The sequence below is a fragment of the Streptomyces sp. NPDC017940 genome, from assembly GCF_044328435.1.
Taxonomy (GTDB): Bacteria; Actinomycetota; Actinomycetes; order Streptomycetales; family Streptomycetaceae; genus Streptomyces.
This window is the reverse complement of record NZ_JBIRHJ010000008.1, coordinates 171,320-226,949: the sequence shown is the minus strand read 5'-3', so window position 1 is coordinate 226,949 and position 55,630 is coordinate 171,320. Positions and strand designations below refer to the sequence as shown.

Here is a 55,630-nt window from a genome sequence, read left to right as displayed (position 1 = left end):
CGGGCTCGGTGCAGTACGCGGGGTGCGCGCGCTCGTACGCGGTGCACGGCAGGTGCTCCGCCCAGGTGTAGCGGTCGGCGGCCGGGCTGACGGCCCTGCCCGCGTCGGAGACCAGGTCGCCCGCGGTGGCGGCCTGTCGGCGGTAGATCCCGTTCACGCGGCGCACCCTGTCGGGGGTCATCGCGTCCGGGCCCTGGGACACCCACACCACCTTCGGCCGCCTGCCGCCGCCGTCCCGCGCTGCCTCCTCGATCTGCCGCGTGAGCCGCCGCGCGTCGGCCGCGTACCGCGAGAGGTACGTCTGCCGCGCCTTGTCGTACGTGATGCCGTCCATGCAGGGCGTGTAGCCCCAGGCGCTGCCCCAGAACTGGAGCACCACGTAGTCGGGCCGGGCCGCGCGCACCAGGGCCGCCGCCTTGTGCTTGTCCGGTACGAGGGAGTCCTTGCCGGTGCCCTCCAGGTAGTCGCAGAGGGTGGTGCCCGAGTAGGGGGCGCTGGTGTAGCGGGCGCCGAGCTGCTCGCGGAGGAGGCCGCCGAGGACGTCCTGGTTCTCCATGGCCAGGGAGTCGCCCAGATAGAGGACCTCGGGCGGCCGCCCGGACGGCTTGCGCTCCCTGCCCCTGTCCTCGCCCTTGTCCCGGCTGCGCTCCTCGCCGGGGGTGTCGGCTTCCGCGTGCCCGGGGGTGGTCCGGGAAGGGGTGCTGTCGCCCGGGAGGGGGGCGGGGGGTGCGGTCCGGGTTCCGGAGCCGGGGTCTCCGCAGCCGCCGAGCAGGAGCGTGCCCAGCAGGGTCGCCGCCCACCACGCCTTGCGCATCCGCGACTTCCTCTCCTGGGGGGCGCAACCGGGTCCCAGGCAAGCACAGTCGGGGGTGCGGCGGAAGGTTCCCGGGGGGCGGAGGTGGCTGAGGCCGGGGGGTGGGTTGGGAGGGCGGGCGGCCGGGGGGCATTACCTCGGGCGTAATCGACCCCCCGGCGCCCGCCCGGCAGTCTTGGAGTCACCGGAACCCGGGCGGCGCACTCCGCTCGGGCTCCGGGGCAGAAGTCCGGTCCACGACCACGCAGGAGGCGAACACCATGCCCGCAGAGCACGTTCACGAGACCGCCGTTGCCCGCTACTTCGAGGCCTGGAACACCGCCGACGCCGCCGAGCTGCCCAAGGCCGTGGCCGCCGCGTGGACCGAGGACGGCACGTACACCGACCCGCTGGCCGACGTCGCGGGCCACGAGGGCGTCGCCGCCGTCATCGCCGGAGCCAGGGAGCAGTTCCCCGGATTCTCGTTCCGCCACACGGGGGAGGTCGACGGCCACCACGGCATCGCCCGCTTCACCTGGGTGCTGGTGTCCGACACGGACGGCTCCGCCCCGGTCGCCGGATTCGACGTGATCGAACTCGCCGACGACGGCCGCATCCGCACGGTGCACGGCTTCCTCGACCGGCTGCCCGCCGCCTGAGGCCACCGCACCCCCCTCGCACGGGTGCCCCGGACCACCACGGTCCGGGGCACCCGTGCCGCGTACACGATCAGGCCTCGCGCGGTGCGACCTCGCCCATCTCGCCCCACCCGGTCATGCCGGGGATGTCGGTGCTGACGATCTGCGGGACGGTGGCGATGGCGTACGACATGGTGTCCATGGCGGCCGCGAAGTGCGCGGACTCCACGTGCGCCGCGCCCGCCTCGCCGTCGCGGAAGCCCTCGACGAGCACGAACTGGTGCGGGTCGTCGACGCTGCGGGACCACTCGAAGAACAGGTTGCCCGGTTCCGCACGGGTGGCGCGGGTGAAGTCGTCGACGAGGTCCAGCCACTCGTCGCTCCGCTCGGGGCGGACGGTGAACTTGACGGTGATGAAGATCATGGGGGTCGTTCCCTGGGTGTCGCTGTGCTGTCGCTGTGCAGTGCACCTATGAACGTACCCCCAGGTCCGGATCCGGACTAATCGGGACTACCGGGCCACGAACTGGGTGAGGATCGCCTGCACCTCGTAGATGTCCACGCCCTTGGTGAAGGTCTTCTCGATCGGCACGGGGTTGCTGGAGATCCATATCTTCAGCTCCGCGTCGAGGTCGAAGTGACCGGCGGTCTCCACCGCGAAGTGGGTGATGCTGCGGTAGGGCACCGAGTGGTACTCGACCTTCTTGCCCGTCATGCCCTGCTTGTCGATGAAGATCATGCGGCGGTCGGTGAGCAGGATGGTGTCACGGATGAGGCGGTACGCCGCGTACACCTGCTCGCCGTGCCCCATGAGGCGTGCGTAGTCCTGCTGCGCCGACGCCGGGTCGACGGTGTGGGCGTTTCCGAACAGTGCCATGTCAGGCCCCCCAGGTGTGACGTCCCCTACGGCTCCTACAGCCGGACTTTCACCGTACGTGAACCCGGCGGTGAACCGCGATGTGCTGTGTACGGCACGGCACTCGACGGGGTATGCAGGAGGTTCATCCACTCCTGAGGAGATCGACGATGGCTCTCAACCGCGCAGAACGCGAAGAGTTCCTGGCCGAGCCGCACATCGCGGCGCTCGCCGTGGAGTCCGGGGAGAACGGGCGGGCACCGCTCACCGTCCCCATCTGGTACCAGTACGAGCCCGGCGGCGATGTGTGGATCATGACGGGGCGCGACTCGCTCAAGGCCAGGCTGATCGGTGCGGCGGGCCGCTTCTCGCTCATGGTGGAACGCGTCGAGCCGACGGTCCGCTACGTGTCCGTGGAGGGTGCCGTCGTCGCCACCGAGGCCGCGACCCACGAGCAACTGCACGAGATGGCCTCCCGCTACCTTCCGGCCGAGAAGGTGGACGCCTATGTGGAGAAGGCCGCGAAGGAGCACGGCGAGCAAGTGGTCGTGCGGCTCAGCCCCGAGCGGTGGCTGTCCTCGGACCTCGGCTCCGTCTGAGCGGCCCCGCGGGACCGCCCGCCCCGAACTCGCCCGGCCTGCGCCGCTCCTGGAGCACGGCCACGGCGGTGACGCAGGCGACGGCGACCAGGTGTTCGCGCCCGGCGAGGTTCGGTTCCAGGACCGAGCCCACGACCGTCGGTACGACGAACGCCAGGCACAGCACGGGCGCCCGCAGCCGCACCGACAGATAGGTGAAGAGGCCCACGACGGCCGCGGACGCCCCGGTGTCCACGTCGTGGGCGTACGCGGCCGGCACCCCCGCGACGTGGTCGGGCCCGATGGCCACCATGACCCGCGCGCCGAGGGTGCCGGCCAGCGTCGCGCCGTACCCGACGAGCAGCGTCCGCCGCGCTCCGAGCAGGAGCTGGGCCAGGCCGAGGGACAGGACCAGGCGCGGGAGGCCGCCCCACACCGGCTGGTCCCGGGTGGGGACGAGCACGGACAGGGGCGTGCGCAGCAGCGACACCCACAGCGGCTGATCGGCGCGCACCTCTCCGGCGAGGCGCACGAGGCGGTCGCTCGCCGGGATCTGCTGGAGCTCGTGCAGGCAGATCATGGCGAGACTCGCCGTCAGCGCGAGCGAGAGACCGAGCGGGACGGCGAGCAGGGCGGCGTGCGGGCGCCGCTCCCGCAGCTCCCGCCAGGCCGCGAGCGGTACACACCGCCACTCCGCCCGCAGCGCGCCCCGGACCTTCCGCACGATCCGCGGCATCGGTCGACCGTCCCTGTTCCTCCACCGCGTCGCACCGTCGGCACTTCGCACCCATATGTCCGTCGGGGGCCAAGGCTACTCGGCGGCGAAACCGAACACCATCGTCGGTGCGGAGCCCTTCGACGTGGGCCGGGAGATCAGATCGCCGCTGATGTACAGCTTGCCGTGGGTGAAGCGCAGCTCGGAGCGCAGGGCGACCAGGCTGCTCGGCCGGGCACCGGCGTCCAGGAGCAGGGTCTGCTTCAGGGTGCGGCCGTGGACGGAGTAGACCCGCGTGAAGGGCGCGCTCTTGTACACGAGGAGGTTCCCGCCGTCCATGCGGATCGGGAAGACCGGGTAGTTGTCGCCGCCGGCCAGCTTCTCGCCGGTGGTCCTGCCGGTGGCCAGCGAGAACGCCACGATGTCGTTGGTCGAGGTGAGGCCGTCCGCGGTGTCGCGCCGCGCGGTCGCGACGTACAGCCTGTCGTTGCCCGCCGTGACGCCCCGGCAGTCCTCGGCGACCGACTGGGTGCCGCACTGGTGCATGTACCGCTCGGGCGGTAGCGCGATCTTCGTACGGAGTCTTCCGCGGGCGTCGAAGGAGAAGACGTCCGACGCGCCGGACGACGTGATCTCGCCGGAGTCGGCCGCGACCACCACCGGCCGGGTGGAGATGACGCTCGGGGTGCGGACGCCCGCGGGCAGTCCGCTGCTCCACCGCGGTCTGCCCGATGCCGGGTCGAGCACCTCCACCTTGATCCGCGCGGAGCCGTGGTCGCCGCACGAGCGGACGGCGACCAGCTGATCGCCGCCGCCGTAGCCGACGTCTCGGCACGTCTCACCCTGCCTGGGCTTCCACAGCGGCCTTCCGCTGCGCAGATCGAAGGCCGCACCGCCGTACAGTCCTGCGACGGCGACCGTGTCACCGCTGATGGTGGCCTGGTTGAAGGCCGTTTTCTCCTTCTGGTAGCCGATGGTGACCGACTTGGTCCACAGCTTCCTGCCGTCGTCGACGTCGAACGCGGTGACCTCGGTGCAGGGGGCGCCGGTGCCGCGCTCGTCCTCGCCCGGGGGCTGGGTGACCACCACGGCGATGTTGCCCCTGCCGAGGTTCGGTGAGCCCGCGCACGACATGCCGGGCTTGGGCAGGACCCACACGCGGGTGCCGGTGGCCGCGTCGAGCCCGCTGATCCTGCCGACGGATGCCTTGGCGAACACCTTGTCCGTCAGCCAGGACCCGTGCACCCGGTAGGTGCTCTCGCCCTCGGGCAGGCCGGGCTGCCCGCCCGCCCCCTTGTAGAAGGCCTTGGGGTCGGCGGGCACCTTCTCCCGCGGCTTCTCGTACGCGGGCCCGGCACCGTCGTCGACCGGCTTGCCCGCCGCCCGGTTCCCGCCGTCCTTGTCACCCCCGTCGCCCTTGCTCACGGCGTACCGGATGCCACCGCCGACGATCAGTGCGACGGCGAGGACCGCGGCGCCGACGACGGCCGTGCGCCTTCGGTGCCCCTGACCGCCCTCCGGCCCCCGTGCGGGCGCGGGCGCGCCGAAGCCGTCCGGGGGCGGCGGCACCGGTGGCCCGAAACCTGCGGGGTGGTCCGGTGGGGGCGGGCCGAAGGTGCCGCCGGACCGGGGCTGTTCGGGGGCGGGTCCTTGTTGGGGCGGGTGGGTCATCGGGGCTCCGTGGAGGGGAGGGTGTGCGGCGGCGGGGCAGCCGAGTCGGGTGAGCGGAGGAGGGCGGGGGCACGGCTTGCCGTGCGAAAGAGGGCCGTGTTGAGGAGGGTGGGTCACGGCTTGCCGAAGGAGAGCAGCCGCCCGTCTCCCTCCTCGCCCTTGCCGCCGTGGGACCTGCCGTCGAGCCGGGTCGGGCTGACGTAGAACCGGCCTTCGGCGTAGAGCGTGATGCCCGCGAACATGCCGGACTCGATCTCCCGGGCGGCCGCGGTGTGCCGCAGCAGCACCTCGGGCTTTCCGCCCCCGGCGCCGAAGCGCAGGGTCTGCCCCGTCTTCCCGAGGGACGCGCGGGCGTAGATGATCACCCCGGCCCGGCCGCCACCGCTCGCGGCGACGGGAACGAGCTGGCGGCCGTTCGCCCCCGCGGACCACGCGCGCCTGCCCGTGGCCAGATCGAAGGCGGCGACCCTGCTGGGGCCGAGGAGGCCGTCCTCCGGCGAACCGGCGAGGTACAGGGTGTCGCCGGAGACGACACCGCCCGGACAGTTCTGCACGCCCTCACCGGAGTCTCCGGCGCCGGTGCACATCTCGAACTCCTCCCGGTCGGCGAACTCGATCCAGGAGCGCTGCTCGCCCCGCGCGCCGATGGCTGCCACGGCCCACTTGTCCGTGTCCTCGCGGCTGCGCAGGGTGACGACCGCCGGGTCCACGGAGTACACCTTGTCGATGGTCCACCCCTTCTTGCCGCGGTAGACCCAGTCGACCTTTCCGGTACGGGGATCGAGCTTCTTCAGGCGGCCGTGGGTGCGCTCGCTCCCGGCCGCGCAGGACTGCACCTGGAGCAGACCGCTGCCACCGGCGACCCCGCGCAGATAGCAGGCGCCCTGGCGCTCCGTCCTGGTGGTGTAGAGCCGCTTGCCGTCACGCAGGCGGTAGGCGTGCGCGGTGGAGTCCTGGTCGACCATGACCGTGGAGCCGCTGACGGCGACGTGCGCCATGCTGGTGGAGTCGGACAGGCCGTGCTCGACGAGCTCCTTGTGCCAGCCCTTCTCGCCGGTTCGCAGGTCGATCACCTGGAGCTGGTTGCACTTGCCGGTCTGCCTGGCCCTGCTCTCGGTGTAGAGCACGGCGACCTTCCCGTCGGGAGAGGCGTTCACGGGGGTGTCGCACACCGCGCCGGGCACCCGCACGGACCACTTCTTCGTGCCGTCGTCGGCCCCGAACCCGGTGATCTCGTCGTACTCGGCCTGCGCCACGATGTCGCCCGCGTGCCAGAGGTCGAACAGCATGGCGCCCTTGCCGGGCAGCTCGATGTCGTTGACGGCGACCCAGGCCTCGGCGTCCCCGGGCCCGCGCCCGGCGTTGACGTCGACGACCCCGCGGTCGCCCCGGTCCTTGTCGTCGCTCCGCCCGGTCTGCCCCGGCTGCTCCGGCTGGCGGGGCGCACGTGAACTCTCCGCCGCGACGGGCTCACCGGAACCGCCGTCGTCGTCCCCCCGCGTGAGGACGAAGGCACCGGCGCCGACGAGCAACAGGGCGAGGGCTCCGGCACCGATGCCGAAGGCCCGCCCGCGTCCCGCTCCGGCCGGGCCGGGGGCGGACTGCGGCCGGGCGTAGGGGTTGCCGGGCACGGGCCGGTGCTCGGGCTGAGGGGGCGGGACCGGTCCGGGCCCGTGATCGCGACTGACCATGAGGGAGAGTGTGGCTCAATGAGGCCACTTCTCAGAGGGATTTGGACTTCCAGCACACACAACACGACACGAGCGCTCATCCAGGTCTCGGCGCACTCCTACCGCCCGGCGTCTCTGCCGCCCTCCCCCGGCTCCCCCCCGCTCCATCGCGATGGCCTGGTTGCGGCGGGCCTGGTCGAGGTGGACCTGGTTCCGGCGGACCTGGACAAGGCGGGCCTGGTCGAGGCGGGCCTGGCTGCGGCGGACCTGGACAAGGCGGGCCTGGTCGAGGCGGGCCTGGCTGCGGCGGCGCATGTCCTGCCGGACAGGATGCGGCGGCCACTGCGCCGCCCGGGCCGGGCGTTTCCCCGGCCGGATCCGGCGGCTCCCTTGCCGGGCCGGGCGGCTACCCTGCCGGGCCGAGCCAGCTCCTCCGCCGGGCCGGGCGATTCCTCCGCCGGGCCGGGCGGCCCCCTGCCAGGCCGGGCCAGCTCCTCCGCCGGGCCAGGCGGTTCCTCCGCCGGGCCGGGCGGCTCCCCTGCCGGGCCCGGCGGTCCTCCCGCCGGATCAGGCGGCCTGCGCCACCCGCAGCAGCCGCCCCATCGTCTCCGCGGCCCGCACGGCCGCGTCCCCGCAGCAGTTGTTAAACAGCACGTGCACCCGTTCCGCCCGCTCGGCGAGAGCCCGCAGCCGCGGCGCCCACTCCGCCAGTTCGGCATCGCCGTACGCGTACCGGAAGCGGTCCTCCTTGCTGCCGGTCCCCCAGGACCTGCTGCGGCCGTGGAACCGTACGACCGAGAGCCGGGGCGAGGTGACAGCCGTGACCGGGGGGACGGACGAGGGCAGGTCCTGCGCCATGTCGACGGCCACGGAGGCGAAGCCGTGGTGGGCGAGCAGCGCCGCGGTCTCCCGTTCCTGCCCCTGCCGCCACCACGCCGGATGCCGGAACTCGACGGCGACCGGCCACCCCGCGGTGAGCCTTGCGCACTCCTCGACGAACTCCTCGCCCCGCGCCCCGGGCCCGAGCCAGGGCGGGAACTGGAACAGCACGCTCCCGAGCCGCCCGGCCGCCCGCAGCGGCTCGATCCCCTCCGCGAACCGTGCCCACACCTCCGTCACCAGGCTGCGACCGCGCGGCCGGTCCCGCAGGTCGGCGGGGAGCGCGGCCCGCTTCGTCGGGTGGCCGGTCAGCAGGGAGAAGGCCTTCACGTCGAACACGAACCCCTGCGGGGTCCGCTCGACCCACAGCCCGCTGTTCCGCGCGCTCGGCAGCGCGTAGTAGCCCGAGTCGACCTCGACCACCGGGAAGCGTTCGGAGTAGTACCGCAGTCTGCCCTCCGCGTCGCGTCGCCCCCGTGGATACCAACCACTGCGCACCAGTGCGGGGTCCGTCCACGAACAGGAGCCGACGAGAATCTCACCCATGTACGGGCGGATACCCGCGTCCGGTGGTTCCACCGGGCCTCGCGCCGCGCGATGCCCGTGTGACGGCGGCATGCCGGTGGGGCCCGGGCGCCCCATAGAATCCTCTGTCATGTCGAAGCCCGACGAGCTGCTCGTCAACATCTCCGCCAAGGTGGAGTCGGAGAACACGAATCAGATGTCGCTGACCGTCGTCGTCGGAGGCACGGTCATCACCGGTCGCCTGGCCCCCGAAAGGGTGTGGCGTGAACGGGTGTCGGAGGTCCTGAAGGACTCGTCCCGCCTCGGCCCGTTCGCGGACGTCTTCGGGGAGAGCCGGGGCGAGGGGCCGCCGGACGGCCGCGCGGAGGGTCCGCCGGAGAGCCGTACGGAGGGCCCGTCGGGAGGCCGGACGGAGGGTCCCTCGGAAAGCCGGGCGCAGGGTCCGTCGGCAGGCCCGCCGGAGGGCCCGTCGGAACGGACCGGTGGCGGGGCGGGCCGGACGCCCACGCACCTGCACTTCCACCTCGCCCGCATCCTCCAGGGCAACGTGGGCATCCCCGAGACCGGCGGCATGTACCGCGTCGCGATCGCGGACGTCAGCGCCTGGACCGTGGGCGACTTCAGCTACTCGGACCAGTAGACCAGGAGTCAGGGAGCCGGGACCTGGGGCCGAGGGCCGGTCGGTGGCGGCCGACCCGGTAGGGGCGGCCGCACCGGCACACGGCCTCCGCGCGACCCCGCGCCGACCCGCTGCACGCGGGCCGGCGCGGGCCGGGCGGGACCTGTCAGAGGCCGAACTCCTGCGGGGACACACCGAGCGCCTGGCAGACCTCGCGCAGCACCTGCTCCTCGGCCGGTGCGATGTACCCGTCGGCGCCGGCGACGACGAAGCCGGTCTGGACGACGGCCTTGGCCTCCGTCTGCTTCTTCGCCGCCTTGGCGACTTCCTGCATGGCCTCGGCCTTGCCCTGCTGGAAGTTCATCGACAGCTGGTCGACGTGCTTGTTGAAGCGCTGCCGAAGCTGCTCGGGCGGGAAGTTCTGGAGGACGTCGTTCTGGAGGATCAGCGTTTCCACGTGCTGGCGCTCGGCCGGGTCGACGTTCCCGTCGGCGGCGGCTACCAGGGCGCACACGGCCATGCTGGCGTCGCGGTAGGCGCCGCTCTTCAGCTCCGTCTTCAAGGACGTGAGCTGCGACTTGAGCATGCCCACCAGCTGGGCCTTCGATCCCTTGGAGCCCGACGACCCCGAGGACCCCATCGGGCCGGAGTGCCCGTGACCGCCGGAGCTCCGGGAACCCTGCGACTGTTGCAGACCCTTTGCCTGGTCCTTGATCCGGTCCCACATCGCCATGCGTGCCACCTCGGCTGCCATGTCATTGACGTTCGCTCGTCCGCGGGGGCTCCCGCGTGTATTCCTGCCAACGCCTTCCCCCGCCGGTAAGTTCCAGCCTCCGGACGGCGGCTCGCCTCAACTTCCGGTGAGGCTGATCGCCAGATCGGTGACGCTCAGCGGGAACTGGCCGACGGACGTCGCCTCGCCGGTCAGGAGGTTCACTCCGTAGAGGGACGAAGTGCGCGCGCCGGCGGGCGTGAGGGTGGCGAAGGCGCTGTTCGCGGTCGTCTTGCCCTGCGTCAGCTGGCTGTAGACGTCCAGACCGGCGTCCGCGCCCGCGTCGACGGTGAGGGCACCGGTCGCGTTCAGGAAGCCCGCGTTCGGAGGTGCCTGGATCAGGACCTGGTCGCTCGTGGCGTTGATGTCGAAGAGGGTGGTCGCGGTGGTCCCGTTGAGGTCGTTGTTGGTGTAGGCGGCGGCGGTGACACCGCGGGTCGGCCCGGTGAGGGGCGGGGTCGTCAGGACGGTGTCCTCGACGGTGCTGTGGTCGCCGAGGTTGTGCCGCAGGTTCTGCCCCCGGTCGCTGACCACGCGGAGCCGGTCGGCCGCGGGATTGAAGTCGACGCCGAAATTGGTGCCGTACAGGTCCACTTGCAGCTGGGACACCTTGGTGGCGACCGGCTCCGGGACCGCCGGCGGGAGCTTGACCGTATAGATGCCGCCCTTGTCGCCGACGACGTACAGCGTGTTGTTCTGGACGCGGAAGTCGAGGCCGATGAGACGCTGGTCCCCGCTGAGGCCGCTGACGGCCCGCACCCAGTCGAGCCTGTCCGGCCGGTCGGTGGTGAAGGTGGCCATCAGGGTGCCGTCGACGAGGGTCCCGTACGCCCGCAGGCTCGGGGTGGCGGCGGCGTCACGGGCGGGAGCACCGGGGGCGGCGGGGGCGTCGGGGACCGCCGCGCTGCTGGCCGGAACGGCCACGAGGAGCGCGACGGACGCGGAGGTGGCTGCCACCGCCGCCATGATTCTCTTGCGGAGCGTTCTGTTCATGAGCGAAACCCTCCTGGTTGCTGGTTGCTGGTTGCTGGCTGCTGGCTGCTGGCTGCTGGCTGCTGAAGAAGAATCCCCATTAGCCCAGGGGGTCGAGATCCCCACAAGCGGCCAGAACGACAAGGGCCTTCCTGCCGCGCAAACTTTGCACCCCGTGACAAATCAACTCCCGAAAACACCGGGGAAAAACCCCTTCGCTTTACCCGAAGTGATAAACGCCGTCCGGATTTCCCCTGTCGGCCCGCGCGCCCCCACTGGCATCCTCACGCCCATGGGCAGCCTCTTCGCGGAGCTGGCCCGGCGGGCACCGGCCTCGGCACGCCGGGAAGTGGAGACGTACGCGCAGGAGATCCCGGAGTTCGGGGTGCTGGAAGCGGATCCCCGGGCGCGGTCCGAGACGCTGGAGTACGCGGTGTGGCTGCGGCGCCGCACCATCGAGATGTCCCCGTCCCAGCTCGCGCTGACGCAGAGCGATCTCGACCACATAGCGTCGATGGGGGAATCCCGCGGCCGGACGGGAATGTCCCTCGAATCCCGCCAGCGGGTCCTCGGACTGCACACCGCGCTGATGCTCCGCGAGCTCAATGAGGCGGCCGACGCGCTCCGCGGCTCGGGTGTCGACGAACTCATCCGCATGATGAGCTGGTTCGCCGCCCAGGGCGAGCGCGGCGTCGGGGCGTACTGCCGGGGATTCGTGACGGGCCTGCGGCACCGCCTGCCGTACGTGGAGCAGGTCGCCCTGCTCACCGGGACCCTGCTCACCGGCGACCCCATGGCCGGTGAACTGGCGTCGGCGGTGGGACTCCCGTGGGAGGCGGAGCACTGGGCGGTGACGGTGGTACGGGTACCGGACTGGCGCCCTGCGACGAACGGCCGCGACCGGGAACTCGACGGCGAACTCGAGTCGTTGGTGAAGGCGTACCAGGTGCCACTGGTGTGGCGCTGCGCCGAGACGCCGGAGGGAGGTGGCGGCGAACTGATCGCTCTCACCCCGTGCCCGCCGCCGATCGCGGCCTCCGTACCGCTGCCGCCGCCGCAGTCGGCCGGTGACCTCGTACGGGACTTCGCCGGAGCCCTCGGCCTCCCCTGTGCCGCGGGCACCGCCACGGCGTCGGGCCCGGAGCTGGCCGCGGCCCTCGACCGCGCCCGCCGCGTCAGCAGGGCGGCCCCGCTGCACCGCGCCCCGCGGCGCCTCGGCACGCACACGGTGGCGGACGTCTTCGTCGAACTGGCGGTGGCGGACGCGCCGTTCGTCGACGACTGGCTGCGCGCCCTGGCCCACCGCCTGGCCCCGGGCCCGGACCTCCTTGTCACCCTGGACGCCTACTACCACCACGACATGAACCGCACGGCCACGGCGACGGCCCTCAACGTCCACCCGCGCACCCTGGACTACCGCCTGCGCCGCGTACGGGAACTCACGGGCATCGCGCCCGCGTCGACGCGGGGGGTGCGGGTACTGAGCGCGGTGGTGACGCGAAGCCTGTCAGGGGGGTGGTGCTGACGCGGGGCCGCGGGCCAGAAGGAGCCAAGGGAGCGGTGCGGAGGGGGGCGCACGTCACCCCAACTCCTCCTCGACGACGTCGATGACCTTCTGGGAACTGGCGAAGTCATGGGTGAGCCGGTTCTTGGCCAGGGCGAAACCGATGCCGCGGGCACGGTCCGCGTAGGCGAAGGTCCCCCCGGCGCCCCCGACGCCGAACACGGCACGCCCCGCCTCGGTGAGCTCGCCCGACAGACCGCCGATGGCATAGCCGAGCCCCCACGCTGTCGGCACCCCGAAGATCTCGTCGGTGCCGCTCGAGGAGAGGGCGGTGGCCGCGTCCACCTGCTCGGAGCCGAGCAGCCGCACCCCGTCGACCTCCCCCAGCAGGGCCGCGTACATGCGGGCCATGGCGCGGGCGGTGGTCTTGCCGCCGGCGGGGATGTCGGCGGCGAGGACGTCGGTGCGGTTGCCGAGGGCGGCCGTGGGGAACGTGACCATCGGGGCGGACCGGAACATGGGGAGATCGGGGTCCACGGCCGGCTCCCCGCCGCCCTCCGCGGCCTCGGGGGCGGGCGCGTCCTCCAGCCGGGCCAGCCGCGCGTGCTGCTCGACCGGCATCCCGAAGTAGATCTCGTCGGCGATGCCCAGCGGAACGCCGATCTCCTCGTACAGCAGCTGCGAGATGGGCTTGCCGGTGGCGCGCCGCAGCAGCTCCCCGACGATGTAGCCGAAGGTGTAGGCGTGGTAGCCGACCTTCGTCCCCGGCTCCCACCACAGCTCGGCGTCGGCGATCACGGCACACATCCTGTCCCAGTCGCAGAGGTCCTCGACCCGGGTGTCGAGCGGGATGCTCCTTGCCGCGGACACCGAACTCGGGCCACAGCTCCGCGACGGAGGTGTCGGGCCCGAACAGCCCGCGCCCGCCCACGATGTGCGCGAGCGTGGCGGCCGCCCCCTTGACCATCGAGTACGTATAGAAGGGCGTCCCCGACTCCACGAGCCGCCCCGACCCCGGATCGGCGACCCCGGCCACGGCATCGACCACCAGCCGCCCGCCCTGATAGACGGCCACCTGCACCCCCCGCTCGTCCCCCGACGCCACCATCCCGTCGATGACTTCCTGCACCCGCCGCTGTACGTCACCCATGCCGCTGTCCTCTCCCGAAGCCTGTGGAGTACTGACCGCGGGGGGCGCGGGAAGTCATCGGTACGGCGTCCGCTGCGAGTGATTCCGGCCGGACAGCCGCGAAGCGTGTCCTCCGAGTACTACAGTCCTCTCAGCCAGATGTGTTGTGCGTCACACAGGAACGGCGGCGTGCGGTCAGGGGTGGCCGAGGGGCGTCCGTCGTGCGCCATGGGGGTGGGGGACATGTACGAGTTGACCAAGGGTGCCAACGTGGACCTGGCGGCTCTGGGCGAGAGCGTCGAATCCGTGGTCGTGAGTCTGGACTGGACGAGCGCGACGGGTGAGGGGGACGCGGACGTCTCGGTTCTGTTGCTCAACACCGACGGAAAGGTGCGCGGCGACGACGATTTCTACTTCTACAACAACCCGGTGGCCGCCGACGGAAGCGTACAACTACTGGGCAAGTCCCCCAGCGGCAGTGGGAACAAGGATCGGATCAGCTTCGACCTCTCGGCCGTTCCCGCGGACGTCGAGCGGATCGTGGTGGCGGCGAGCCGCTATGCCGGGGCGCGGTTCGGCGACCTGGACGACCTGCAACTCACCCTGGCCGACGGCTCAGGAGAGGGCCTGCTCCGGTACGCGATCGAGGACGCCGGTTCGGTGAGCGCGTTCATCTTCGGTGAGCTCTACCGCCGCGGCGGGACGTGGAAGCTCCGGGCGGTGGGACAGGGGTACGACACGGGTCTGGCGAGCCTGGCCACGGATTTCGGTGTCGACATCGACGACGACGCGGCCGCCGAGCAGGAGCTCGAGGCCACGGAGCGCGAGGACCTCGACGACGGCACGACCGGCACGACCCCGGACGCGGACACCGGAGGGGCGGCCGGCCGAGCCGCCGATCGAGCACCAGGAGAGGCGCTGGACGCCGTACCGGCGCCGCGACGGCCCGAGGCGGCGGCGGTCGACGCGCCGCTGCGGCCGCGCCCCCGGCCCCGTACCGCCAAGAAGAAGGTCACGCTGCCGAAAGCAGCCAAGAAGACACTGGCGGAGAACGAGTCCTGGAAGGAGGCCCGGCTCTTTCCGGTCTCCGTGCTCAAGAGTGACCGTGACCGAGAGACGCGGGCCACATCCGTACTGTTGTCCGTGATGGCGCAGGTCCCCGAGTTCGGCAGGAGGCTGACCGCCGCGTTCGGGGCGCCCGCAGGCCGCATGGAGACGTTCACCGAGGTCGTCCTGCCGTGCGGCGACTCCCCGCGGCGCCCTGACGGGGTCGTCCGTGTGGAGCGTGCCGGAAAGTTGTGGACGGCGCTGGTCGAGACGAAGACCAACGGGAACGCTCTGCGTGCCGAGCAGGTGCAGGCGTACATGGACATCGCCGCGCGCCGCGGCTACGAGGCCGTGATCACGCTGTCGAACGACGTGGCGCTCGAGGGCAGCCCGCTGGTCGACGTGCGGGTCGACGGGCGACGCAAGCACAGGGTGGCCCTGTGGCACCTGTCGTGGGCAGAGGTGGCGCACCAGGCGCAGTTGCTGATCCGGCACGAGGGCGTGGGCAACGGCGCGCACGCCTGGCTGCTCCAGGAGCTGCTTCACTACCTCCAGCACGAGAACTCCGGATGCCACGGCTTCCAGAACATGGGGTCGGCCTGGGTGCCGGTACGGAACGGTATCGACGACGAAACCCTGTGCCAGGGAGACCCGCGCACCCTGGAGGTGGTGGAGAGCTGGGAGCGGCTGATCCGCCAGGTCTGTCTCAGGCTCGGCGGTGAGCTCGGGCAGAAGGTACTGCCGGTACACCGCTCCCGGCGCGGGACCACCGCGGGGGCCCGACGCTCCATGCTGGCGAACCAGCTCTGCGCCGAAGGCCGTCTGCAAGGGGAGGTACGGATAGAGGGCACCCCCGGTGTACTCGTGATCACCGCGGACCTGCGCACCGGCAAGCTGCGCACGGCCATGGACATTCCCGCGCCTGTGCAGGGCTCCCCGTTGGCCTGGGCCAAACGGCTCGTGCGCCGACTCGCCGAAGCACCCGCCGACCTGCACATCGAGGCGCTGGTGGAGGGTGAGGGAGGAGGCCCGCGAGGCACGCTGGAACGGCTGCGCCCGGAGCCGGCGGACATCCTTCCGAAGAACGGGGTGCAGATCACCGGCTTCAAGCTGTCCCTCTTCAAGAACATGGGCAGCAGCCGCGGCAGTGCCGAGTCCGGCTTCATCCGCAGCGTCGACGACGCCGTGCATCGCTTCTACTCCACGGTCGTCACGCACCTGGACCGGCCGGCACCCCGGCGGGCACCGTCGACCGCACTGGCCCCGGCGGGGTGAGGACGCGCACCCCGCGCCGCACCCTCAGCGCAGCACCACCCGAGCCGGTGCGGCCGAAGGCAGGAAGGCGCTGCGGATGGTGCCGCCCGCCTCCACGGAGATCCAGGGGTGGCTCACGAAGGTCTGCTGGAGGTAGGACTCGCCGGGGGCCAGGACGCGGTAGAGCTGGGCTTGGCCCTCGTAGTCGAGCCAGTACAGGCGCAGGGACTGATCGCAGGCGTTGGAGAACTCGATGTGGGTGCTCTGTTCGGCGTGCGCGGACCTGAGGAGTGCGGCCATGGAGGCGGGCAGCGGGGGCAGTTCGGGCCAGTCGGCGGGCTCACCGGACGGCAGACCCCGGCTGGGCCAGGCGGCGGGGGACGCGAAGGCGGTATTCGCCCAGTGCCGGGCACCGTCTTCGGCGGCCTCGGTGGTGGGGTGCCCGGGGGCGAGCAGACGGGTGCAGTCGTACACGATGACCGCGTACAGCCGCGAAGCGCTTCCGGGGTCGCCCGCGATCCCGGTCCAGTCGGCGTAGCTCTGCCGCAGCCGCAGCGTGTAGGGGTGGCCGGGGCCGAGCCGTGCGGCGGACTTCCTGGCGAGGGCCGCGAAGGCGTGCAGCGCGGCGCGCGGGTTCTCCGTCTGCCCGGTCACGTCCGCGTCGGCCGCCTCCCGGATGAGGCCGGCCAGCACACCGCGGGAGCCGTCGCGCACCTCCTCGCCGTCGCCGTTCGCCGCCGGGGGCAGATGCGCGCGGTTCCGCGCGATGCAGATCCGGCCCGCGGTGTTGCGGTTCCGCAGCTGCGGCAGCGGACGGGACTTGACGACGAGGCGGGTGCGGACCGCCTCGTAGAGGGAGTTCATGTCCAGGAACTCCGGTGCGCCCGCCACGCCCTCCCGCACCACGGAGATCAGTTCACCGGTGAACGCGGTGAACTCCTCGTCCGGCGGCGCGAGCGCCTTCGCCGTCTCTGAGGACGCCGTCAGCAGGCAGGACCCCTCCACCACCACCTGGTCGGCGAGCTGCGACCGCCCGCCCATCGTCCCGATGAGCGCCCGTCCGCTCCAGCAGCAGTCCAGGATGATCAGCTTGCGCCGGGCCGGGTAGGAGTGCGTCGCGATGATCCTGCGTACGTACTCGTACCGCAGCGCGGTGTGGCTCCGCCCCGGACGGGAACCGGGCAGCGAGAGATAGAGCTCGTCGGTGTACGGGTCCATCAGGCCGTGGCCCGCGTAGTAGAAGACCAGGGTGTCCTCGGCGACGGCCGCCGCGTCCTCCAGCGCGTCCAGGACGACGCCGGGATCGTCGGGCTGCTCGACGACCGTGCACCGATCGGCGGGAACACCCCAGGTCAGGGGCGCCTGAAACAACTCGGCCAGGGCCCCTACGTTCCTGGCGACGGAGGGGAGCTGCTCCTGGTGGGCGTAGGTGTGCACGCCGACCAGGACGACCCGGGACGCGTGGGGATCCGAGAGCGGGCCCGAGGGCCCGGCCGTCGTCACTGGGGTTCCCCGGCGGCGGGGGGTTCCGGGGCGGTGACGGTGGTGTCGGTGCTGCCGGTATCACCGGTATTACCGGTGCTGCTCGGGGAGCCGGTGCTGCCGCGGGCCCGCAACTGATCGACGGTGTCCTGATCGACGATCAGCGTCCGCCCGTCGGCGAGGACCAGGCGGATCTCGGGTGCGGCCGGGCGGGACTGCCGCCAGCTCAGTACTGAGGTCAGTACGGAGACGAGGGCGAGCGAGTTCGAGACGACGAGGTTGATGATCTCGATCGCGTCTCCCATGTGACCGGTGGGACCGCTGGGACCGCTGGGGCGGTGGGAGCCGTCGAGCCCGCTGGTCCCGGGGGCTGCATCCGGATCCGCGTACGCACCCACATCCGCGTACGCACCCGCACCCGAGTCCGTCCTGACAACCCCGGTCAGTTCCGGGTCGGCGCCGAGCCAGCGCAGCAGCGACCCGAGCCCTCCGGTATCACCGGCGCCCCCCGGGGGACCGTTGCTCTCGGCACCTCCGACACCTCCGGCAGCCCCGCGCACCAACGTGACGTACAGCTCGGCCTCAGCGCCCGCCATGTGCAACCCCCGTCGTGCGCACCCACACCCACAACCACACCCGCAACGACACCCGCACCCGCCCCCGGCACGGTCCTGGCGCCGTTCGCGCCCAGATTAGGCCTGCCGTGCCCGTGCGCGCAGGGCGCCGACGAAGTCCGTACAGGACACGGGAAAGGGCACACCGCGGCGCGCGCGGACGCGGCGGTGTGCCCTGAACCCGGGGGCGGCCAGGCGTGGTTCAGCGGAGCCTGAGGGCCTCGCGGACGGTGCGGAACAGGTCGGTCTGGTTGGTGACGCCCTGGACGCGGTAGGCCTGCGGGCCCTGCGCGGCGATGCGCACCTGGGTGCCGGTGTGCTCCTGGGACTTACCGGGAGTGTTGGTCGAGTAGTTGACCTTGAGCTGCTGGCCCTCGTCGGTGACGAGCGTGGAGGACAGGCCGGGCGGCTGTGCTTCCAGGGGCACGATCTGGCTGGTGTGCGCGTGGTCGGCGGTGGTGACGACGAGGGTGTCCGGGTGCTTGGCGGCGTAGTCGCGGGCGACCTTCACGGCACGGTCGAAGGCGGCGGTCTCACCGATCTGGCCGCACGGGTCGGCGGCGTGGTCCTGCTTGTCGATCGAGGCGCCCTCGATCTGGAGGAAGAAGCCCTGCTTGCTCCGGGCGTTCTTCTGCTTGGCCTCGAGGAGCGCGATGGCCTTGCTCGCCTGGTCCTTGAGCTCGGGCGTACCGGAGGGGCGGCCCGGATTGGAGGTGGTGCAGCGCTGGGGGTCGGTGCCGCCCTTGGCGGCGGCCTTGCCGGTCCACTCGACGGGGACGTTGCCGGGGGCGAAGAGCCCGAGGACGGGCTTGCCGCCCTTGACGGACTTGACCTTCTTCAGCTCACGGTTGTCGGTGACGACCTGGTAGCCGAGCTTCTTGGCCTGCTCGGTGACGGTGAGGCCCTTGTACTTCCCGTGGGTGACCTTCTGGTCGAAGCGCTGCTTGCCGCCGCCGAGGAGGACGTCGACCTTGTGGTTGACGCTCTGCTCGGCGATGGAGCCGGGCCCGCCCCCGGCGATGGCGTCGGTGGGACACTTGGCCATGTCGGCCGGGCCCTGGCAGCTGCGGTCGGTGGCGTGCGAGGCGAGGACGGCGGGGGTGGCGTCGGTGAGCTCGGCGGTGGTGACGGAGCCGGTGGCGTACCCCTTCTTCTGGGCGAGCTCCAGGATCGTGGGGACGGCCTTGTCGCTGCCAGGGGTCTTGGAGATCCGCCCGTTGACGGTCTTCACACCGGTGGCCCAGCCGGAGCCGCTGGCGGCGGAGTCGGTGACGTAGTCGGGGGAGCCGTCCTTGTGCACCGCGTACGTCGTGTAGGCGCCGGTGAGCGGGAACTTGTCCATGTTGAGCCGCCCGGCGGCGCCCACGGTGTAGTCCCGGGCGAGGGTGATCTCGGAGTCGCCCATGCCGTCGCCGATGAGCAGGATGACGTTCTTGGCCTTGCCGCCCTGGATGGCCCGCCGGGCCTGGTCCTTGGTGTCGGTGGCCCCGGCTGTGGCGGTGAGGGTCACCGCCACGGCGGTGGCGGCGCCCACGGATGCGGCGGCTATGAGTCGGCGGCGGGACAGGCTGGGGCGACGGGACATGGGGACTCCTTGGACGTGCTGGCGCTGACGCGCGTACCGGTACGGAGACCCGCACCGGTGCTTGTACGGTGCACCCACTTGACCAGGGTGATGTGAACCGGGCGGGGTGTTCGAGTGCCGTTTGGGTGTCCTGGGGGAGACTTTGGGGCTTGGGGGGTGTGGTGACGCGGGGTTTGGTGGCCGCCCTTCCTCTACGTCGTACACGTCGGGGGCGTTGCGGGGAGCGGTCGGGTGGCGGCACCGGCCCCCACGAGGCTCCGCAGGCTCACCTCAAGGGCGAGCGGCCGGTACAGCTCCCTGCCGTCCCGCCGTGGCCCGGTACAGGTGATCAGGACGGCCCTGATCCGCGAGTACGGCTACGGTGAGGCCCTGCGGGGATGGGTCGCTTTCACGGTGGTATCCCGCTGGGCCCTGTCGTTCCCGGCGCGGTCAGAGTGCACGCCGCGACGTCGCCGGCGCCTACTCGTCCTCGTCATGTCAGGGGCGGGAAGAATGTCCGCAAGTTCCTGCGAAAGCTCCAGCTTGTGGCGGGCGGCGATGACGCCGAGTTGAATGCCGAAAACCGCGCGCAGCTCACCGAGCGTTGCACCGAACGTGGCGTTCTGCCAGCGTCCCTGCAAAGGTCCCGAGTGGTTGGGACCTACGGCGTCCAGGAACCGCCGGCAAGCGGCTCGCATCGCCTTGAGGTTCGCTGCGAGGTCGTCTCCGGTGTCAGGGTCCATCAAGATCTGGGTCAATGTCTCCCTGATCTGCAACACCGATGCGACGCAGTGGTCCGGCTCCTCGACCGCATACATGACAGCACGCGACATCGTGAGGACTCTGCGGTCCTCCAGGTAGACGACGACCTTCTTGGCGACGGCCCGCTAAGAGGGCGGCAGCTCCCAGTCCACACCGCCGAGCGGCGTGCTGAAGCCCTTGATTCGTCGCATGATCTCCCGAACCTTCACGCTCGGCATCGTAGGTGGGCCCTTGAACGGCTGGGTTCGAAATAGGTGACATGGCTTGAATTGGTGCTCGTGCACCCTTTTCACCTGTGTTGGTGAAGTCTTGGGTTGTTGGGTGTAGGGGCGTGCGTTTACGTGGGCTCATGGGCGGCCGGCGCGCGGACGGCTCCGGGTCTCGCCCGAGCGGCCATGAACGGGGCTGCATGGGGCGGAAACTGAGACCGACGGAAGCAAGGTGCCTCGACCGGGTGACGTTCAACCGGTTCGACGTCGGTGACGAGCAGGGGCGCCCTATGGTGCGTCTCGCTCTTGCACACTCAGCTTACCGAGGAGTCGACACAGCATGGCGACACCGCAGGATCAGCAACCGGCTCAGACGTACGGGCAGCCGCCGACGATCATCATCAACAACAGCAGTTCCGCAGCAGCGTCCAGCGCAGCTGTCATCGGCGGAGCAGGCCTGAGGCGTCGGCGTCAGTCGCTGTGGGCCCACTTCTGGCTGCTCATGTTCACTATGGGCATCGGCAACATTTTCTACGCGATGCACGTGAGCCGCTGGAACCGCGACCGAGGTCTCTGACGACCGACAGATGGACCCTTGCACCACGGCGAGGATGAGTACCAGGAGCCCGGCGAGGACACCGGGGCCCCGTGGTGCGGTTGTGGTGCAGTGGCGGCGCACCGGTCCAGACAGCAAGAAACCCCCGGGTCAATGACCTGGGGGTTCGAAATGGAGCGGGTGACGAGAATCGAACTCGCGCTCTCAGCTTGGGAAGCTGATGTTCTACCATTAAACTACACCCGCGCGGCACCCCGGTTGAACCGGTTTCGTACCGTCGCACACTCTACCCCATCGCAGGCCCCGGCCGCCGCCGCCCAGGGGCCCGGCTGCGCTGTGTGGGGTCTGGGTGACTGCGGGCGAAGGGAGTTGGGGCGTACGGTGGGGGCCGCCTCGCGGGGGGTTCGCGTGGACGGAGTGCCGCCTGGAGTGGCGTCCCTTTCATCCCGTAATGTGGCTTTCGCCGTCGGCCGGATGCGGTCCCCGTTCGCGGGTGGACGGCTCTCTTTACGGCTCTGGGGAAAGGGAATCGTGGACTTGATGGAGCGCACCGTCGTCCGTTGTGCCGAAGGGCACGTGTTCAGCACCGCTTCGTTCCCGATGCAGCAGGCCGACCGGCTCGGTCCCGGCCGGCTCATCCGGTGCCCCCGCTGCGCCCGGCTCCGGCACGCCGTGCCCGTGACCCTCGCGAAGCGGTAGCGGGCAGCGGAAGAAGCGAGCAGCGGAAGAAGCGGGCAGCGGGAGAAGTGAGCAGCGGAAGAAGTGGGCAGCGGTCGCGGGCAGTGGATGCAGGAGATGCGGCGCATGCGGCGCGTGCAGCGCACGCAGGAAGCGGTAGCCGGCAGCCGTGGCCGGTCGTCGTAGCCAAGGCTGCGGCGGACGGCTGAGGGAAGCGCGGCGCGTGCGGCGCGTCGTACGCCGGGGCGCGCGGGAACCGTCCGATTGGGGCGGCCCCGTGCGCTCTGCGTATCCTCGGTGCGTGCTTCTCTCAGACAAGGACATCCGGGCCGAGATCGACGCCGGACGGGTGCGGATCGATCCGTACGACGAATCCATGGTGCAGCCGTCGAGCATCGACGTGCGCCTCGACCGCTATTTCCGGGTGTTCGAGAACCACCGCTACCCGCATATCGATCCGTCCGTCGAGCAGGCGGATCTGACCCGGCTCGTCGAGCCGGAGGGGGACGAGCCGTTCATCCTCCACCCCGGGGAGTTCGTGCTCGCCTCCACGTACGAGGTCATCACGCTGCCCGACGACCTCGCAAGCCGCCTCGAAGGCAAGTCGAGCCTCGGCAGGCTCGGGCTCGTCACCCACTCCACCGCCGGGTTCATCGACCCGGGGTTCAGCGGCCACGTGACCCTGGAGCTGTCCAACCTCGCCACCCTGCCCATCAAGCTGTGGCCGGGGATGAAGATCGGGCAGCTGTGCATGTTCCGGCTCAGCTCGGCCGCCGAGGCCCCCTACGGGTCCGAGCGGTACGGGTCCCGCTACCAGAACCAGCGCGGCCCCACCGCCTCCCGTTCCTTCCTCAACTTCCATCGGACCCAGGTGTGACATCCCCCATGAGTGACGTGCGCGAGAACCTTACGTACGAGAAGTTCGGCGGTGCGATCCGCGAGCTGGCGCAGACCATCGCCGACGACGGGTACGAGCCCGACGTCGTGCTCAGCATCGCGCGCGGCGGCGTCTTCGTCGCCGGCGGGCTCGCGTACGCCCTCGACTGCAAGAACATCCACCTGGTGAACGTGGAGTTCTACACGGGGGTCGGGACCACCCTCGACATGCCCGTCATGCTCGCCCCGGTGCCCAACGCCATCGACTTCACCGACAAGAAGGTGCTCATCGCCGATGACGTCGCCGACACCGGCAAGACGCTGAAGCTCGTGCACGACTTCTGCCTCGACGCCGTCGCCGAGGTGCGCTCCGCCGTCATCTACGAGAAGTCCCACTCGCTCGTGAAGTGCGAGTACGTGTGGAAGCGCACCGACGAATGGATCAACTTCCCGTGGAGCGTCGAGCCGCCCGTCGTACGGCGGCAGGGGCAGGTTCTCGACGCCTGAGCGTCCGCGCGGCGTGCACGTGGCGCCCCTGCGGCGTCCACGCGGCGTCCGCGCGGCGTTCCATGCGGCAAGGCCCCGGTGAGCTGTGCTCGCCGGGGCTCCCTTCGTCGTACGGGGTTCCACTTTCGTCGTACGGGGTCCCGCGGCGTCAGAACGTACCGAGTTTGATGATCGACAGGATCGCCAGGAGCTGGATCGCCGACGCGCCGAGCGCACGCGGCCACGGCAGGTCGTGCGACTTGCTCACCATGAGGGTGAGCAGCGCGCCCGCTGCCAGCCAGGTGGCCCAGCCGAGGAGTTGGACGAAGTTGTTGCCGCCGCCGAGGAACAGGGCGACGATGACGCGCGGCGCGTCCGTGATCGCCATGATCAGCATGGAGAGGCCGACCGTCGGCTGCCAGGCGCCGTCGCCGCCGAACTGGCGGGCGAGGGAGTGCGTGACGACGCCGAGGATGAACGCGCTGAGGGAGATCGCGACGCCCGTGGTGAGGACGTAGGGGACCGCCGTGGACAGCGTGGCGTCCAGTACGTCGCCGCGGGCCTCGTCGAAGCCGAAGACGGCGAGCAGGCCGTAGAGGAACGTGACGACGACGGCCGGGACCCACATCGCGTAGTCCCGCATCCGCAGGAAGGTCGGTACCGGGCGCAGCACGATGCCGCGCAGCAGGTCCTTCCAGTGCAGCTTCGGGCCGATGGGTCCTGGCGGGGCCTGGCCCGCGCGGTAGGTGTCCCCGTCGTTGTACGGGTCCTCGCCCAGGGAGAAGGCCTGGGTGTTGCCGGGGTTGTTGGCGGCGTACGGGTCGTGCCCGCCGCCCCGGCCATGACCGGGACCGCCGTGGCCTCCGCCCGCCGGACCGCCGTGACCGCCGTGACCTCCGTGGCCCGCGTGTCCTCCGTGGCCCGCGTGGCCACCGTGACCCCCGTGGCCGCCGGGGTGACCGCCCTGGCCACCCTGTGGGCCGCCCTGACCGCCGCCCTGGGGGCCGAAGTACTCCGGTTCGCCGTGACCGCCGGCAGGCCCCGGCCACTGCTGGGCGCTCCCGTAGTGCTGGCCGCCGCCCTGGGGGTTCCGCTGCGGGCCGCCACCGTACTGGCCGGGGCCCGGGCCTCCGCCTCCGTACACGGGTGGGTACCCGTACGGGGCCTGGCCGCCCTGGGGGGCCTGCTGCCCGTACGGGTCCTGCCGGGGTCCCTGGTGACCGCCGCCCTGGCCCGGGTGCCCTCCCTGATGCGGTCCCTGTCGGGGTCCTTGCTGTGCGCGGTTGTCCCGGCCGCCGCGTCCGCTCCTGAATCCAGCCACGAATCGAACGTACCCGGTCCGGCGGGGTGGGGTCGTCCCTCCTGTGGAGGAGAGCGGGTTTGCGGCCGACCTGTGACAACCCCTAGGGGGACCCGGAGGGGACAGCCGCAGGGCGGGGCGTGGGCCGGCCCCCGCGCGGGGGTGTCGCGGGGGCCGGCGGTCCGGGGGCGGGCGGTCCGGGGGCGGGAGGGGTCAGTCGGCGAAGTTGGCGCCGAGGCGCGGGGTGCCGCTCGCGGAGAGGCCCGCCGTGGAGAGGTACACCCCGGAGGTGCCCCTCAGCGTGCCGTCGGCACCTGCGAGCAGGGGGTACACCGCGCCGTTGCCGCCGTTCTCGCCGTGCGCGCCCGCGATCACATCGCCACGGCCGTCGCCGTTCAGGTCGTCGATGTGGACGTCCGTGCCGAGGAAGTCGTGCTTCTCGTCGGAGTCGGGGACGCCCGGGGTGTCCTGGGTGAGGAGCTTCGCGCCGCGCCCGGTGATGCCGGAGCCGTCGGCCGCGCCGTACAGGACCGTCACCGCGCCGGAGTCCGGCACGCCGTCGATCGTCTCGCCGGGGGCTCCGACCACCAGGTCGAGGTTGCCGTCGCCGTTGATGTCGCCGAGGTCGAACTCGTGGCCGAAGTTGTCGCCCTTCTCGCCGCTGCCGGGGACGCCGGAGGTGTTCTGGGTGAACTTCTCCCGCTCGCCGTGCGCCGGGCCGTTCGCCGCGCCGTGCACGATGTGCACCGCGCCGCCGCGGGCCGAGCCCGGGATACCGGAGTCCCAGTGGTTGCCGATGACGACGTCCTCGTAGCCGTCCCTGTCGGTGTCACCGAGGTCGGTGATGATGCCCGCCGGCAGCTTCTGGGCGCGCGACGCGCGGGGGCCCGAAGGAGACCCGGGGATCCAGAAGTTGGCGTGGTAGCCCTGCGGGGTGTCCCGCTCGTAGCCGTTGACGATCAGGTCCTCCCTGCCGTCGCCGTCGGCGTCGCCGGAGTGCAGCTGCATCACGCCGTTGTCGCCCCCGCTGTGTACGGGCGCCTTGACGGTGGAGTGCCCACCGGTCCGCCCGGCGCGCGTGAAGCCGCCGCGGAAGACGTCGACGACCGCCGTCGTACCGGTGGCGAGGGCCAGGTCGTCCTTGCCGTCGCCGTTGAAGTCACCGGCCTGGAGGATCTCGCTGAACCCGTCGTGCTGGGCCGGGCGCGGATCCTTCAGGGCCGTGCCGCCCCTGAGGCCGCTCGCGGAACCCCACAGGACGGTGACCATGCCGCCGTCCTTGTCACTGCCGACGTCCTCGCCGGCCGCGCTGGCGACCAGGTCGTCGTAGCCGTCGCCGTCGAAGTCCCCGTACGCGGTGTCGTTGCCGAAGATGTCGCCCTTCTCGGCGCTGCCGGGCACACCCGGGCTGTTCTGCGTGTACGCCACGCTGCGACCGGTTCCGCCCGCCTTGCCGTACGTAACGACGACGGCGCCCGCGTGCTTCTTGCCGCCCACGTAGGTGAAGGCGGCGGACGTCGCGATGTCGGCGTGGCCGTCGTTGTTGAAGTCGGCGTCGGATGCGGGGAGTCCGGCGGTGGGCGCGGTGGGTGCGGTGGGCGCGGTGGGTGCCGAGGTGGCCGCGGTCGCCGGGGGCGCGATGGCCGTGAGCAGGCCGCCCGTCAGGGCCGCGGCGGCCGTGGCGGCGGCCAGGCGCGGGCCGCGGCCCGGTCTGTGGGCGCGGGGTTCGCCGGAGGTGGTGCGCGTGCGCTGAGCCATGCGGTGGTCTCTCCGTTCGGACTGGACCTTGGCTCAGGGAGACCGGCGAAGGAGTGTGAAGGTTGCGTGGCGGAGATGGGGAGTTGCCGTGTTGTGACCTTGAGGGAGCCGAGATCTGCAAGGGGGCGTATTCGGCGTAACTTCCGTTGCAATCCGGCCGGATGAGGCGGGTCGAAGAGTGACGCAGGCGTCGCGGCACATGCTCTGGGCAAGAGCGGCGCCCAGCGCGACGGTGCCGCGGTCACTGTCGTCACCTGGGAGAACAACTGGGGCGCGCCGCCCGTGTCCGCCTTCGAGGAGATCACGCGTACGGCCGTGAACAAGCTGTACCGCGGTGTGCGAGCTGTACTGCTGGACAAGCCGTACTGAGACCCCGCCCGGGTTCGCCGGGCGGTCACGGGGGAGCACGGGGGCACGGGGGAACGCGGGGGAAGCACGGGGGATATGGGTACGGGCCCGCGCCGGGCAGGCGCGGGCCCGTGGCCGAGTTCCTGGGCGGCTGGCTCGCCGGGCCGGTCATCCGTGACATCCGCAGCGGGCTCGGGCCGTACTACGTCCTCATAGCCACCGGCTCCCGCTGGGACGGGGCCGAGGAGCGGCTCAGCACCGACGCCTTCCTCCGGCCGGGGGCCTCCGCCCTGGGTTCCGCCCGGGGGGGGCATGGGTTGCCGTCCTTCGCGCTGCGCGCTCGTCCTCAAGCGCCGGACGGGCTGAAATCCACCTGGACCCCCGCCACCGGGAAACCCGTCACCGATAAGCCCGTCAACGGGAAAAGCGCCAGCGAGCAACCCGCCAAGGGGAAACCCGCCAGCGAGAAACCCGTCACCCAGCATCCCGAACGCCAAGAGCCGGTTCCGCCCAGAGGCGGAACCGGCCCCTACACGCTCGCGTACCGGCGGGCTACTTCACCGGCTCCGGCTCCGGCGCGCCCGCCGACTCCTCCTCGCCCGCCGGGTCCACCGGCGTTTTGACGGAGTCCAGCAGGAGCTGGGCGACGTCGACGACCTGGAGGGACTCCTTGGCGGCGCCGTCGTTCTTCTTGCCGTTGACGGAGTCGGTGAGCATGACGAGGCAGAACGGGCAGGCCGTGGACACGATGTCCGGGTTGAGGGACAGCGCCTCGTCGACCCGCTCGGTGTTGATGCGCTTGCCGATGCGCTCCTCCATCCACATCCGCGCGCCGCCCGCACCGCAGCAGAAGCCGCGCTCCTTGTGGCGGTGCATCTCCTGCTGGCGCAGGCCCGGGACCTTGTCCATGATCTCGCGCGGCGGCGTGTAGATCTTGTTGTGGCGGCCCAGGTAGCACGGGTCGTGGTACGTGATGAGGCCCTCGACCGGGGTCACGGGGACCAGCTTGCCCTCGTCGATGAGGTGCTGGAGCAGCTGGGTGTGGTGGATGACCTCGTAGTCGCCGCCGAGCTGCGGATACTCGTTGCCGAGGGTGTTGAGGCAGTGCGGGCAGGTCGCGACGATCTTCTTCGCGGACCTCGGCTTCCTCGACTCGTCGGTGACCTTGCCGTCGTCGTCCGTCTCCTCGCCGAAGGCGGCGTTGAGGGACATCACGTTCTCCGCGCCCAGCTGCTGGAACAGCGGCTCGTTGCCGAGGCGGCGGGCCGAGTCACCGGTGCACTTCTCGTCGCCGCCCATGATGGCGAACGTGACGCCCGCCATGTGCAGGAGTTCAGCGAAGGCCTTCGTCGTCTTCTTCGCGCGGTCCTCCAGGGCGCCCGCGCAGCCGACCCAGTAGAGGTACTCGACCTCGGTGAGGTCCTCGATGTCCTTGCCGACGACCGGCACCTCGAAGTCGACTTCCTTCGTCCACTCCAGGCGCTGCTTCTTCGCCAGGCCCCAGGGGTTGCCCTTCTTCTCCAGGTTCTTGAGCATCGTGCCCGCCTCGGAGGGGAAGGCGCTCTCGATCATCACCTGGTAGCGGCGCACGTCGACGATGTGGTCGATGTGCTCGATGTCGACCGGGCACTGCTCGACGCAGGCGCCGCAGGTGGTGCAGGACCACAGGACGTCCGGGTCGATGACACCGCCCTCATCGAGGGTGCCGACGAGGGGGCGCTCGGCCTCCGCGAGGGCGGCTGCGGGGACGTCGGCGAGCTGCTCGGCTGTCGCCTTCTCCTCGCCCTCCATCGACTTGCCGCCGCCCGCGAGCAGATACGGGGCCTTGGCGTGCGCGTGGTCGCGCAGCGACATGATCAGGAGCTTCGGGGAGAGCGGCTTGCCGGTGTTCCAGGCGGGGCACTGCGACTGGCAGCGGCCGCACTCGGTGCAGGTGGAGAAGTCGAGCAGGCCCTTCCAGGAGAACTGCTCGACCTGGCTGACGCCGAAGACGGTGTCCTCGTCCGGGTCCTCCCAGTCGATCTCCTTGCCCTCGGACGTCATCGGGAGCAGCGCGCCGAGCGCGGTGGAGCCGTCGGCCCTGCGCTTGAACCAGATGTTGGGGAACGCCAGGAAGCGGTGCCAGGCCACGCCCATGTCGGTCTTCAGGGCGACCGTGATCATCCAGATGAAGGACGTGGCGATCTTCAGGCCCGCGAAGAAGTAGGTCAGGTTCTGGAGGGTGGAGACGTCCAGGTCCTGGAAGGCGGAGACCAGGGGGTAGGAGATGAAGAACGAGGCCTCGTAGCCGTCCACGTGGTGCTGGGCGCCCTCCAGGGCGTGCAGCGTGAAGATGCAGACGCCGACGATGAGGATGACCGACTCGACGAAGTACGCCTGGCCGGTGTTGGAGCCCGCGAAGCGGGACTTGCGGCCCGGCCGGTCCGGCCTGTTCAGCTGGCGGATGACGATGAGCGTCAGGATGCCGAGCACGGTCATCGTGCCGAGGAACTCGACGAAGACGTTGTACGGCGCCCAGTCGCCGACGAGCGGCAGCATCCAGTCGGCCTTGAAGAGCTGGCCGACGGCGTTCACGATCGTGAGCAGCAGGGAGAAGAAGCCCACCGCCACGAACCAGTGCGCGACGCCGACGACGCCCCACTTGTTCATCCGCGTGTGGCCGAGGAACTCCCTGGCCACGGTGAGGGTCCGCAGTACGGGATCGTTGCTCCTCGTCCCGGCGGGCACCGGCCTGCCGAGCATCATGAAGCGGAAGATCTGCACGATGGCACGCCCGAACAGGGCGACGCCGACTGCGATGAGGACCAGCGACACGATGATCGCGGCGAGTTGCATTTCGGGGCTCCTCGGGCCTGCGAGGGTGGGCAATCCACACGGTCGAGCTATTACTAAGCGGTAACTTATGCAGTCCGTCCGAGACTACCCACTTACCTCGCCGCACTGTAGCCAGCCGGGCGGTGATCTGTGTCGCTCAGGGCACCCTGGCCAGGTGGCAGCGCGTGGACGGCGTGCGGGCGACGTACCGGGACGGCGCACGGTCCGGCTGGGGTGCGGCGCGGGGGCGCGGATGCGGGTCTTGCGCGTGCGGATGCGGGCCTTGCGCGTAAGGAGCGGATAAGAGTTGAGTCGGGGTGACTCAGCTCTGTTGACTCTTCGGGACGAGTGAGGCACCCTTGAGTCAGATCCACTCAAGAAGTTATCTGGAGGCATCGAAATGGCACGTGCGGTCGGCATCGACCTGGGCACGACTAACTCCGTCGTCAGCGTTCTGGAGGGCGGCGAGCCCACCGTCATCACCAACGCCGAGGGTGCCAGGACCACGCCGTCCGTCGTCGCCTTCGCGAAGAACGGTGAGGTGCTCGTCGGCGAGGTCGCCAAGCGCCAGGCGGTCACCAACGTCGACAGGACCATCCGCTCCGTCAAGCGCCACATGGGCACTGACTGGAAGGTGGACATCGACGACAAGAACTTCAACCCCCAGCAGATCAGCGCCTTCATCTTGCAGAAGCTGAAGCGCGACGCCGAGTCGTATCTGGGCGAGAAGGTCGCGGACGCCGTCATCACCGTCCCTGCGTACTTCAACGACTCCGAGCGCCAGGCCACCAAGGAGGCCGGTGAGATCGCGGGTCTGAACGTCCTGCGCATCGTCAACGAGCCCACCGCCGCCGCTCTGGCCTACGGCCTCGACAAGGACGACCAGACGATCCTCGTCTTCGACCTCGGAGGCGGCACCTTCGACGTCTCGCTGCTCGAGATCGGCGACGGCGTCGTCGAGGTGAAGGCCACCAACGGCGACAACCACCTCGGTGGTGACGACTGGGACCAGCGCGTCGTCGACTACCTGGTCAAGCAGTTCAACAACGGCCACGGCGTGGACCTGGGCAAGGACAAGATGGCGCTCCAGCGCCTGCGCGAGGCCGCCGAGAAGGCGAAGATCGAGCTCTCGTCCTCGACCGAGACCACGATCAACCTGCCCTACATCACGGCCTCCGCCGAGGGCCCGCTGCACCTGGACGAGAAGCTCACGCGCGCCCAGTTCCAGCAGCTCACGTCCGACCTCCTGGAGCGCTGCAAGACGCCGTTCCACAACGTCATCAAGGACGCGGGCATCGCCCTCTCCGAGATCGACCACGTCGTCCTCGTCGGTGGCTCCACCCGCATGCCGGCGGTCGCCGAGCTCGTCAAGGAGCTGACCGGCGGCAAGGAGGCCAACAAGGGTGTGAACCCGGACGAGGTCGTCGCCATCGGCGCCTCGCTCCAGGCCGGTGTCCTCAAGGGCGAGGTCAAGGACGTCCTGCTCCTCGACGTGACCCCGCTGTCCCTCGGCATCGAGACCAAGGGCGGCATCATGACCAAGCTGATCGAGCGGAACACCACGATTCCGACGAAGCGCTCCGAGATCTTCACGACGGCCGAGGACAACCAGCCGTCCGTCCAGATCCAGGTCTACCAGGGCGAGCGCGAGATCGCCGCGTACAACAAGAAGCTCGGCATGTTCGAGCTGACCGGTCTGCCCCCGGCGCCCCGCGGCGTCCCGCAGATCGAGGTCTCCTTCGACATCGACGCCAACGGCATCATGCACGTGACCGCGAAGGACCTCGGCACGGGCAAGGAGCAGAAGATGACCGTCACCGGTGGCTCCTCGCTGCCGAAGGACGAGGTCAACCGGATGCGCGAAGAGGCCGAGAAGTACGCGGACGAGGACCACGCCCGCCGCGAGGCCGCCGAGTCCCGCAACCAGGGCGAGCAGCTCGTCTACCAGACGGAGAAGTTCCTCAAGGACAACGAGGACAAGGTCCCGGCCGACGTCAGGACCGAGGTCGAGACCGCCGTCACCGAGCTGAAGGACAAGCTCAAGGGCGAGGACACCGCGGAGATCCGCACGGCCACGGAGAAGGTCGCGGCCGTCTCCCAGAAGCTGGGCCAGGCCATGTACGCCGACGCCCAGGCCGCGCAGGGCGCCCCCGGTGCCGAAGGTGCCGGTCCCGGCGCCGACGCCCCGAACATGTCCAAGGACGACGACGTCGTCGACGCCGAGATCGTCGACGACGAGAAGCCCGGTGACGCGAAGGGCGGCGCTGCCTGATGACGGAGGAGACCCCGGGTATCGGCGACGGCGCCGAGCAGCCCGACGTCCCCTCCGGCGCCACCCCTGACGAGAAGGCGGCGCAGGCCGACGGGCCCTCCACCGAGGAGGGCCCGGCGGCCCCGGCCGGGGACGCAAGCCAGGCAGCGGGCCTGACCGCCCAGCTGGACCAGGTCCGCACGGCGCTCACCGAGCGCACCGGGGACCTCCAGCGGTTGCAGGCCGAGTACCAGAACTACCGGCGGCGCGTGGAGCGCGACAAGGTGACGGTCAAGGAGATCGCCGCGGCGAACCTCCTGACCGAGCTGCTCCCCACGCTCGACGACGTCGGCCGCGCGCGGGAACACGGCGAGCTGGTCGGCGGCTTCAAGTCGGTCGCCGAGTCGCTGGAGACCGTCGTCGCCAAGATGGGTCTTCAGCAGTTCGGCAAGGAGGGCGAGCCCTTCGACCCGACGATCCACGAAGCGCTGATGCACAGCTATGCGCCGGACGTCACGGAGACGACGTGCGTCGCGATTCTCCAGCCGGGGTATCGCATCGGCGAGCGGGTCGTGCGTCCCGCGCGGGTCGCGGTCGCCGAGCCGCAGCCCGGCGCGCAGACGGTGAAGTCCGAGGCGTCCGAGGGCGGCGAGAGCGCGTCTCCGGAGCCGAAGGACGAGGCCGACGGCGCCGACGGGAGCACGGACGGCAAGGACGGCAAGGAGAGCGGTGGCCCGGACGAGGGCTGACGCCGAGACGGACGGCGGCTGTGGCGCCGAGGGCGACCTCGGCGCCACAGCCCGCCGGATGACATGGAAGGAGGGGCGTCGGGGATGAGCACCAAGGACTTCATCGAGAAGGACTACTACAAGGTCCTCGGCGTCCCCAAGGACGCCACCGAAGCCGAGATCAAGAAGGCGTACCGGAAGCTCGCCCGCGAGAACCACCCGGACGCCAACACGGGCAACGCCAAGGCCGAGGAGCGCTTCAAGGAGATCTCCGAGGCGAACGACGTCCTCGGCGACCCCAAGAAGCGCAAGGAGTACGACGAGGCCCGCGCGCTCTTCGGCAACGGCGGATTCAGGCCGGGCCCCGGAGGCGCCGGCGGCGGATCGTTCAACTTCGACCTGGGGGACCTCTTCGGAGGCGGCGCCCCGGGCGGGGGCACGGCCGGCGCGGGTGGCTTCGGCGGCGGCCTCGGTGACGTCTTCGGGGGCCTGTTCAACCGCGGCGGCGCGACCGCGGGGGGCCGCACCCAGCCGCGCCGCGGCCAGGACGTCGAGTCCGAGGTCACGCTGAGCTTCACGGAGGCGGTGGACGGCGCGACGGTTCCGCTGCGCATGTCGTCGCAGGCCCCGTGCAAGGCGTGCTCGGGCACCGGCGACAAGAACGGCACGCCGCGCGTCTGCCCGACGTGCGTGGGCACGGGCCAGGTCTCGCGCGGCGGTGGCGGCGGCTTCTCGCTGACCGACCCCTGCGTGGACTGCAAGGGCCGCGGCCTCATCGCCCAGGACCCCTGCGAGGTGTGCAAGGGCTCGGGCCGCGCCAAGTCGTCGCGCACGATGCAGGTGCGCATCCCCGCGGGCGTCTCCGACAGCCAGCGGATCCGGCTGCGCGGCAAGGGCGGACCCGGCGAGCGGGGCGGCCCGGCGGGCGACCTGTACGTGGTCGTGCACGTCGACGCCCACCCGGTCTTCGGCCGCAAGGGCGACAACCTGACGGTGACCGTGCCGGTGACGTACGCGGAAGCGGCGCTCGGCGGCGAGGTCAAGGTGCCCACCCTCGGCGGCCCCTCCGTCACCCTGAAGCTGCCCCCGGGCACGCCCAACGGCCGCACCATGCGCGCACGCGGCAAGGGCGCGGTCCGCAAGGACGGCACCCGCGGCGATCTGCTCGTGACGGTGGAGGTCGCGGTGCCGACCACGCTGTCGCCCGCCGCACAGGAAGCCCTGGAGGCGTACCGCGACGCGACTGCGGACACCGATCCGCGGGCAGAACTGTTCAAGGCCGCGAAGGGAGCGTGACCTCATGGAGCGGGACGGCCGCCGGCGCAACCCGTATCAGCTGACGGACGAGACCCCGGTGTACGTCATCTCGGTGGCGGCCCAGCTCTCCGGCCTGCATCCGCAGACCCTCAGGCAGTACGACCGCCTCGGCCTCGTCTCGCCCGACCGCACGGCCGGCCGGGGCCGGCGGTATTCCGCCCGCGACATCGAACTGCTGCGCACCGTGCAGCAGTTGTCGCAGGAGGAAGGCATCAACCTGGCGGGCATCAAGCGCATCATCGAGCTGGAGAACCAGGTCGCGGCGCTCCAGTCCCGGGTGGCCGAGCTGTCGTCGGCCGTGGAGGGCGCCGCGACGGCGATGCGGCAGCGCGAGGCCGCGGTGCACGCCTCGTACCGCAGGGACCTGGTGCCCTATCAGGACGTCCAGCAGGCGAGCGCGCTCGTGGTGTGGCGGCCGAAGAGATCGCCGGAGCCCTGAGCCGAGCGGACGCGCGCTCCCGGGGCGGTGACGGCCTCCGGGCGGTGACTGCCTCCGGGCGGTGACTGCCTCCGGACGTGACGGCCTCCGGGCGGTGACAGCAGGACAGTGACGGACGGGCCGGGAGTTCCCTCGCGGGGGCTCCCGGCCCGTCCGTGGTCACGGGCCGGCGCACGCTCGTGGTCACGGACCAGTGCGTGGTCGTGGTCACCGACTAGCGCACGGTCTCCCACTGCGAGGCCTCGGACTCATTCCCCGCGGCGTCGGTACCGGTGACGTAGTAGATGTACAACTGGTCCTCCTCCAGCGGCCCGAGGTCGCGGAACGACGTCGTGCCGGACGTGCCCACCTTCGTCGAGGGACTGTTGGGGGACGTGGTCCGGTAGACGGTGTACGACACGGCGTCCGTGCCGCCGCTGCGCCAGACCAGGGGTGTCCCGGGCCCCTCGCCCGCACGGGCGGTGAGGTCCTGGGGCGGCAGCGGGGCGAGGGTGTCGCGGGTGGCCCGTGCGACGGTCGAGTACGGGGAGACCTGCGAGGCCGTCCCCAGGGCCCGCACCTTGTACCTGTACGCCACGTCCGGCACGGCCTTGTCGTCGGTGAACCTCGTCGACGTCACCGTGCCGATGCGCGAGTACGCGCCGCCCGCGGCCGGAGCCCGGTGCACCTCGTACTTCCGCGCGCCGGTGGAGGCCGCCCAGGACAGGGAGTTGGCGTCCCGCCCGGACCCGGCAGTGAACTTCGCCGGGGCCTTGAGGGACGCGGCCGCGGCGGCCGCACCGGTCTGGCCGGAGGAGCCCGAAGCGGTGGCCGGGGCGACGAGGGCGGCGGTGAGCCCGGCGGCGAGAACCGCTGCCGCGGCGGCCGCGGGGACGAACCAGGCTTTGCGGTCGCGCCGACGAGCGGGAGTGGGACGGTGCTGCTGGATCACGGCTGAAGTTCCCTTCCGTTGCACGGGAGAAGCGGGAGACAGGCGTGGGGGGAGGGGCGTGCCGTGGGGGCAAGGCACCTTAACCGAGGCCCCTCGGGGGAACGGAGGCGGCCCGCCCGAACTCCTTATAGTTGGGCGCGGTGGCACGCCGCGTGCCGAGGGACCGGGGGACATTCATGGCCATGGTGGGGCTGTTCTGGATCGCCGAGGGCGATGTGTACGTGGGCGCCAAGCCGTCGGGTCTGGCCCCCGGGGTGCGCCTGACACCCGAGGGCGTCACCGGGCTCGGCCACCAGCAGGCGGGCCTGTGGCTCTGGGACGACGTGCGGAGCCTCACCGTCGAGGACGTTCCCGTGAAGTCCCTGCGGCGGCAGGTGGGCGTGGTCGTCGACCTCGCGCTCACGGTGGGCCTCGGCGGCAACGACGAGGCGCCGACGATGACGGTGTGCGTGGGGACGCCCGAGGAGGAGATCGAGCTGACGGCGTACGCCGCCGCGGCCTCCGGATACAGCCAGACCGAGTACGACCTGTCCCGCGCCCTGCTCTCGCGGCTCACCGAGGGCGCCGGCACGCTCCTGACGACGCTGGACTCGATGGCGGCGTGGGGGCGCGCGCACGAGGGCGGCACGCCCCGCAGGGACGAGCGGGAGCGGCTGTTGCGGGAGTGGGCGGGCGAGACCGCGACGCGTGCCTGAGGCGTCGCGGTTCGGCGCTGTGCGGGCCGCCCGCGGCGTGCCGGGGCGCTCACGCCCCCCGTGGCCGTGAGCGCCCCGGCCGGCCACGGGACGTAGCCGAACCGGGGCGACCCTTAGGGAAGCGCGGCTCTGCGGGGGGAGACCACAACAGAGCCACCTCGCGGCCGGGACCGGGCCGGTTCCAGTACCGCTTGCGGGACTGGCCGTTCCTTGCCGCTGTCACTACGATGCAACGCCCGCGCACGCTCCGCCACCGTCATCTTGTTGCGGTGCAACGGGCGGGGGTGGGCGCAAGTGCGCCCATTTCCGGACGTAGGTGACGTGGTTCTCCGGATGCGCGTGATTCAGTACGGGCAGTGGGGGCCCAGGATGCCCGAGCGGCCGATGAGGTAGCCGAGTTGGGTGCGTCCTGTGCTGCCCAGGGTGCGGGCGAGCTTGGCGATGTGGACCCGTACGGTCCGCACGTTCATGCCGAGCCGGTCGGCGATGCCGGCGTCCGTGAGGCCCTCGACGAGGAGTTCCGCGATGGTCCGCTGCCGGGCGGTCACCCCGTCCCTCGCGGGCTGGGGGGCGGCCGGATGCGGGTGCATCGGGGTGGCCAGGCGCCAGAGCCGGTCGAAGAGCGCGGCCAGGTGGCCGACGACGGCCGGGGTGCGGATCTCCAGGGCCTCGGAGAGGTCCGGGCCGCCCGGTAAGAAGGCGACCGTGCGGTCGAACACCACCAGTTGCCCGGGGACTTCGCTCAGGGTGCGCACCTCGACGTCCCCCTCGAGGCGCTCGAAGTGCGCGAGCACGGGCAGGGCGTGCCGGGTGGTGTGCTGGTAGAGGGTGCGCATCCGGCAGCCGCGGGACAGCAGGGCCTGTTCCCTGGACGGCGCGGTGCCGAGGTCCGAGACGGGCCGGAAGCCGCCCGGCTGGATGGTGAGGACCTCCCGGGCACACCGGGAGGCGGCCTCGTCGAGCGCGGCGGCGGTGCTGTCGCTGCCGGGGGCGGCCTTGAGGGGGCCGGGGGCGCCGTGGAGCGGCGCCCCGGGGCCCGCGTGGGGCCTGGTGGCCCCGGTGCCGGTGGAGAGGCCGAGGAGGGGCGTGAACGCCGCCGTCAGCTCCGCCTCGCGGCGGCGTTCACGGGCCACCTCGTCCTCGAACCCGCGCAGCAGCCTGAGCAGGGCCCCGGTGGGCTCGCTCGGCAGCAGCCACTGGAGGTCGTCGGCGTCCGGGTGCAGAAGACCGAAGTCCACGAGGCACGGCACCGCTTCGGCCTCCCGGCCGTGCACACGGCCCGCCCGCAGGGCACGCGCGTACAGGGCCGATGCGGGCGCGCACAGGTGCCCGGGCCCGTGCGGCCGGTGCCGGGCGCCGCCTTGCCCGCTTGCTTCGTCGCGGGCGTGCTCCGCGTCGTCCCTCGCGTGCTCCGTCTGGTCGCGGGCGTGCTCCGCCTCGTCGCCTGCGTGCTCCGGGTAACCCCGGGGGTGTTCCGGGGCGTCCCGGCCGTGTTCCAGGGCGTCCCGGGCGTGCTGCGGGGCGTCCCGGGCGTGCTCCGCCTGCTCACGGGCGGGTTCCGGTTCGCCCCGCGCAGGCCCCGCGGCCCACGCGACCCGGGCGGGCTCCCACTCGTACGGTTTCCGCTCCACGGGCATGGCCGTGCCACCTCCAGGGGGGTCGGGCACGCGTCGCCCGGCTAGGCGTGTCGGTCCAGGAGGCCCGAGCGGCCGATGAGGAAGCCGAGTTGGGTGCGGCTGCTGCTGCCGAGCAGGCCCGCGAGCTTGGCGACGTGCAGCCGGACGGTGCGTACGTTCATGTCAAGGCGGTGCGCGATCTCCGCGTCGGTGTGGCCCTCGGTGAGCATGCGGGCGATGACGCGCTGCACCTGGCTGACCGCGTGGACCGGCGGTCGCGGTGTGTCGTCGCGGTACAGGGGTGTGGCGAGGCGCCACATGATGTCGAAGGCCGTGGCCAGGTAGCCGACCAGGGCCGGGGAGCGCAGTTCGAAGACGATGCCGCCGTCGTCGACGGCCGGGATGAAGGCGATGGTGCGGTCGAAGATGAGCAGGCAGGGCGGGAGTTCGTCGAGGGTGCGGACCTCGCAGGACAGGACCGGCCGGCCCGGGTGCGCGCGCCCCGGCAGCGAGTCGAAGGCGGACTCCGGCGGGGACAGCGTACGCAGGCGGCCCCCGCGCTCGGCGAAGTCGGCCAGGCGCCAGGGCTCGTTGTGGGGCAGCAGCTGCGGTCGGTCCGGGTCGCCCGGGTGGATGCCGAGCGCCTCCTGCGACGCGTCCGCGAGTGCCTGCCAGACGGCCCGCCTGATACGGGTCGTGCCCTTGAGCACGGTGACGAGGGACGCCGTGGTGTCGGGGACGGCGGCGGGGGCGAGCTGGAGGAAGGGTTCGAAGGCGGAGGCGAGCCGCGACGCGCGCCCGCGCTGCCGGGCGACCCGGGCCTCGATGCCCGCGAGGAGACGGGGCAGGGCCACCAGGGGCGGGGTGGGGAGCAGCCAGGCAGGGTCGTCGGCCTGCGGGTGCAGGAGCCCGGAGTCGAGGAGGCAGGGCGCGTCGGCGACGGACTCGCGGTGCAGACCGCACTCGCGCAGGGCGCGCGCGTACAGCGCACGGCCCGCCTCGCACAACTCCTCGGGCTCGTGCGGCACATGCCGGCGGTCGCCGGGGTCGCCGCCGCGCGCGGGCGCCGCCATCCGGAGCCGGGTGGCGCGCTCGGTCGCGGCCGGGACGGGCGCCACCGCCTGCGCCGCTGCGTCCTGCACAGGCTTCCCCCTACTCGGTCCGGGGCGTCGGCGCGAATGACGGACGTCACACGTGTCGTCATCCTTGTCAACGGGGCGACGGTTTTTCAATGGCGGGGTTATCGCTTGCGATGCCCGCCCAATTATTCAATGTTCAACGTAGACGGGCGGCGTGGCCCAGTGGCCCGCGCTGTGGCACTGAACACAGCCGGGCGCACCGCGGTCGTCGACGAAGATGACGTCCATGGACCTTCCTGTCGACCTCACCGTCCTTGCCGACGACAGCCTGTACCTGTGGGCTCCCCGTGGCGCCGCGGGCTCCTGGGGCCTGGCCAACTGCCTGCTCGTCACCTCCGGAAGCTCCGGGGGCCACGGAAGCCCCGGGGGTTCCGGGAGTTCCCGCACCTCCGCGGCGGAAGCCGCGCTCATCGACACCCCCTACGACGCGCGCATGACCAAGGCGCTCATCGCGGCGGCCGGCCGCGTGCTGCCCGAGGGCGCCCGGGTCCGTACCGTCGTCAACACCCATGCCAACGGGGACCACTGCTTCGGCAACGGCTTCTTCCCCGGCGCGGAGGTCATCAGTACCGAGGCCAGCCTCGAACGCCACCGCTGCGGTGAGATCTCGCCCCAGGAGATGCAGCACCTGGTGCACGCGAGCGACCCGCGAGAGCCGCTCGGCTGGTACGCGCGCGACCGCTTCGGCGCCTACGACTACACCGGCATCACCGTCGTACCGCCCACGCTGACCTTCAGCGGCACCCACGACTTCCTGGTGGGCGACACCGAGGTGCGCCTGATCGAGGTGGGCCCGGCCCACACGTCCGGCGACCTGATCGCGCACCTGCCGCAGCACGGCGTGGTGGCCGCGGGCGACGTCATCTTCTCCGGCGACCACCCCGCGCACTGGGAGGGCCCGCTCGCCGAGGTGGTGCGGGCCTGCGAGACCGTGCTCGCGCTCGACCCGCGGTGGATCGTCCCCGGACACGGCGCGCTGATGGGGCAGGACGACGTCCGCGCCTACATCGGCTACCTCCGGGACCTGGAGGGCGAGATCGCGGAGCGGCACGGCCGGGGACTCGGCGCGTACGAGGCCGCCTGCGACATCCTCGCGGCCGGCTTCCACCCGCACCTGGGTGCCCCGGAGCGCGTCGTCATGCTGACGTTCATCGAGTACCACCACCTCGGCGGCACCGGGGCCGCCCTCGGCATGGCCGAGCTGGCAGGACACGCGGCCCGCTGGGCCCACGCGCGCCAGGGGGTGCCCTCCGGCGCATAACGCCACGCCCCGGACCGCCGTGCCCCCGGACCGCCGTGCCCCCGGACCGCCGTGCCCCCGGACCGCCGTGCCCCCGGACCGCCGTGCCCCCGGACCGCCGTGCCCCCGGGGCCGCCGCGCCCCGCGAACCCGCCGCCGATTACGATCTGTTGGTCGTTGACTCGTTTGGGTTTATGGTGCAGACACCGTGGGCGCGGCACGCCAGTCATGCGGACGGGGGAGGGGGCATCGTGGTGGACGAGGACGCGCTGCGGCGAATACTCAAAGAACTGCGTTCCAGGATCATGCCCGCACAAGTGGGACTGACCCCCAAGCCGTCGGGCCGACCCGGTCCGCGGGTCGCCGGACTCGCCCAGCCCGACATGGACATCCTGATGAACCGCGCGGTGGGGACCTACCACCGGTTCGAGAGCGGGAAGATGTCCCCGCGGGACGACTACCTGCGCCAGGTCGGCCGGCTCCTGCGCATGACCGAGGACGAGTTCACGCAGGTGTACCTGCTCTCCCTGGGGCAGCGCCCACCGCATCCCCTGGACCCGAGCGGCGGTGTCACGATGCCCGCCGCGGGCGCCTGGCAGCGGGCCGTCAACGGCCAGCGCGAGATCGCGTACGTCAACAACGTGCAGTGGGACCTCGTCGCGTACAACCAGCCCTTCGCCGACATCTTCGAGGGCGGCGAACCGCCGGAGAACACGATGCGCTGGATGGCCCTCGCCGACGAGGCACGGGACCACATCCTGACCGACTGGGAGACCCGCTGGGCTCCCGGGATCCTCAACCAGATCAGGCTCGCGCACATCCAGCACCCGGAGAACGAGGCTCTGGCCCGGCTGCACAGGGACGTGCTGCGGGACAAGTACACGGGCCCGATCTACGAGCGGAACACCGAGGTGTACATCCACCCCGACGGCGACGTCAGGCCGCTGTTCCACCCCAGGAAGGGCCCGGGGCAGATCACGATGGTCGTCTCGGAACCGGCGAGCGCGCGCGGCGCGCGCCATGTCGTCCTGCTCTTCGACCCCCTGCCCGAGGCCGGGGCGGGAGAGGAACGGGCGTGAGGTCGTGGAGGAGGAAGCCGAGGTGACGATGGCCGTCAGGGACGCCGCGCGGTCGCTGCCCCCGGACGCGGGGCCTGGCCTCGCGCCCGCGTCCTTCGCCGCCGTCGTGCACTCCATGGCCGACGACCTCAACGGCCGCGGCTATCCGGTGACCTGGGTCGTGGACCGGCAGCTCATCGCCGGTGACTTCCCCCTCCAGGTCGTCGCCAAGGTCTCGGTGGTCCGGGTCCTGAACATCGCCCTCGACGACCGCCCGTCGCCGCTCGCGCCCCGCTGGCAGGTCAGCATGGGCCGCCCCTCGTCCGTACGGTGGGAGCAGTCCGCCGTCCTGCACCTCGGCTCGGGCGGCCTCGACGCGGAGTGCGTGGTGCGGGAGGCCCTGCGGGCCGTGGGCCTGCCGCTGCAACGGGCCCTGCACCACTGACCCGGCCCGCGGCGGGGACACCTCAGACGGGCAGGTCCAGGATTCCCGACCTGCCGATGAGATAGCCGAGCTGGGCCCGGCTGCTGCTGTTCAGGAAGGCCGAGAGCTTCGCGATGTGGACACGGGCCGTGCGTACGTTCATGCCGAGCCGGGCCGCTATCTCGGTGTCCGTCAGGCCGTCCGTGAGGAGGGCCGCTATCGCCCGCTGGCGGGGCGTGACGCCGTTCGACGCGGGCTGCGGGGCGGGCGCCGGCCACATCGGGACGGCCAGGCGCCACAGCAGGTCGAACACCGTCACCAGATAGTCGATGACGGCCTGCTGCCGGATCTCGACGGCCGTGTCCCGCACCTTGCTGACCGGCAGGAAAGCCACCCGCCGGTCGAACACGAGCAGCCGGTCGGGCAGTTCGCCCAGCGTGCGGACCTCCACGTCGCCGTCCAGGTCGCGGTAGTGCGTGAGCGCGGGCGGGAAGTGGCGGGTGGTGTGCTGGTACAGGGTGCGCAGCCGGCCGCCGCGGGCCAGGACGCCTTGCGCGCGCGGCAGGGCCCGCAGCAGGTCGTCGGCCGTGCGGCTGCCGCCCGGCTGGATGGCCAGGGCCTCCACCTGCGCCTTCGACGCTACGTGGTCGATGGCCGCGTTGATGCGGAAGCGCCCGTGGATGACGGCGGCCCCGGCGCTCTCACCGGCGGACGTCCAGCGCCGGTCCAGGTCCATCAGCGGGGCGAAGACGTCGGCGAGCCGGGCCTCGCGGCGGCGCTGGGCGGTGATGCGCGAGTCGATGGCGCCGAGGAGCCGGGGCAGCGCGACGGCCGGCGCGGTGGGCCGCAGACAGCGGTCGTCCTGGCTGTCCGGGTGGAGGAGGCCGAGGTCCAAGAGGCAGGGGGCGGCGCGGGCCTCCTCGGCGTGCAGCCGGCCCTCGCGCAGCGCGCGGACGTAGATCCGTCTGCCCGCCTCGCACAACTCCCCCGCGTCGTGCGACCGGTGTTCCATCCTCACGTCGCCGTTCCTCCCCGCACCTTCCCGAAGCCCCCCGCCCCAGGCTAGTGATTCTGATCGAGAATCCCCGACTGGCCAATCAGATAACCGAGTTGGGCGCGGCTGTTGCTGCCGAGGATCGCGGCGAGCTTCGCTATGTGTTCGCGTGCCGTCCGTACGTTCATGCCGAGGCGGGTGGCTATCTCGGTGTCGGTGAGGCCTTCGACGAGGAGTTCGGCGATGGCTCGCTGACGAGTGGTGACGCCGTTCTCCGCGGGGAGCTGGGCGGCGTGCGGAAACATCGGCGTCGCCAGGTGCCAGAGGCGCTCGAAGGTGGTGATGAGGTAGTCGACGATGGCCGGCTGGCGTACTTCGAGGGCCACCGTGCGGTCCTTGCTCGCGGGGATGAAAGCCACCGAGTGGTCCAGGACGACCATGCGTTCGGTTACCTCGTTGAGCGTGCGGACCTCTACGTCGCCGTCCAGTTGTTCGTAGTGGGCCTGGGCGGGGAGCGAGTGGCGTGTGGTGTGCTGGTACAGGGTGCGCATGCGACAGCCGCGGGAGAGGAACTCCTGCTCGCGGGGGAGCGCGTCGGCGAGTATCTCGGGGGAGCGGGCGCCGCCCGGCTGGACGGTGAGGAGTTCGTGCCGGGCGTCGGTCATGGCCTGCGTGATCGCGGCGTTGATCCGCTCGAAGCCCTCGAGGACCGTGATCTCCGGTGGTTCGGGCCCCGACGTCTGCCGGGCGTCGAGGGCCATCAGCGGCTCGAACAGCTCCGTGAGCCGCTCCTCGCGCTCGCGGTGGCGGGCGATGTGGTCCTCGATGGAGCGGAGCAGCTGCGGCAGGGCCACGGCCGGGGCGGTCGGGCGCAGCCACGCCATGTCCTCGATGTCCGGGTGCAGCAGCCCGAAGTCGATGAGGCAGGGCGCGTCGCCCGCCTCCTGGTGCCGGACGCGGCCTTCGCGCAGGGCGCGGGCGTAGAGGGCCGAACCCGCCTCACACAACTCGTCGGGTCCGTGAGGGTGAGGGCGGGGTTCGGTGGTCATTTCGGTTTGTCCTGCTCGAGGATGCCGGACTGGGCGATGAGGTAACCGAGCTGGGCACGGCTGCCGCTGCCCAGGGCGGCGGCGATTTTGGCGATGTGGGCTCGGCAGGTCCGGACGTTCATGCCGAGGCGCCGGGCGATGGCTTCGTCCACGTGGCCTTCGATGAGGAGGCGGGCGATGGAGCGCTGGACCCCGGTGATCCCATTGGTGGCGGGAGGGTACGGCACCTCCTCCAGGAGCGGGGTCGCACGCTGCCATTGTTCCTCGAAGACCTTCGCAAGGTACTCGACCAGACCGGGATGGCGGATTTCCAGGGCGTCCTTGCGGTCCGCGCGGGCCGGAATGAGCGCCACCGTACGATCGAAGATCATGATGCGGTCGATGAGCTCTTCCAGCGTGCGTATCTGCACGTTCCCCTGCGACATCCGGGCCGCGTAGGCCAGCGTCCCCTGGCTGTGCCTGACGGTGTGCTGGTAGAGGGTGCGCATCGTGATGCCGCGCTCCAGGACGGTCTGGCCGCGCTTCAGCGCCACGTTGAGCGAGTTCTCGCTGCGACCGCCTCCTGGCTGGGCCGTAAGCACTTCGTGGCGGCACTCGGCGGTGGCCCGCTCGATCGCCGCGTTGATGTGCGCGTCGCCCTCCAGGACGGTGATGGCGTGGGTGGTGGGTTCGGCGCGCGCCGTGATGGCCATGAATGGCTCGAAGACGTTGGTCAGTTCCACAGCCAGACGGCGGCGATCCTGGATTTCGCGCTCGATGGGGTGAAGACGTTGTGCGAGTGCTGTGGACGGTGGAACGGGGCGCAGCCAGTCCGCATCATCGGGATCCGGGTGCAGAAGCCCCGACTCCAGCAGACAGGGAGTGTTCTCGGCCTCGGAGCGCGGCAGCCGGCCATTGGTCAGAGCGCTCGCGTACAACCTCGCCCCGGCGTCGCACAGCGGCGTCTCGGGGTGAGGATGTGTCGGTTTGGCGTTGGTTGTAAGCAAATCTCCACCCCCCAGGGTCCTGAACATGCAGGAACATGATGCATCCACCCTGTGGCTTTGACGTGCTCGATTGAGACATCGTCTTGTTGTGCCGGGGGAGAGGAAACTACCAAGTGAGGACGAAGCCGACCATGTTTCAGAGCATGCTTCGCTCGGTGCTTGTCACCGCCCTCTCCGCAGGGCTGGTCGTAGGAGCGGTGAGCGCTCTTGATCTGTCCTGGGGCAGCGCGCCAGCGGACGCGACTGCCACCGTGGCAGCTCCCCCCGACCTCGCCTGGAGTGTGGTGCCGGCAGGTGTTGGGGCATGAGTACTCCCCCTGACGACCGTACCTTCCGCCGGGAGATGGCGACCGCCTATCGCTCCGGCTGGCACTTCATCGACCTGGCCACCGCGATCCCCCACGCCGGTGACTCGTTGATGGTGACCCTGGTCGGGGAGCCCGTCATCATCGTCCGCGACGACGACGAGGACATCCGCGCCTACCGCTGCCTGCGCCGCCCCCGCGGCGCCCCGCAGCCGGTCCGGTGCGCCGTGCGCTACGGCATGGTCTTCGTCAACCTCGACCAGCGTGACCACCAGGTCATCGACAAGCGCAAGCGGGACGCCGACCAGCAGGCCATCGACCGGCAGACCGCCATCGCAGATCCCCTCACAGCCACCCCCCGCAGCGCCTGACGCGATTCCCCCGTCGTTGTAAATCGCGCAGGTGCTTCCCCCAGCAGCGGCGCCACCGTGGACCTGAACACGGTGGCGCCGCTGTGGTGTGTGCGGGCCCGTGCCCCGCAACGGCTCACGGCCCCGCAACGGCTCACGGCCCCCCGGACGGCTCACGGCCCCTCAACGGCTCACGGGGGCCGCCGGGCCCGGGTCCGCAGGGCCGGGGGCCACCGGGTCCGGGGTCGTCCCCGCGAGCGCCCGGCCTCCCAGGGCCCGGTCCACCCGGATCTCGATCACCACCCGGTCCGGGTTCGGCGACGGCGTCCGCCCGTAGCGCTCCTCGTACCGCCGCATGCCCTCCGCGACCCGCTCGGGCTCCTCCGCGATCACGGCCGCGCCCTCCAGGGTCGCCCAGCGCCGCCCCTCGAACTGGCAGACCGCGACCCGGGCGGCACCGGCGCCGTCCACGCCGCCCTCGGCGGCCGCACGGATGTGGGCCACCTTCCGGCTGAACCGGTTCGCGAGCACCCGCGCGAGTCGGGTCCCGGGGTCGTAGGTCACCCCCACCGGGACCACGTGCGGGGTGCCGTTCGGGCGCGGCGTCGTCAGGGTGCACACATGGCGCTCCCGCCAGAAGCTGAGGTACGGGGCGGGCAGGTCACCGAGGTCGAAGCTCATGGCCAGGAACCTAACCCGCCGCCGAACCGTACGGAGACCGGGGCCCCACGGGACTTACCCACGCCACCTTGAGTGGAATAGACTCAACTTTGTGTACGTTGGTTAAGTCAGTGTGAGTACGGGTACCCGCCCGACCGACCGAGCAGGAGGAGAACGCGCACGTGGACGCCGAGCTGACCAACAGGAGCCGGGACGCGCTCAACGCGGCCACCAGCCGGGCCGTGTCCGCAGGCCACCCGGACCTGACCCCCGCGCATCTGCTCCTGGCCCTCCTGGAGGGCCAAGGACGACAAGCAAGCGAGAACATCACCGACCTGCTCGCCTCGGTCGGCGCCGACCAGGCCGCCGTGCGGTCGGGGACCGAGCGCGCCCTCGCGGCCCTGCCCAGCGTCAGCGGGTCGACGGTCTCGCCGCCGCAGCCCAACCGCGAGCTGCTCGCCGTCGTCACCGACGCCGCGGACCGCGCCAAGCAGCTGGGCGACGAGTACCTCTCCACCGAACACCTGCTCATCGGTCTCGCCGCGAAGGGCGGCACCGCCGGTGACGTACTGAACGAGAACGGCGCGAGCGCGAAGAAGCTGCTCGACGCCTTCGAGACGAGCCGCGGAGGACGTCGCGTGACCACCCCCGACCCCGAGGGTCAGTACAAGGCCCTGGAGAAGTTCGGCACGGACTTCACCGCCGCCGCCCGCGAAGGCCGCCTGGACCCCGTCATCGGCCGGGACCAGGAGATCCGCCGGGTCGTGCAGGTCCTCTCCCGGCGTACGAAGAACAACCCGGTGCTCATCGGCGAGCCCGGCGTGGGCAAGACCGCCGTCGTCGAGGGCCTCGCCCAGCGGATCGTGAAGGGCGACGTACCGGAGTCACTCAAGAACAAGCGGCTCGTCTCCCTGGACCTCGGCGCGATGGTCGCGGGCGCGAAGTACCGCGGTGAGTTCGAGGAGCGCCTGAAGACCGTTCTCTCCGAGATCAAGGAGAGCGACGGGCAGATCATCACGTTCATCGACGAACTGCACACGGTGGTCGGCGCCGGCGCGGGTGGTGACTCCGCCATGGACGCGGGGAACATGCTCAAGCCCATGCTGGCCCGCGGCGAGCTGCGCATGGTCGGCGCCACCACCCTCGACGAGTACCGCGAGCGGATCGAGAAGGACCCCGCCCTGGAGCGGCGCTTCCAGCAGGTCCTGGTGGCCGAGCCGAGCGTGGAGGACTCCATCGCGATCCTGCGCGGCCTCAAGGGCCGCTACGAGGCCCACCACAAGGTGCAGATCGCCGACAGCGCCCTGGTCGCCGCGGCTACCCTCTCCGACCGGTACATCACCTCGCGCTTCCTGCCCGACAAGGCCATCGACCTGGTGGACGAGGCCGCGTCCCGGCTGCGCATGGAGATCGACTCGTCCCCGGTCGAGATCGACGAACTCCAGCGCGCCGTCGACCGGCTGCGGATGGAGGAGCTGGCGCTCAGCAAGGAGACCGACCCGGCGAGCAAGCAGCGCCTGGAGAAGCTGCGCCGCGACCTCGCCGACAAGGAGGAGGAGCTGCGCGGGCTCACCGCGCGCTGGGAGAAGGAGAAGACCTCCCTCAACCGCGTCGGTGAGCTGAAGGAGAAGCTGGACGAGCTGCGCGGCCAGGCCGAGCGTGCCCAGCGCGACGGCGACTTCGACACCGCGTCCAAGCTCCTGTACGGCGAGATCCCCGCCCTGGAGCGCGACCTGGAGGCGGCGTCCGAGGCCGAGGAGGAGGCCGCTGACGCCGACACCATGGTCAAGGAGGAGGTCGGCCCCGACGACATCGCCGACGTCGTCGCCGCCTGGACGGGCATCCCCGCCGGGCGCCTCCTGGAGGGCGAGACGCAGAAGCTGCTGCGGATGGAGGGCGAGCTCGGCAAGCGCCTGATCGGGCAGAGCGAGGCCGTGCAGGCCGTGTCGGACGCCGTGCGGCGCACCCGCGCGGGCATCGCCGACCCCGACAGGCCCACCGGGTCCTTCCTGTTCCTCGGGCCGACGGGCGTCGGCAAGACCGAGCTGGCCAAGGCACTCGCGGACTTCCTGTTCGACGACGAGCGGGCCATGATCCGCATCGACATGAGCGAGTACGGCGAGAAGCACAGCGTCGCCCGGCTAGTGGGCGCCCCGCCCGGCTACGTCGGGTACGAGGAGGGCGGCCAGCTCACCGAGGCCGTGCGCAGGCGGCCGTACTCCGTCGTCCTGCTCGACGAGGTCGAGAAGGCCCACCCCGAGGTCTTCGACGTCCTGCTCCAGGTCCTCGACGACGGCCGCCTCACCGACGGCCAGGGCCGCACGGTGGACTTCCGCAACACCATCCTGGTGCTCACCTCCAACCTGGGCAGCCAGTACCTGGTGGAGCCGCTGACCAGTGAGGAGGAGAAGAAGCAGCAGGTCCTCGAAGTGGTCAGGGCGTCCTTCAAGCCCGAGTTCCTGAACCGCCTCGACGACCTGGTGGTGTTCTCGGCGCTCAGCAAGGACGAGCTCGCGCACATCGCCGAGCTCCAGATCGGGCTCCTCGCCAAGCGGCTCGCGGACCGGCGACTCACCCTCGACGTCACCCCCGGGGCGCTCGCCTGGCTGGCCGACGAGGGCAACGACCCCGCCTACGGAGCACGGCCGCTGCGCAGGCTCATCCAGACCTCCATCGGCGACCGGCTCGCCAAGGAGATCCTGGCGGGCGAGGTCAAGGACGGCGACACGGTGCGCGTGGACGTCTTCGAGGACGGACTCCTCGTGGGTCCCGCGGCGCCGTAACCGGTCAGTTCCCGGGGCGGGGGTTGCGGGCCCCCGCCCGGCATGGGAGAGGATGGCTCGATCCGTACGCAGTACGAAGGGAAATAACGGTGACCATCGACCCGTCCTCGATTCCGAATTTCGGGGGACAGCCCGAACCGCAGCAGGGCGCAGGACCGGCGGGCCCCGTCGTCCCTGACCAGGACCTGGTCAAGCAGCTCCTGGACCAGATGGAGCTCAAGTACGTCGTCGACGACGAGGGTGACCTCGCGGCGCCGTGGGAGGAGTTCCGCACCTACTTCATGTTCCGTGGCGAGGACGACCAGCAGGTCTTCTCGGTACGGACGTTCTACGACCGGCCGCACGGCATCGAGGAGAAGACCCAGCTCCTGGAGTCCATCGACGACTGGAACCGGCGCACGCTGTGGCCCAAGGTCTACAGCCACACCCACGACGACGGCACGGTCCGCCTCATCGGCGAGGCCCAGATGCTGATCGGCACGGGTGTCTCCCTGGAGCACTTCGTCTCGTCGACGGTCAGCTGGGTGCGGGCCGCGATCGAGTTCGACCGCTGGCTCGTCGAGCAGCTCGGCCTCGAGCCGGCCGCCGAGGGCGAGGAGAAGCCCGGGGACGACGAGGCCTGAGGGGCGCACGGGCCCGGGGGCCCCGCTCCCGGGGCCCCGCTCACAACGGCATGCGGGCGATCGTCACCAGATACGTCCCGTAGGCCACCGAAAGCCCGGCCAGGGCGCCGACCACCAGGTGGGCGGCGCGCGGCCGGGCTTTCGCGGTCCGCGCCACCGCGAGGGCCACCGGGATCAGGAGCGGGAACGCGGGCAGCAGGAAGCGCGGCTTGGACTCGAAGAAGCCGGAGCCGCCCACGGTGATCAGGAGCAGCACCCCGGTGTAGACGAGCAGCGGCAGCGGCGCCCGGCCCGCCACCAGGAGCGCGTACAGGAGCACCGCCACCGCGACGATCACCAGGGTGACGGAGAAGACCAGCTTGTCGCCGTCCCTGAGCAGGTGCCGTACGAAGTCCAGCGAGCCCGCGCCGAAGTCGAAGCGCGAGCCCCAGCCGCGCTGCACCGCGAAGTAGCCGCCGAACAGGTCGCCCTTCTGGGCGCCGACCCACAGCACGTACCCGGCCCAGCCGAGCGGGGCGAGCAGCGCGCCCGTCCACAGCCTGTGGGGAACCCCGCGCCCGCGCCGCCGCCGGACCTCGTACCCGGCGGCCACGAGCACCGCGGCCGCCACCGCGAACCCGTTCGGCCTGGCGAGGCCCGCGAGCGCCGCGAGGGAGCCCGCCCACACCCAGTGCCCGGTGTGCAGCGCGTACAGGGCCCAGACGGCGAGCGCGGTGAGCACCGGCTCGGTGTAGCCCATGGACAGGATCACGGAGTGCGGCAGCAGGCCCCACAGGAGCACCAGGACGGTGGCGGTGCGGTGGTCGTACAGGCGGGCGGCGAGGGTGTGGATGCCGAGGGCGGCGGCGCCCGCGGCGAGCCAGGACACGACGAGGCCCGCCGCTCCGTAGGAGAGCGGAGCGACCGTGGTGAGCGCGCGGATCAGGCCCGGGTACAGCGGGAAGAAGGCCAGGTCGCTCTGGACCACGGCGTTCTCGAAGTAGAGGGTGCGGCCGTAGCCCTCCGTGGCGATGGCGGTGTACCAGCGCGAGTCCCACGAGCGGCCGAGCAGCCGGAAGGTGTTCTGCCCGGTGGCGTGCGCCCCGACCGCCACGGCGAGCAGCCCCGCGATCCGGGCGGCCGCGAAGACCCCCAGCGCGCGAGCGGCCGTCGGCCCCCTCGGGACGAGGGTGCGGCACCGGGTGCGGGGCGGTTCTGTGAGGGGGGCGGGGACGGTGGGGCTCGGGTGGGTCACACCCGAACCCTGAGGGGTACCGACGACACCCGCGACCCGGGCGGGTCCGTGCGGGTGCCCAACGGCTCCCCTACAGCGACTTCAGCCGCTCCACGGCGTCCGCGAGGACCTCTGTGCGCTTGCAGGAAGCCAAGGTGCGCACATCCAAGACGGACGGCTCCCCTTGCAGTCAGATCGTAATCTGAGTACGCTCTGATTATGCCTACCGTGCGTCTGGAAGCAGAAACGGAATCCGTCTCCTTCACCGATCTCTCCCGCAACCCCAAGGGCGTCGCGGCCAGGGCCGCTGCCCTGGGGCGGCTTCGGGTCACTCATCGGGACGCGCCGGACATGGTGCTGACCACGGCTGCACGCGCGGAGGATGCGGAGGAGAACCTGACCACCGCCTCGCGGCTCTTCCTCGCGCTGATGAAGCAGGACGACGGCGCGAGGGCGCTCCTTCTCGCACTGCCCGAGGTGTTCCCCTGGGCGCGACACCTGGACGCGGAAGAGGTTCGGGCCTTCACCGTCGAGCTTCTCGAAGCACTGTCGGACGCCGCCGAACTAGGGGCGGGAGAGGCCGTGCACCGCGCGATCGTCTCCTGGCGTGCCACGGCTCGCATCAATGCCGATCCCGAGCAGCTCAGGCAATCGTTGCGTCCGCTCGATGGTGACGACCTCGGTCAGGTCGAGGTGCGTGGGTGAGCCCGAAGAAGGGAGACCGAGTCAGCGTTCCGCCCCTCGACGGGTGGAACGTCGTCTTCGGGACCACGGAGGCGGTGACGGGCTGGGAGGAACTGTGTCGCGTGGCCCTGTCGAGCGCGCATCGCTGCCTGGATGCTCTGCGGAGCGACCCCCTGACCCGGTCCAACTGGAATCGCCAGCATCAGTTGCGCGGCAGGCACGCCACCAGAGCGTGGAAGGGATCCGACCTGGAGCAGTGGGAGTACGAGGTCACCAGCGGTGGCCGAGTGCGCTATCTGGTCAGCGTGGAGACTTCCACCGTGATCCTCGTGTACGCCTCCCCGAGACATCCCAAAGACACCGAGTGAACCGTGATCGCCTCGGGTGCGGGGCTTGAGCAAGTCCCGTACCCCGAAGCGAACCGGCGGCGCTCTTTTCGCGCTCCTTGTCAGACCGCCAATCGCTTGAGGCGGGTAACCGCCTCTTCCAACACACCCTTCCGCTTGCAGAACGCGAACCGTACGAAGGGGGCGCCCTCCTGGCGGTGGTCGTAGAAGACCGCGTTCGGGATGGCGACCACTCCGGCGCGTTCCGGCAGGGCGCGGCAGAACGCGAAGCCGTCACCGCCGTGCGACCGGTTCTCGCCGAGGGGGCGGATGTCGGTGGTGACGAAGTAGGTGCCCTGGGGACGGTAGACGTCGAAGCCGGCCGCCGTCAGACCGGCGGAGAGCAGGTCGCGCTTGGCGCGCATGTCCTCGCGGATCTCCGTGAAGTAGGTGTCGGGCAGGGCGAGCGCCTCCGCGACCGCGTACTGGAAGGGCCCCGACGCCACGAACGTCAGGTACTGCTTCGCCGAGCGCACCGCCGTGACCAGGTCCGGCGTGGACGTCACCCACCCCACCTTCCACCCGGTGAACGAGAACGTCTTGCCCGCCGAGCCGATGGTGACGGTGCGCTCGCGCATGCCGGGGAACGAGGCGAGCGGCAGATGCACGGGCGTGCCGGAGCCCTCGGGTGCCGCGGTGTCGGAGAAGACCAGGTGCTCGTAGACCTCGTCGGTGACCACGAGCAGGTTCCGCTCGACGGCCAGCTTCGCGATCTCGGTCAGCTCCTCGCGGGTGAGGACGGTGCCGGTCGGGTTGTGCGGGGTGTTGAGGAGCAGCAGGCGGGTGCGCGGGGTGACGGCGTCGCGCAGCTCGTCCAGGTCGAGGACGAAGCGCCGCTCGGTGCCCTCGCCGCGGGACACCTCGCGGGGGCGCAGCGTGACGGGTACCCGGGTGCCGCCCGCGAGGGCGATCGCGGCGGCGTACGAGTCGTAGTACGGCTCCAGGGCGATCACCTCGTCGCCGGGCTCCACCAGGGCGAGCAGCGCCGCCGCGATGGCCTCGGTGGCACCGGCGGTGACCAGGACCTCCCGGTCCGGGTCGTAGGACAGGCCGTAGTGGCGCAGCTGGTGCTCCGCGACCGCCGTGCGCAGCTCGGGCACGCCGGGGCCCGGCGGGTACTGGTTGCCGCGCCCGTCGCGCAGCGCCCGTACGGCCGCCTCCCGCACCTCCTCGGGTCCGTCCGTGTCCGGGAAGCCCTGGCCCAGGTTGATGGCCCCGGTCCGCAGGGCGAGCGCGGACATCTCGGCGAAGATGGTCGTCCCGAACTCGGCGAGGCGCCGGTTGAGCAGCGGGCGCCCGTGCGCGGTGCCGGGGGCGCCCGAGACGTCGGAGGTGCCGGGGGTGCCTGGGGTCCCGGAGGTGCCGGAGGTGTCTTCGGAGGGCGTCATGGGCGTCATCCTGCGCCGAACCTCTGGAGTTCCTCAACTCTGCTTTGGCCGCGTTCGGCCGAGGGCATCTCCCTGGCACGAACCACGGGGGAACAGAAGGGGTGGTGGGGGGCATGGCACTGGTCCTCGTCTTCATGGGATTCGCGGTGGCGGTCTGTGTGGCGCTCGGTGTCACGGTCGTCCGGAACGCGAGGGGTCCGGGCGGGCGTGCCCGGCGCCGGGCCGTCGCGGGCTCGGGCGGCAGCAGCTGGTGGGCGTCTGGCAGCGGAAGCGGCGGCGCGGGACACGTGGCGACCGGTGACGGCGGGCACGACGGGGGTTCGTCGTGCGGAGGCTCGTCGTCGTGCGGCGGCGGCTCCTCCTGCGGCGGCGGGGGCGGCGGGGGCGGATGCGGCGGAGGCAGCTGACACGGGGCAGCTGGTCCACTGGGCGAAGCGCCCACCGGGAGCACCATCCGGTGGGCGCTTCGTCGTTGACGCCGACCGGGGCGCACCGTTGACGCGAAACGGGGCGCATCGTTGACGCGAAGCGGGGAAAGAGAGCTGTACAGCCGGGGTGGCAGGGACGACAAGGGCGATATGGGTCTATGGGCGACCGTACCGGGGCGCTTATGGATCGTTGGGTACGTGAACAGATGAACTGTTCGGCCCTCTAAGGTATGGAAACCCTACGAAGTTGGGTAAAAACGCTGTGGCAGCGTCTTAGTTCATGATTCCATTTCAACTGTCACCCCGCCCTCGGACGCTCTGAGCTCAGCAACCGGGACCTGCCCGTGGGCGCGAGCCGGCATTCCGATTTCCCGGGTCCAGGTGTTCGACCAAGTGCGCCGGCCCCCACCTCATTTGCGCGTTAGCGGAGCTGACTCATGCTCACGACCCTGAAGACTGTCTACACCGACACGTGCGCCGGGGACCTGGCCTGGGCCCTCGGCCGCGAGCCGCTGCCCGCGCTCGCCACCCTCGACCTCGAACTGACGGGCGCGGTGGTGCAGTTGCGGCTCCTCGGAGCGTCGCACCAGGTACTCCTGGAGGAGAAGCAGGGCAGCTGCTCCGAGACGGTGGCGTGCATCCCGGGCAGCAGCACCCCGCTGCCGCTCGGCGTCTCCAAGCGGGTGGGCGAGTGGGAGTACGAGTTCGCGGCGTGCGTGGAGACCCTCTCGCGCTGTCAGTTCGCCGGTCGCGCACAGGAGTTGCTCGCTCTGGTGACCGAGCACCCGCACGGCCTCGCCGGAGTCTTCCCCGGCATCCCGCACGCCTTCACCGCCATGCTCGCCCAGCGCCACGAGGGCTCGGTGATGTGGCGTACGTGGCACGCGTACCCCCAGGACGGGCAGTTGGTGGCGACGCGCACCCGGGTCGGCGTACGCATGCCCGCGGCACTCTGAGGGGGCAAGTGCCACTTACACGTCTTACACGTCTTCCGGGGCATCTCCACCCATGTGGGGGACTTGGTGTAAGCGTTCGGTGACGTAGCGTTCGCAGCGTGATCGAACCGTCCACCGAGCGCCTGCCCGTCACGCCCCGGACAGGCCGGTTCCTCGTCCTCGCGGGCGTGTTCATCTGTGCCGCCTGCGGACTGGTGTACGAACTCGAACTCGTCGCCCTCGCCGCCTACTTGATCGGTGACTCCGTCACCCAGGCCTCCGTCGTCCTGTCCGTGATGGTGTTCGCGATGGGCGTCGGCTCCCTGCTCGCCAAGCGCCTGCGCTGCCGGGCCGCCGTCGGGTTCGGCCTCGTCGAGGCGGCGCTCGCCCTGATCGGCGGGTCCAGCGCCCTCGTCCTGTACGCCGCGTTCGCCTGGGCCGGGGACCGCGGCGAGGTGTGGGCCGGCGGATCGCGCTACCTCTTCGTGGCGTTCTCCCTCGCCATCGGCGTGCTCATCGGCGCCGAGGTCCCGCTCCTCATGGTGCTCATCCAGCGCATCCGGCGGCAGGACGCGGGCGGCGCGGTGGCCGACCTGTTCGCCGCGGACTACGTGGGCGCCCTGGTCGGCGGCCTCGCCTTCCCCTTCCTGCTCCTGCCGTGGTTCGGCCAGCTCACCGGGGCGCTGCTCACCGGCGCCGTCAACGTCCTCGTGGGCGGCGCGCTGGTCTTCGGCCTCTTCGGGCGGGACCTGAGCGGGCGCGGGCGCTGTGCGCTGGCCGGCGCCAACATCGCCGTGCTCGCCGTCCTCGCCTCCGCCGCGCTGCTCGTCGACGACTTCGAGCGGGCCGCGCGCCGCGCCGTGTACGGCTCCGACATCCGCGTCGCCGTGCAGACCGACGTCCAGGAGGTCGTCCTCACCGGCGCCGACCGCGCCTCCCTGAACCTCTACGTCGACGGGCGGCTGCGCGTCAGCGGCCGCGACGAACGCCGCTACCACCGGGCACTCGTCGAGCCCGCCATGCGCGGAGGGCCGCACGCCCGCGTCCTCGTCCTCGGCGGCGGCGACGGGCTCGCCGCCCGCGAGGCGCTCCGGCACTCCGGCGTCCGGCGCGTCGACATCGTCGAGGTCGACCCCGGCGTGGTGGAGCTGGCCCGCGGCGACCCCGCGCTCAGCGAACTCAACGGCCGGGCGTACCGGGACCCGCGGGTGCGGTCCTTCCACGCCGACGCCTTCCACTGGCTGCGCGGCCCGCACGAGCGCCGCCTCCCCTACGACGTCGTGATCGCCGACCTGCCCGACCCCGGCATCACCGCGAGCACCAAGCTCTACTCCCAGGAGTTCTTCGGCCTTGTCGCCCGCCTCCTCGCCGACGACGGACGGTTCGCCGTGCACGCCGGGCCCGTCGTGACCCGGTCCCTCACCTACTGGACGGTGGACGCGACCCTGCGCGCCGCCGGCCTCGCGACCACCCCCTACCGCGTGACGGGCCGGCACTCCGCCCACGCCGCGGGGCCCGACCGGACGGACGACGGCACCGCCCGGCCGCACGACTGGGGCTTCGTCCTCGCCGCGCGCGACCCCGGGCGGCTCGCCGCCGCCCGGGACGCGGCCGTCCTGCGCGGCGGGGCACGTGCCGCCGAACGGGTGCGGCCCCCCTCCTGGCGGGGGTTCGCGCCGTCCACGCTGGTCCATCCGCGGTACTCCGACTGACGTGCCGCGGGCTCCGGCACGTGCGAGTGCGGTACATCCCGGCGTGGGCGTCGGTACGCTCGACTGTCATGGAGCATGAGGTGTTCGTACCGGTCACGGAAGAGCCGCTCCGCGAGGCGCTGGCCGACCCCGAGCGGGTCGCCGGTGCGGTGCCGGGGCTGCATCGCGACGCGGACGCGGATTCGCCGCCCGGCACCGGGCGGGTGCGGGTGCGGGTCGCCGGGCAC

49 protein-coding genes, 1 tRNA gene and 3 pseudogenes (2 of these 53 cut by a window edge) are annotated in these 55,630 nt (G+C 71.4%); 25 read left to right on the top strand and 28 right to left on the bottom strand.

What is annotated here, in order from left to right:
- On the bottom strand, positions 1 to 814 hold the 5' portion of the coding sequence (locus ACH4DX_RS27330) for an SGNH/GDSL hydrolase family protein (RefSeq protein ID WP_398157122.1). It extends 155 nt beyond the left edge of the window; the window shows 814 of its 969 coding nt (coding positions 1-814); the start codon lies at positions 812 to 814; the stop codon falls past the left edge of the window.
- A gap of 260 nt (positions 815 to 1,074) precedes the next feature.
- Between ACH4DX_RS27330 and ACH4DX_RS27325 the strand changes: the two genes are divergently transcribed.
- Positions 1,075 to 1,452, top strand: a complete 378-nt coding sequence (locus ACH4DX_RS27325) for a nuclear transport factor 2 family protein (protein WP_398157121.1) — start codon at positions 1,075 to 1,077, stop codon at positions 1,450 to 1,452.
- A gap of 70 nt (positions 1,453 to 1,522) precedes the next feature.
- Here the strand turns inward: ACH4DX_RS27325 and ACH4DX_RS27320 are convergent, their stop codons facing one another.
- A complete protein-coding gene (locus ACH4DX_RS27320; protein ID WP_398119721.1) occupies positions 1,523 to 1,855 on the bottom strand; it encodes a putative quinol monooxygenase in 333 nt (110 codons plus the stop codon).
- Between the two features lie 87 nt (positions 1,856 to 1,942).
- Complete coding sequence (locus ACH4DX_RS27315; RefSeq protein ID WP_058852479.1) at positions 1,943 to 2,308, bottom strand: PH domain-containing protein; 366 nt, start codon at positions 2,306 to 2,308, stop codon at positions 1,943 to 1,945.
- A 149-nt stretch (positions 2,309 to 2,457) separates the two neighbouring features.
- Between ACH4DX_RS27315 and ACH4DX_RS27310 the strand changes: the two genes are divergently transcribed.
- Positions 2,458 to 2,886: a pyridoxamine 5'-phosphate oxidase family protein gene (locus tag ACH4DX_RS27310; protein WP_398157120.1), complete on the top strand. Its 429-nt coding sequence runs from the start codon at positions 2,458 to 2,460 to the stop codon at positions 2,884 to 2,886.
- Here the strand turns inward: ACH4DX_RS27310 and ACH4DX_RS27305 are convergent.
- From ACH4DX_RS27305 to ACH4DX_RS27290, 4 genes are all read right to left on the bottom strand, one after another.
- Positions 2,843 to 3,601, bottom strand: coding sequence for a hypothetical protein (locus tag ACH4DX_RS27305; protein WP_398157119.1), 759 nt, complete (start codon positions 3,599 to 3,601; stop codon positions 2,843 to 2,845). The genes ACH4DX_RS27310 and ACH4DX_RS27305 overlap by 44 nt on opposite strands.
- A gap of 75 nt (positions 3,602 to 3,676) precedes the next feature.
- Positions 3,677 to 5,251, bottom strand: a complete 1,575-nt coding sequence (locus tag ACH4DX_RS27300; RefSeq protein WP_398157118.1) for a PQQ-binding-like beta-propeller repeat protein — start codon at positions 5,249 to 5,251, stop codon at positions 3,677 to 3,679.
- A gap of 113 nt (positions 5,252 to 5,364) precedes the next feature.
- On the bottom strand, positions 5,365 to 6,942 hold the full coding sequence (locus tag ACH4DX_RS27295; RefSeq protein WP_398157117.1) for a PQQ-binding-like beta-propeller repeat protein: 1,578 nt from the start codon (positions 6,940 to 6,942) through the stop codon (positions 5,365 to 5,367).
- Positions 6,943 to 7,488: 546 nt separating this feature from the next.
- Positions 7,489 to 8,346: a DUF72 domain-containing protein gene (locus ACH4DX_RS27290; protein ID WP_398157116.1), complete on the bottom strand. Its 858-nt coding sequence runs from the start codon at positions 8,344 to 8,346 to the stop codon at positions 7,489 to 7,491.
- A 109-nt stretch (positions 8,347 to 8,455) separates the two neighbouring features.
- On the opposite strand from ACH4DX_RS27290, the gene ACH4DX_RS27285 reads away from it, so the two are divergent.
- Complete coding sequence (locus ACH4DX_RS27285; protein WP_398119733.1) at positions 8,456 to 8,965, top strand: hypothetical protein; 510 nt, start codon at positions 8,456 to 8,458, stop codon at positions 8,963 to 8,965.
- Positions 8,966 to 9,110: 145 nt separating this feature from the next.
- Here ACH4DX_RS27285 and ACH4DX_RS27280 read toward each other — a convergent pair whose 3' ends face one another.
- Positions 9,111 to 9,677 carry a tellurite resistance TerB family protein gene (locus ACH4DX_RS27280; RefSeq protein ID WP_398120047.1) on the bottom strand — a complete coding sequence of 189 codons (567 nt, stop codon included), beginning with the start codon at positions 9,675 to 9,677 and terminating at the stop codon, positions 9,111 to 9,113.
- A gap of 117 nt (positions 9,678 to 9,794) precedes the next feature.
- The gene (locus ACH4DX_RS27275; protein WP_398157115.1) at positions 9,795 to 10,709 is read right to left on the bottom strand and encodes a DUF4394 domain-containing protein; all 915 of its coding nucleotides are present in this window, start codon (positions 10,707 to 10,709) and stop codon (positions 9,795 to 9,797) included.
- A 271-nt stretch (positions 10,710 to 10,980) separates the two neighbouring features.
- Here ACH4DX_RS27275 and ACH4DX_RS27270 point away from each other — a divergent pair, with 271 nt between their 5' ends.
- A complete protein-coding gene (locus tag ACH4DX_RS27270) occupies positions 10,981 to 12,213 on the top strand; it encodes a PucR family transcriptional regulator (protein ID WP_398157114.1) in 1,233 nt (410 codons plus the stop codon).
- Positions 12,214 to 12,267: 54 nt separating this feature from the next.
- On the opposite strand, the gene ACH4DX_RS27265 is transcribed toward ACH4DX_RS27270, so the two are convergent.
- Together ACH4DX_RS27265 and ACH4DX_RS27260 are read right to left on the bottom strand one after the other, a co-directional pair.
- Positions 12,268 to 13,062 (bottom strand): serine hydrolase domain-containing protein, encoded by a 795-nt coding sequence (locus tag ACH4DX_RS27265; protein ID WP_398157113.1) that lies wholly within the window; start codon positions 13,060 to 13,062, stop codon positions 12,268 to 12,270.
- A 43-nt stretch (positions 13,063 to 13,105) separates the two neighbouring features.
- A pseudogene (locus tag ACH4DX_RS27260) lies at positions 13,106 to 13,300 on the bottom strand (serine hydrolase); the annotation flags it as partial.
- 264 nt (positions 13,301 to 13,564) lie between these two features.
- On the opposite strand from ACH4DX_RS27260, the gene ACH4DX_RS27255 reads away from it, so the two are divergent.
- Entirely contained in the window at positions 13,565 to 15,643 is a 2,079-nt protein-coding gene (locus tag ACH4DX_RS27255) for a TerD family protein (RefSeq protein ID WP_398157112.1), read from the top strand.
- Between the two features lie 24 nt (positions 15,644 to 15,667).
- On the opposite strand, the gene ACH4DX_RS27250 is transcribed toward ACH4DX_RS27255, so the two are convergent.
- The 4 genes and pseudogenes from ACH4DX_RS27250 to ACH4DX_RS27235 form a co-directional block, all read right to left on the bottom strand.
- Entirely contained in the window at positions 15,668 to 17,125 is a 1,458-nt protein-coding gene (locus ACH4DX_RS27250) for a caspase family protein (RefSeq protein WP_398157111.1), read from the bottom strand.
- Positions 17,122 to 17,700 carry a hypothetical protein gene (locus tag ACH4DX_RS27245; protein ID WP_398157110.1) on the bottom strand — a complete coding sequence of 193 codons (579 nt, stop codon included), beginning with the start codon at positions 17,698 to 17,700 and terminating at the stop codon, positions 17,122 to 17,124. Before ACH4DX_RS27245 ends, ACH4DX_RS27250 begins: the two co-directional genes overlap by 4 nt.
- A gap of 220 nt (positions 17,701 to 17,920) precedes the next feature.
- Positions 17,921 to 19,303: an alkaline phosphatase gene (phoA, locus tag ACH4DX_RS27240; RefSeq protein ID WP_398157109.1), complete on the bottom strand. Its 1,383-nt coding sequence runs from the start codon at positions 19,301 to 19,303 to the stop codon at positions 17,921 to 17,923.
- 356 nt (positions 19,304 to 19,659) lie between these two features.
- A pseudogene (locus tag ACH4DX_RS27235) lies at positions 19,660 to 20,142 on the bottom strand (DUF6650 family protein); the annotation flags it as partial.
- A gap of 451 nt (positions 20,143 to 20,593) precedes the next feature.
- Here ACH4DX_RS27235 and ACH4DX_RS27230 point away from each other — a divergent pair.
- The gene (locus ACH4DX_RS27230) at positions 20,594 to 20,830 is read left to right on the top strand and encodes a hypothetical protein (protein ID WP_398157108.1); all 237 of its coding nucleotides are present in this window, start codon (positions 20,594 to 20,596) and stop codon (positions 20,828 to 20,830) included.
- 151 nt (positions 20,831 to 20,981) lie between these two features.
- On the opposite strand, the gene ACH4DX_RS27225 is transcribed toward ACH4DX_RS27230, so the two are convergent.
- Positions 20,982 to 21,055 (bottom strand) — tRNA-Gly (locus ACH4DX_RS27225).
- Positions 21,056 to 21,788: 733 nt separating this feature from the next.
- On the opposite strand from ACH4DX_RS27225, the gene dcd reads away from it, so the two are divergent.
- Both dcd and ACH4DX_RS27215 read left to right on the top strand, forming a co-directional pair.
- The gene (dcd, locus tag ACH4DX_RS27220; protein ID WP_058852439.1) at positions 21,789 to 22,364 is read left to right on the top strand and encodes a dCTP deaminase; all 576 of its coding nucleotides are present in this window, start codon (positions 21,789 to 21,791) and stop codon (positions 22,362 to 22,364) included.
- Positions 22,365 to 22,372: 8 nt separating this feature from the next.
- On the top strand, positions 22,373 to 22,870 hold the full coding sequence (locus ACH4DX_RS27215; protein WP_030561514.1) for a phosphoribosyltransferase: 498 nt from the start codon (positions 22,373 to 22,375) through the stop codon (positions 22,868 to 22,870).
- Between the two features lie 148 nt (positions 22,871 to 23,018).
- On the opposite strand, the gene ACH4DX_RS27210 is transcribed toward ACH4DX_RS27215, so the two are convergent.
- The 3 genes from ACH4DX_RS27210 to ACH4DX_RS27200 form a co-directional block, all read right to left on the bottom strand.
- On the bottom strand, positions 23,019 to 24,170 hold the full coding sequence (locus tag ACH4DX_RS27210; protein ID WP_398157107.1) for a Yip1 family protein: 1,152 nt from the start codon (positions 24,168 to 24,170) through the stop codon (positions 23,019 to 23,021).
- A 192-nt stretch (positions 24,171 to 24,362) separates the two neighbouring features.
- Positions 24,363 to 25,907 (bottom strand): FG-GAP and VCBS repeat-containing protein, encoded by a 1,545-nt coding sequence (locus ACH4DX_RS27205; RefSeq protein ID WP_398157106.1) that lies wholly within the window; start codon positions 25,905 to 25,907, stop codon positions 24,363 to 24,365.
- A 900-nt stretch (positions 25,908 to 26,807) separates the two neighbouring features.
- Entirely contained in the window at positions 26,808 to 29,090 is a 2,283-nt protein-coding gene (locus ACH4DX_RS27200; protein ID WP_398157105.1) for a (Fe-S)-binding protein, read from the bottom strand.
- Between the two features lie 379 nt (positions 29,091 to 29,469).
- On the opposite strand from ACH4DX_RS27200, the gene dnaK reads away from it, so the two are divergent.
- From dnaK to ACH4DX_RS27180, 4 genes are all read left to right on the top strand, one after another.
- Positions 29,470 to 31,341: a molecular chaperone DnaK gene (gene dnaK / locus ACH4DX_RS27195; RefSeq protein WP_398157104.1), complete on the top strand. Its 1,872-nt coding sequence runs from the start codon at positions 29,470 to 29,472 to the stop codon at positions 31,339 to 31,341.
- On the top strand, positions 31,341 to 32,069 hold the full coding sequence (grpE, locus tag ACH4DX_RS27190) for a nucleotide exchange factor GrpE (protein ID WP_398119774.1): 729 nt from the start codon (positions 31,341 to 31,343) through the stop codon (positions 32,067 to 32,069). Before dnaK ends, grpE begins: the two co-directional genes overlap by 1 nt.
- A gap of 84 nt (positions 32,070 to 32,153) precedes the next feature.
- Positions 32,154 to 33,344: a molecular chaperone DnaJ gene (dnaJ, locus tag ACH4DX_RS27185; protein WP_398119776.1), complete on the top strand. Its 1,191-nt coding sequence runs from the start codon at positions 32,154 to 32,156 to the stop codon at positions 33,342 to 33,344.
- Positions 33,345 to 33,348: 4 nt separating this feature from the next.
- Complete coding sequence (locus ACH4DX_RS27180; protein WP_398119778.1) at positions 33,349 to 33,804, top strand: heat shock protein transcriptional repressor HspR; 456 nt, start codon at positions 33,349 to 33,351, stop codon at positions 33,802 to 33,804.
- 214 nt (positions 33,805 to 34,018) lie between these two features.
- On the opposite strand, the gene ACH4DX_RS27175 is transcribed toward ACH4DX_RS27180, so the two are convergent.
- The gene (locus tag ACH4DX_RS27175; RefSeq protein WP_398157103.1) at positions 34,019 to 34,735 is read right to left on the bottom strand and encodes a fibronectin type III domain-containing protein; all 717 of its coding nucleotides are present in this window, start codon (positions 34,733 to 34,735) and stop codon (positions 34,019 to 34,021) included.
- A 176-nt stretch (positions 34,736 to 34,911) separates the two neighbouring features.
- On the opposite strand from ACH4DX_RS27175, the gene ACH4DX_RS27170 reads away from it, so the two are divergent.
- Complete coding sequence (locus ACH4DX_RS27170; protein ID WP_398157102.1) at positions 34,912 to 35,430, top strand: hypothetical protein; 519 nt, start codon at positions 34,912 to 34,914, stop codon at positions 35,428 to 35,430.
- Between the two features lie 344 nt (positions 35,431 to 35,774).
- Here the strand turns inward: ACH4DX_RS27170 and ACH4DX_RS27165 are convergent, their stop codons facing one another.
- Positions 35,775 to 37,067 carry a LuxR C-terminal-related transcriptional regulator gene (locus ACH4DX_RS27165; protein ID WP_398157101.1) on the bottom strand — a complete coding sequence of 431 codons (1,293 nt, stop codon included), beginning with the start codon at positions 37,065 to 37,067 and terminating at the stop codon, positions 35,775 to 35,777.
- Between the two features lie 41 nt (positions 37,068 to 37,108).
- Positions 37,109 to 38,188, bottom strand: a complete 1,080-nt coding sequence (locus ACH4DX_RS27160) for a LuxR C-terminal-related transcriptional regulator (RefSeq protein ID WP_398119785.1) — start codon at positions 38,186 to 38,188, stop codon at positions 37,109 to 37,111.
- A gap of 223 nt (positions 38,189 to 38,411) precedes the next feature.
- Here ACH4DX_RS27160 and ACH4DX_RS27155 point away from each other — a divergent pair, with 223 nt between their 5' ends.
- From ACH4DX_RS27155 to ACH4DX_RS27145, 3 genes are all read left to right on the top strand, one after another.
- Positions 38,412 to 39,446, top strand: a complete 1,035-nt coding sequence (locus ACH4DX_RS27155) for an MBL fold metallo-hydrolase (protein ID WP_398119787.1) — start codon at positions 38,412 to 38,414, stop codon at positions 39,444 to 39,446.
- A 230-nt stretch (positions 39,447 to 39,676) separates the two neighbouring features.
- Positions 39,677 to 40,504, top strand: a complete 828-nt coding sequence (locus ACH4DX_RS27150; RefSeq protein WP_398119789.1) for an XRE family transcriptional regulator — start codon at positions 39,677 to 39,679, stop codon at positions 40,502 to 40,504.
- Positions 40,505 to 40,508: 4 nt separating this feature from the next.
- Entirely contained in the window at positions 40,509 to 40,928 is a 420-nt protein-coding gene (locus tag ACH4DX_RS27145) for a hypothetical protein (RefSeq protein WP_398119791.1), read from the top strand.
- A gap of 22 nt (positions 40,929 to 40,950) precedes the next feature.
- Here ACH4DX_RS27145 and ACH4DX_RS27140 read toward each other — a convergent pair whose 3' ends face one another.
- The 3 genes from ACH4DX_RS27140 to ACH4DX_RS27130 are packed head-to-tail and all read right to left on the bottom strand — an operon-like array spanning position 40,951 to position 43,963.
- Positions 40,951 to 41,919, bottom strand: coding sequence for a LuxR C-terminal-related transcriptional regulator (locus ACH4DX_RS27140; protein WP_398157276.1), 969 nt, complete (start codon positions 41,917 to 41,919; stop codon positions 40,951 to 40,953).
- Positions 41,920 to 41,969: 50 nt separating this feature from the next.
- Positions 41,970 to 42,950 carry a helix-turn-helix transcriptional regulator gene (locus ACH4DX_RS27135; RefSeq protein WP_398119792.1) on the bottom strand — a complete coding sequence of 327 codons (981 nt, stop codon included), beginning with the start codon at positions 42,948 to 42,950 and terminating at the stop codon, positions 41,970 to 41,972.
- The gene (locus ACH4DX_RS27130) at positions 42,947 to 43,963 is read right to left on the bottom strand and encodes a helix-turn-helix transcriptional regulator (protein ID WP_398119794.1); all 1,017 of its coding nucleotides are present in this window, start codon (positions 43,961 to 43,963) and stop codon (positions 42,947 to 42,949) included. Before ACH4DX_RS27130 ends, ACH4DX_RS27135 begins: the two co-directional genes overlap by 4 nt.
- A 277-nt stretch (positions 43,964 to 44,240) precedes the next feature.
- On the opposite strand from ACH4DX_RS27130, the gene ACH4DX_RS27125 reads away from it, so the two are divergent.
- Positions 44,241 to 44,612 carry a hypothetical protein gene (locus ACH4DX_RS27125; RefSeq protein WP_398119796.1) on the top strand — a complete coding sequence of 124 codons (372 nt, stop codon included), beginning with the start codon at positions 44,241 to 44,243 and terminating at the stop codon, positions 44,610 to 44,612.
- A gap of 246 nt (positions 44,613 to 44,858) precedes the next feature.
- Here ACH4DX_RS27125 and ACH4DX_RS27120 read toward each other — a convergent pair.
- Positions 44,859 to 45,272, bottom strand: a pseudogene (locus ACH4DX_RS27120) (pyridoxamine 5'-phosphate oxidase family protein); the annotation flags it as partial.
- A 161-nt stretch (positions 45,273 to 45,433) separates the two neighbouring features.
- Between ACH4DX_RS27120 and clpB the strand changes: the two are divergent.
- Both clpB and ACH4DX_RS27110 read left to right on the top strand, forming a co-directional pair.
- Entirely contained in the window at positions 45,434 to 48,034 is a 2,601-nt protein-coding gene (clpB, locus tag ACH4DX_RS27115) for an ATP-dependent chaperone ClpB (protein WP_398119798.1), read from the top strand.
- Between the two features lie 89 nt (positions 48,035 to 48,123).
- Positions 48,124 to 48,657 carry a YbjN domain-containing protein gene (locus ACH4DX_RS27110; RefSeq protein ID WP_398157100.1) on the top strand — a complete coding sequence of 178 codons (534 nt, stop codon included), beginning with the start codon at positions 48,124 to 48,126 and terminating at the stop codon, positions 48,655 to 48,657.
- A 40-nt stretch (positions 48,658 to 48,697) separates the two neighbouring features.
- On the opposite strand, the gene ACH4DX_RS27105 is transcribed toward ACH4DX_RS27110, so the two are convergent.
- Positions 48,698 to 49,891 (bottom strand): hypothetical protein, encoded by a 1,194-nt coding sequence (locus ACH4DX_RS27105; RefSeq protein WP_398157099.1) that lies wholly within the window; start codon positions 49,889 to 49,891, stop codon positions 48,698 to 48,700.
- Positions 49,892 to 50,098: 207 nt separating this feature from the next.
- Between ACH4DX_RS27105 and ACH4DX_RS27100 the strand changes: the two genes are divergently transcribed.
- Both ACH4DX_RS27100 and ACH4DX_RS27095 read left to right on the top strand, forming a co-directional pair.
- Positions 50,099 to 50,575 (top strand): prevent-host-death family protein, encoded by a 477-nt coding sequence (locus tag ACH4DX_RS27100; RefSeq protein ID WP_398157098.1) that lies wholly within the window; start codon positions 50,099 to 50,101, stop codon positions 50,573 to 50,575.
- The gene (locus ACH4DX_RS27095; protein ID WP_398119806.1) at positions 50,572 to 50,922 is read left to right on the top strand and encodes a hypothetical protein; all 351 of its coding nucleotides are present in this window, start codon (positions 50,572 to 50,574) and stop codon (positions 50,920 to 50,922) included. Before ACH4DX_RS27100 ends, ACH4DX_RS27095 begins: the two co-directional genes overlap by 4 nt.
- Before the next feature lie 80 nt (positions 50,923 to 51,002).
- On the opposite strand, the gene ACH4DX_RS27090 is transcribed toward ACH4DX_RS27095, so the two are convergent.
- Entirely contained in the window at positions 51,003 to 52,328 is a 1,326-nt protein-coding gene (locus tag ACH4DX_RS27090; protein ID WP_398119808.1) for a pyridoxal phosphate-dependent aminotransferase, read from the bottom strand.
- Positions 52,329 to 52,441: 113 nt separating this feature from the next.
- On the opposite strand from ACH4DX_RS27090, the gene ACH4DX_RS27085 reads away from it, so the two are divergent.
- The 4 genes from ACH4DX_RS27085 to ACH4DX_RS27070 all read left to right on the top strand — a co-directional run.
- Positions 52,442 to 52,735, top strand: a complete 294-nt coding sequence (locus ACH4DX_RS27085) for a hypothetical protein (RefSeq protein ID WP_398119810.1) — start codon at positions 52,442 to 52,444, stop codon at positions 52,733 to 52,735.
- A gap of 458 nt (positions 52,736 to 53,193) precedes the next feature.
- Positions 53,194 to 53,712 carry a DUF2617 family protein gene (locus ACH4DX_RS27080; protein WP_398157097.1) on the top strand — a complete coding sequence of 173 codons (519 nt, stop codon included), beginning with the start codon at positions 53,194 to 53,196 and terminating at the stop codon, positions 53,710 to 53,712.
- A 98-nt stretch (positions 53,713 to 53,810) separates the two neighbouring features.
- Complete coding sequence (locus ACH4DX_RS27075; protein WP_398157096.1) at positions 53,811 to 55,403, top strand: polyamine aminopropyltransferase; 1,593 nt, start codon at positions 53,811 to 53,813, stop codon at positions 55,401 to 55,403.
- 68 nt (positions 55,404 to 55,471) lie between these two features.
- Positions 55,472 to 55,630, top strand: the 5' portion of a protein-coding gene (locus tag ACH4DX_RS27070) for an SRPBCC domain-containing protein (protein WP_398119816.1). 657 nt of this gene lie beyond the right edge of the window; the window shows 159 of its 816 coding nt (coding positions 1-159); its start codon is at positions 55,472 to 55,474; its stop codon lies beyond the right edge, outside the window.

Bases quoted from the DNA above. Each gene is read 5' to 3' on its own strand.
- ACH4DX_RS27130 (WP_398119794.1), bottom strand. From the start codon at position 43,963: ATGTTCAGGACCCTGGGGGGTGGAGATTTGCTTACAACCAACGCCAAA.
- ACH4DX_RS27205 (WP_398157106.1), bottom strand. From the start codon at position 25,907: ATGGCTCAGCGCACGCGCACCACCTCCGGCGAACCCCGCGCCCACAGA.
- ACH4DX_RS27255 (WP_398157112.1), top strand. From the start codon at position 13,565: ATGTACGAGTTGACCAAGGGTGCCAACGTGGACCTGGCGGCTCTGGGC.
- ACH4DX_RS27170 (WP_398157102.1), top strand. From the start codon at position 34,912: ATGGCCATGGTGGGGCTGTTCTGGATCGCCGAGGGCGATGTGTACGTG.
- ACH4DX_RS27155 (WP_398119787.1), top strand. From the start codon at position 38,412: ATGGACCTTCCTGTCGACCTCACCGTCCTTGCCGACGACAGCCTGTAC.
- ACH4DX_RS27320 (WP_398119721.1), bottom strand. From the start codon at position 1,855: ATGATCTTCATCACCGTCAAGTTCACCGTCCGCCCCGAGCGGAGCGAC.
- dnaJ (WP_398119776.1), top strand. From the start codon at position 32,154: ATGAGCACCAAGGACTTCATCGAGAAGGACTACTACAAGGTCCTCGGC.
- ACH4DX_RS27245 (WP_398157110.1), bottom strand. From the start codon at position 17,700: ATGGCGGGCGCTGAGGCCGAGCTGTACGTCACGTTGGTGCGCGGGGCT.
- dnaK (WP_398157104.1), top strand. From the start codon at position 29,470: ATGGCACGTGCGGTCGGCATCGACCTGGGCACGACTAACTCCGTCGTC.
- ACH4DX_RS27305 (WP_398157119.1), bottom strand. From the start codon at position 3,601: ATGCCGCGGATCGTGCGGAAGGTCCGGGGCGCGCTGCGGGCGGAGTGG.
- ACH4DX_RS27165 (WP_398157101.1), bottom strand. From the start codon at position 37,067: ATGCCCGTGGAGCGGAAACCGTACGAGTGGGAGCCCGCCCGGGTCGCG.
- ACH4DX_RS27215 (WP_030561514.1), top strand. From the start codon at position 22,373: ATGAGTGACGTGCGCGAGAACCTTACGTACGAGAAGTTCGGCGGTGCG.
- ACH4DX_RS27300 (WP_398157118.1), bottom strand. From the start codon at position 5,251: ATGACCCACCCGCCCCAACAAGGACCCGCCCCCGAACAGCCCCGGTCC.
- ACH4DX_RS27275 (WP_398157115.1), bottom strand. From the start codon at position 10,709: ATGAACAGAACGCTCCGCAAGAGAATCATGGCGGCGGTGGCAGCCACC.
- ACH4DX_RS27230 (WP_398157108.1), top strand. From the start codon at position 20,594: ATGGCGACACCGCAGGATCAGCAACCGGCTCAGACGTACGGGCAGCCG.
- ACH4DX_RS27080 (WP_398157097.1), top strand. From the start codon at position 53,194: ATGCTCACGACCCTGAAGACTGTCTACACCGACACGTGCGCCGGGGAC.
- ACH4DX_RS27295 (WP_398157117.1), bottom strand. From the start codon at position 6,942: ATGGTCAGTCGCGATCACGGGCCCGGACCGGTCCCGCCCCCTCAGCCC.
- ACH4DX_RS27180 (WP_398119778.1), top strand. From the start codon at position 33,349: ATGGAGCGGGACGGCCGCCGGCGCAACCCGTATCAGCTGACGGACGAG.
- ACH4DX_RS27135 (WP_398119792.1), bottom strand. From the start codon at position 42,950: ATGACCACCGAACCCCGCCCTCACCCTCACGGACCCGACGAGTTGTGT.
- ACH4DX_RS27315 (WP_058852479.1), bottom strand. From the start codon at position 2,308: ATGGCACTGTTCGGAAACGCCCACACCGTCGACCCGGCGTCGGCGCAG.
- ACH4DX_RS27280 (WP_398120047.1), bottom strand. From the start codon at position 9,677: ATGGCGATGTGGGACCGGATCAAGGACCAGGCAAAGGGTCTGCAACAG.
- ACH4DX_RS27325 (WP_398157121.1), top strand. From the start codon at position 1,075: ATGCCCGCAGAGCACGTTCACGAGACCGCCGTTGCCCGCTACTTCGAG.
- ACH4DX_RS27140 (WP_398157276.1), bottom strand. From the start codon at position 41,919: ATGGAACACCGGTCGCACGACGCGGGGGAGTTGTGCGAGGCGGGCAGA.
- ACH4DX_RS27270 (WP_398157114.1), top strand. From the start codon at position 10,981: ATGGGCAGCCTCTTCGCGGAGCTGGCCCGGCGGGCACCGGCCTCGGCA.
- ACH4DX_RS27310 (WP_398157120.1), top strand. From the start codon at position 2,458: ATGGCTCTCAACCGCGCAGAACGCGAAGAGTTCCTGGCCGAGCCGCAC.
- grpE (WP_398119774.1), top strand. From the start codon at position 31,341: ATGACGGAGGAGACCCCGGGTATCGGCGACGGCGCCGAGCAGCCCGAC.
- ACH4DX_RS27290 (WP_398157116.1), bottom strand. From the start codon at position 8,346: ATGGGTGAGATTCTCGTCGGCTCCTGTTCGTGGACGGACCCCGCACTG.
- phoA (WP_398157109.1), bottom strand. From the start codon at position 19,303: ATGTCCCGTCGCCCCAGCCTGTCCCGCCGCCGACTCATAGCCGCCGCA.
- ACH4DX_RS27125 (WP_398119796.1), top strand. From the start codon at position 44,241: ATGAGTACTCCCCCTGACGACCGTACCTTCCGCCGGGAGATGGCGACC.
- ACH4DX_RS27285 (WP_398119733.1), top strand. From the start codon at position 8,456: ATGTCGAAGCCCGACGAGCTGCTCGTCAACATCTCCGCCAAGGTGGAG.
- ACH4DX_RS27085 (WP_398119810.1), top strand. From the start codon at position 52,442: ATGGCACTGGTCCTCGTCTTCATGGGATTCGCGGTGGCGGTCTGTGTG.
- ACH4DX_RS27200 (WP_398157105.1), bottom strand. From the start codon at position 29,090: ATGCAACTCGCCGCGATCATCGTGTCGCTGGTCCTCATCGCAGTCGGC.
- ACH4DX_RS27090 (WP_398119808.1), bottom strand. From the start codon at position 52,328: ATGACGCCCTCCGAAGACACCTCCGGCACCTCCGGGACCCCAGGCACC.